Genomic DNA, 57,671 nt, shown 5'->3' with positions numbered 1-57,671 from the left:
GTTTCTTCTTCAATAAAAATGCAGCAAGAATACCTGCCACAGCTCCAAAAAGATGTCCTTCCCATGATATATGACTTTTTAAAGATGGAACTAATCCCCAAATTAATCCACCATAAACAACAGCTACCGCAATAGAAACAAGTATTGGAATAAACTTTCGTTCTAAAATACCGTTTGCAATTAAAAATGAAGCAAGACCATATATAAGTCCACTAGCTCCAATATGATTTGCACTTCTAGCAAACATCCAAACAAGCATTCCTCCAACTAAAATGATAAATATAATTACAGACAATGTTTTCTTCGGATAAAAAAAATTAAGCACCGTTAACAATACGATTAAAGGAAGTGTATTTGAAATTAAATGCCAAATATCAGCATGTAAAAAAGGTGATGCAAAAACACCAATTAATCCATTAAAAGTACGTGGTATAATTCCGAATTTAGTAATCGGAATAAAAAAACTTACAGCATGAACAACATATAAAAAGACTATTAATTGAATAGTATATTTGTGTTTTTTAGAAATCATACATTAATATTTTTTCCACAATGTGGACAATTACAATTTTTTTCTTTAATTTTTTCTTCGGATTTTTTTAACTGTTTTTCAGATTGAATTTTATCAATAAAAGCCGAACTAATAATTCCTGTTGGAAGTGCTACAAAACCAATTCCGATTAAAGCAATAACACCGCCTAATAATTTACCCCAAGGCGTTACAGGATACACATCACCATAACCAACAGTAGTTAATGTTGCTACTGCCCACCAAAAAGCATCGCCGATACTTGCAAATTTTTCAGGTTGATCATCATGCTCTATATAATACATTAATGTAGATGATAAAATCATTAATACAAAAGTGACAAAAACAGTCATAGAAAGTTCTGCTTTTGTTTCTTTAAAAATATATTTTATTGTTTTTAATGACCTTGAATATCTACTTAATTTAAAAATTCGTAGCAACCTAAATAAACGAAGAATACGTACAATTCTTAAATCGAAAGGAAAAATAAAAGGTAAATAAAAAGGAAGTATTGCTATTAAATCGATAATTCCTAAAGTAGAAAAAGCAAAATTTAAACGTTCTTTTTTATTTTCTTTTGTAATATCAGAAACCCAAATTCGGATAAGATATTCAATAGTAAATACCGCTACAGAAAACACTTCAAAAAAATAAAAAAAAGCGCTATACTTTACATTTAATTCTTGATAAGACTCAAGAATTAAAGCAATAATATTCATCACAATAAGCGCATAAATAAACTTAATAAAATACTTATTATAATTAATAAAATTACGTGCTTTCTTTTTCATTAAACCCAATTTTTCTTAATGTGTTTAGCAATTGATTTTGATAAACTATTTACCACTAATGCTTTTTTAGGATTATTTTTATGATAGATAATCCATACTTTTTTAGTTCTAATTTTTTTTAGAGTACCTAAACAAGTAGTTACATATTCTGTTTCTTTATCTTCAGAAAAGTAAGCGAATTTAATTCGATAACCGCTTTCACCTTTTACATTATTAGAAAAATAGAGTTCTTTACCCAAATATCGTCCTTCGGTAATAATACCATTACTTAAAATTGTAATTTCTTTTACAGTATTTCGAATATATAATCTAAAAATAAATAAGGTAATTAATGGAAATATCAAATAATAAAAAAATGGATTTCCATTAGGTATGTAATCAAAATTTTTAATAACACTATATGTAGGTTTTTCAATATTATAAATAATATTTACCTCATCACCTATTTTTAAATTAGCTGTAGAATTATAAGATACCCATCTATGATATTCTTTATCAATAGTATATTCAAATTCATAGGCTTTTACCATTGCTTGAAATTGGTCGTCTTCTATATCTGTAAAATATACTTCTGTAATAGTTGCTTTTGTTTCGTTTGTATTAATATTCAAATAAAAACACTCTCTAAAATCAATATTTTTCATATTAGATTTAAGCGATAAAAAACTAAAATAAAGAAGAATAAGTATAAAAATTGTAGAAAACCCTCTGTAAAGCAATCTAATTTTTAAATTTATAGGAAGTGATTTTGTAATTTTTTTATGCATCTATATGATTTATTTTATTGATAAATAAATCTAGCTTTTCTTTACTACAACTACTCAATTCAATATAACTTTTACCACTTTCTGGAAACGTATGTATTGCTAAATGACTTTCACCTAACAACCAAAAACAAGTATATCCTTGCTTAGGAAAATGATGTTCATTAAAAAGAATAATTGTAAAACCAGCCTCTTTTAATAAGTGCTCATAAGTTGTTTTTAGTGATTTTGGCACAGTACAACTATCCCAAATTTTATGACTGTATATATTTGCTTCTATATGTTTGTAAGATGTATTCATAATTAATATAAATCCCAATTACCGTTTAAATAATATTTATAAAGAACGGGATTGTGTACTTTATTAACTTCAATACTATCTTTAGAATTAAAAAACTCTTTTCCAAAAGATGTTATCAATTGCATTGCTTCGTTATTTATCCAATTGGTTTTAACATTTTTGAATTCAATTTTTCGTAATTTATCTTTTAACTGATTTGAACTAATATTCTTGTTTTTTGTTCCAAGTATCCAGCCCCATTCTCCCATCGATAATACTTGATTATGAAGTTTTACCGTATTAAAACCAGCAGATATTATTGTTTTATCAATACAATTATAGGCATTTGTTGCAAAATATGGACTTCCTGCTTGTGTAATAATTAATCCGTTAGGTCTTAATTTTCTGTTACAAAGTGAATAAAATTCATGTGAATATAATCTTCCTAATTCAATATTTCTAGGGTCTGGTAAATCAATAATAATGATATCGTAAAAATCACCTTTATTTTGTTCCAAATGAATATAAGCATCTTTGTTAAAAATACTCAATTTATCATTTTTCATGCTTTTTTTGTTGATTTTCTGCAATACAGGATGATTCAGCCCTAAATCCGTCATTTTTGGATCTAAATCGACCATATCAATTTTTTCAACACTTTTGTATTTTAATATTTCACGAACAGCACAACCATCACCACCACCCAAAATTAATATTCTTTGCGGATTTGGATGTAATTGCATAATCGGATGCACCAACGGTTCATGATACATTTTTTCATCAATAGAACAAAATTGCAAATTTCCGTTTAAATATAACCAATGTTCATTTTTCCATTCGGTTACTACAATTTTCTGATATTCTGTTTGTTCAGCATAAATAACTTTGTCTTTATATTTCTTTTGTTCTCCCCATTGAATAATCGGTTTTGTAAAAGAAATACCCGTAATTAAAAGTCCAAAAACAACGATTAAAACTGCTTTTAAACTAAAAACATGACGCTTATTTATCTTTTCTTTAAATCGATAAAAAACAATTAACGCAACTAAAAAATTAATGATTCCTAATACAAAAGGCGTATACGCTAAACCTAATATCGGCAAACCGATAAAAGCAAAAAATACCCCACCGATAAGACTTCCGTAGTAATCTTTTTCTAAAATAGAGGAGATATTACTTTTTAAATCTTCATATTCTTTATTTATCCGAACAACTAACGGAATTTCTAACCCAATAAGTAAACCAATAAGCATACTTAAAGAATAAATTACAAATCCATAATAATCACTTACCGAAGCCAAGGTATAAACCAAAACTGAAGAAAATGCCACAATTAAAGAAAGTGATATTTCTAGAATTAAAAAATTTTGAATTAAGTTTTTTTTGATTAATTTACTCAATCGACTTCCTAAACCCATGCAAAAAAGCATCAGGGAAACAATCATCGTCCACTGAAAAATTGAATTTCCAATAAAATAAGTTGCTAAGGTAGATAAGGTATATTCAGCTACTATTCCTGCAAATCCTGTGGCAAAAATAGCAGCTTTTAATACAAAAGAATTTTGTTTTAAATACTCCATGTAATTAATATAGCAGCACCGATGTAAGCAAAAGCTTCCATTAACCCTGCACCAATATTTGGTTTTTCTTGATTGATAATTTCATCTGTAAGTTTTCTTCCTGGTAATAAAATTTTATCAGCAAAAAGACGCATTATTGGCAATAATAAACAGCCTAATAATGTTTGTAAACTAATATCAATAAGCGTTGTTGTCCAGTCTAAAAATGGGTCTAAAATTGCATTCATTGTGATAATTCCAATAGCAAGTATAGCTCCTGAAAAACTAACTCCAGCAGCAACATTGTCTTTTTCTATTTCATTATGAATATCATAACCCATCCAAGCAATAAACACTTTAGAACCGATTATAAGTACTATGTTTCCTATAGTCCAATAAATTAAAAAAGTTAAAATACCTGATATTAATGTTTCCGATTCACCAATTAAAGCACCATATAAAATAAGTCCGTTTGCAATATAAATTGATGCTTCAATAACACCTGCACCTTCATTTTCATCAGTAATAATTTCTTTCTTTAAATCGAACTTATTTAAAATTACTTTATTGCTAATCCAAACCGATAAAAGCAATAACGCTATGGCAATTATTCCGTAGATAAAAATATGCTGAATATCAGTTATAAAACCATAACTTTCGCCAATAATAGCACCGCCAATAACAATAATTAAGGCAGTAAAATATCCGACATAAGAAATAATAAATGCAAAATTATCTTTTTCAACTAATTCATCTTGAATATTAATCTTCGGATTTAGCATTTTATACGCTATTTTTCCAAGGATAAAAATGATAAATCCACTTATAATATATCCTAAGGAATGATATATTTCTATAATATTTATATATTCGTTAATGTATTGATTCATGTTTACGAGCATTTTATACAATTATTTACCATATCCTCCACTTCTAGAGCGAGAAGAACTTGAACTACTATATCTGTTACTACTTCTTGTAGTTCGGCTAGAACTTCCATAACTTTTACTAGAGCTATATCCTTTCGATCTTAAAGAAGTCGCACTTCTTTTTACGTTGGTCCTTACCTTATCTTTAAATGATTGAGGTTTAGAATTCCAAGTACTACTAGTATTTCCTGTTGATGATGTTCCGTAAGTCTTATTTCTTCCGTAATAACTAGTTCTTCCCTGATTATTAGTTCGATAATGGTCATAATCATTTCTACCATAACTACGATTTGAACCACCTAAAAGGCTACTCATAAAATGATATTGTCCATAAAATGCCCAAAAAGACGAACCATTACTTTGTCTTTCCCAACTTCCGTATTTTTGATTTCCTACATAATTATTATAACCAGCAGGAGTCGATTTTTTATCTAGAACACCATTTTTCTTTGATAAAACGGTCATTCCTAAATCTTTTTGATGCTCTTCAAAAGTTATTGCTGAAACTTTTTTCCAATCTGTACGTTTTATATCAAAATCATCTTCTACCGATTCTGTTGTGTTTTTCTTTTTCTCAATAATGATTTTATATTTATGAAAATAAGCATCGCTATCTTCTTTATAATCCATATCAGTTAGAATAACACTGTAATTTTGCTCGTCAATATAAGTAGTAATAATTTCATCTAAAGGAGATTTAAGGTACTTTTTTCGTTCTGCTCCACAAGAAACCACAAGCAAAAGTAAGCTTGAAATAATTAATGTTTGGAATATTTTCATTGTAATTAATTTGAAACCAAATTTAGTATTTTTAGTATTAATAAGTATCTGCAACAGGCAATATATTAGAAATAGCAAGTTCGCTAATAATAATCCCTTTAGTTACTTCAAATTCTTCTTCACCATATTGTTCTATACAAAGTGTTTTTTCTTCATCTTCGTCTAAATAATCATAAGAAATTAATTCTTCCCATTCTGAATTATCAATTTCCTTGCAAAATCCTGGTGATTTTTCATCCAAAAAATAACGAGTTCCTTCAAAATCAATTTTTTTAGGTGGTTTTTGATTTTCATCAATATAATCACAGACCGTTTCGCCTAATTTTCTTAGTTTTATTTTTTCTGATAAAGTAACTACTAAACCTCCATCATCTTCAAGATGTAAAAACTTTTCAGTAGTTCCATTTTTGATAACAAATTCACGAGTAAAATAATCATCTCCCCAATCATATTCAAACAAAGCTGTAACTGTCCAAGTTTCTATGGCATATTCAAAAATATATCCTTTTCCTAAATCTCTAATCGTAATATTAGTCGGATCAAAATGTCTTTCTGGTTCTTTTTTCTTTAAAAAATCAAATATTCCCATGTTGTATTATTTTTTATAAAACTAAATAAATTTTGTTAAGTAACAACTTAATGATATTCATTAAATTATTTTAATGTAACCTTTTTTAACAAATAAGCTCTTCTTTATTAAAAGAAGAGCTTATTTTATCAAATGAAATTATTGATAATTACTTTTAAATAATTTTACAATCCCATTTGTTTTTTTAACTCTTCAAGATTGCTTGCTGCACTTGTTTTTTTAGTACCTAAAGCTTTATCAAGTTCTTCATCAATACTTTTCGATTCGTTAGCAATATCTCCATAAGCTTCGGCTAAAGCTTCTTCTTCGGATACTTTTTCTTTCATTTTTTCTAGCATATTTACAGTACTAGAACTATCGATTGCCGCCATTTGTTTGTTTAAATTCTTGGTTGCTTTCGAAACTTTTACACGAGCTTTAAGGGTTTTTAATTCATTTTCCCATTTACTGATGTTATTTCTCAAACTATTAACATTGGTTTCTAATTGAGAAACCGATTTCGAAAAATTAGTAACCTCAATAGTACAACGATTAACGTGTTCTGTATTTTCTTCTTTTTTAACTAAAGCTTCCGTTGCTAAACGATCTGCATTTTCAGCAGTAAGCTCTCCTTTTCCAGCTTTTTGTAAAATCAACATTGCCTTATTTTGATAATCTTTGGCTTTTGTTTCGAACTGTGTTTTATCATTTGTAGAACGAATTAACATGGCTTTTACCTGCGCAAGACCTTCCATCGCTTCTGTTAAGTCATTTTTCATGTCCTTAATACCCTGCTCTGTCATTTTGATAGGATTTTCCATTTTGTCAATTGCAGAGTTTGCTTCTGCTTTTCCTACATTAAATAATCTTCTAAATATATTCATAATATGTTTTTTTAGTGTGTGTGTGTGTTAATTTGTATTTTTAATTATGCTTTAGAAAACTGAATGATGTTTTCTGAATATTCACTTAATAATAAACTCAAAGAATTTATAGAACCTTCCAATTCGTTTAAATCAAGGTTTTCAATTTGTAGCGTATCTCTAAAAATCACTTTCGTACCTGTTTCATCTAAAACAAAAGCACCATGAACGATGTCTCTATTTTTTTGTAATAATTGTTGAAAAATATTTTCATCAGGATTTGTGATTTTGAAGATATATTGTTCAATAATTAAAACTGGATTTGCAATTCCAATAATCAAATTATCAATACCTTCATCTTGATTTTGAATCATCAAAATACCTTCTTTTTTATCTTCATGAGTAATATTGTAATTTAACTCAAGTAAGTAATTTTTAATAATGTTAAATTGTTTTTTCATCTATTTTATTCTTTTACAAAATTTCTTAAACTTATTAAGTGTTTTTTAGTTTCTCAGGATTATTGCTAATAATTTTAGAATATCCAGCTATTCTGTAATTTTAGTTTGCTAATTTTAGTACTTTTGGTCTGTCAAATATAATCATATTTAAGTAATCTGCAAATAAAATTAGCATATCATGTCATTTTTCGGAAAAAATATTAAAAAAATAAGAAGCGTAAAAGGACTTAGCCAACAAGCTTTTGCAGACATATTCTCTTTAAAAAGAGGAACTCTAGGTGCTTACGAAGAAAAAAGAAGCGAACCAAAAATTGACACCATCATAAAAGTTGCTAATTACTTTAGCATATCGATAGATGATATTCTAACAAAAAACATTACAGTTAATCAATTATTAAGCTTTAACGAAATCATTACTACAGATATCAATCAAGTTGTAAAAGCTAGTTTTACTGATATTCCTTTTGTAAACTCATTAAACAGTAAAATGTTTATCGATGATTTTAAAACCACAGAAAGCTATCAATCCTTACCTCTTATTAGAATGCCCGTAACAGCAAATGCTCCATTATTAGCATTTACAGTACATGATTTATTTATGGTTTCTAATGAGGAAGGTTTATTTCCTGGTGATGTTGTAGTTGGTGAAAGCGCTATTGCTGATGATTTAATTAAAGGAGATGTAGTAACTGTATTGGCAAATGATACGTTATTTATCAGACGTTATAACACTACAGATACAGGTTATCATTTATTAGCCGATCATATAAATATCGCTCCGATAAATATCCCTTATGGAACTGACATCCATTTTTGGAAAGTTTCTTATGTATTTTTAAAACAATATCCAAAATTCAATTCAAAATTAGAAAATCAATTAAACCAATTAAATACCGAACTAAAACGGTTGTCATTAAAATAATCTTTAAACAAAAAAACACGAAGCAATTGCTTCGTGTTTTTTATTCATGTTAAAAATATAAATGTGATTAATTATTCACTTTTACTTTATTTTTATTCCCTTTTACAATGTAAAAATAAGAACGTCTATTTTTTTGATGTTCAGCCTCAGTACATTGACTACTATTAGCATCATCACAATTATTTAATAAATTATCTTCTCCAAATCCTATAGCACTTGCTATCCTTTCTGATGATATTCCTCGTGATATTAAATAATCTCTTGTTGATTTGGCTCTCCTATCTGATAAACTTCTATTGTAATTCTTTGAACCTCGGCTATCAGTATGCGATTCTATTTTTATTACTAAATCAACATTCGATTTCATTACTGTTACAATATGTTCTAATTCATATTCTGCATCTTCGCGAATATTCGATAAATCAAAATCAAAATAAATTGGATTAATTACTATTTGATCTTCTACTATTAAAGATTCTAAGTTAAGATTCGCTACAACTACTTCTTTATTGATATCTAGTGTTTCGGTATCTTTATTCTTGTTTCTGTAATTTTCTTTTGATGCTACAACTACAAATTTCTTTTCACAGTCCATTTTTTCAAATAAATAAGCGCCTGTTCGTCCTGTCTTTTGCTCTAAAATAACCTCGCCTTTTGCATCCATTAATTGAACTAATGCATTCTGTATTGGCGCTCCTGTTCGTGAATCTGTAATAATTCCTTTGACATCTTCCTTACATTTATAGATACTAAAACTATAAATATCATCATCGCCTAGACCACTTTTTCGGTTTGAGGAAAAGAATCCATAACTATGAGCATCATTTATTACAAATGCAAAGTCATCTGAAGATCCATTTACTGGTGCTCCTAAATTTACAGGGTTAACATAAAACCCTGCTTCTATTTGTGATTCAAAAACATCCAAAGCTCCTAATCCTAAATGACCATCTGATGCAAAATATAATACATCATCACTTCCTACAAACGGAAACATTTCACGTCCTTCCGTATTAATAGTACGTCCTAAATTTTCTGGTGTACCAAAAGTATTATTTTCTAAAACAGAAACTTTATAAATATCTGTAGCTCCAAATCCATTTGGCATATCTGATACAAAATACAACGTTTTCTCATCTGAACTTAAAGCTGCATGACCACATGAAAATGAATCACTATTAAATGATAATTCAGTTACATTTCCCCATGAATCATCTATTTTATCTGCACTATAAAGCTTTAAATGAGATACTGCATCTTTATCTCCTTTTAATCGTTTTCCGTCATAATTATCGCGAGTAAAATAAGCTTTCTTACCATTTTTTGTAATGATAATATTTGACTCATGGTATTTTGAACTTAAATCATCTAGCATCGTTTTTTTCTCGACATCTAAAATCTTTTTCTCTTTGATATCTTTTTGCTTCGCTTTATAGATATTCAAATAAGGTTGTTTATTCCATTTGTATAATTTTTTATCCTTATCTGTTTTTGGACTTGTAGATGCAAAATAAAAATCATCTTCATAAATAAATCCGCCAAAATCAGAATACTTAGTATTACTTGATAAATTATGAATATTGATATATGTTTTTTCTTTATTTGAATATTCTACAAAATAATTCGAATTATTCTCTAAAGAAGCAACACGGCTATCTGTCCCATTTTTTGATTTTAATTTCAGTAACCATTTATCTGATTCCTCATTTTTTCCGTTACTTTTCAAAACTTGAGCATATCTAAATAAATGTTCTGATGAAGCGATTTCTTCATGAAGACTCATCAGTTTTTTATAGTTTTCTTCTGCCTTAGCTAATTCAAAATTAAAATAATGGGAATCGCCTAACCTACTTAAAACTAAATATGAATCATCTCCTTTATCATGAATCGATTGATAAAGTTCTCCAGCTTTTTTATATGCAAATTCTTTAAAGTACCTATCAGCTGCATATTTTCGTTGACCGAAACTTGCAGTACTTAACAATAGGATTAATATGTATAGTATGTTTTTCATTTTCCTAGTTTTTATATTAAAAGAATCTTGGTGATTTCAATGCTTGCTCTTTAAACATATCATATCGTAACATTACTTCATAAGTTCCTGAGTTATAATTACTATAATTTGAATTTGTTAAATCGTAAGCAAACCCTAAATACAAACTTTTACTTGCCTGAAAACCTAACAATGCACTGATTGAATCATCCCAACGCCAAGCCAAACCTGCCGTAAATTTCTCATTGAACAAAAAGTTTCCAGACACATCTATTGATAATGGCGCTCCGTTTACTGCCTTAGCTAAAACTGCTGGTTTAAATTTGATGCTTTCACTTAAATCGAATACATATCCTGCTATTAAGAATAAATGTAAACGTTCTTCAGCAACACTTCCGCCACCTTTAACATCATCATAATGTTCAGTACTTATAAAGTTTGGAATCGCTGCTCCTAAATACCAATTACTTGTATAATAATACAATCCTGCTCCTACTGTTGGTAAAAACTTATTGATATTATTACCTAAGTTTTTATCATCTCCATGTTGATATCTTCCCTTACTCCAATCTACATTTAAATGACGACCTCCTAGTTTTAATCCAAAAGCTAAATTTCCTTCATCACTGGTTCGAATTGTATAAGATCCATTGATATCTAAAAATATTTCACTCGCTGGACCTATTCTATCATTCGTTAAATTGACTCCTAAACCAACACCGCTATATCCTAGCGGAGTATCATAACTTAAAGTTTGTGAATCTGGTGCTCCATCGACACCTACCCATTGGGTTCTTCCTAATAAATTAATAATACTGTGTCCGTTGGACCCTGCATAAGCAGGGTTTACGGTCATTGTATTGTACATATATTGGGTGTACTGTGGATCTTGTTGTGCATTAATTCCGGCTATTACACATAGAATTAATAGTATTGAATATCTGATTTTCATATCGCTTTTTTTTATCTATTAATGTATAACCATCCTACTTTTGGTTTTGAACCATCTCCTAAATCGATAACATAATAATAAGTTCCTGGTGGTAATTTCTCATCAACACTAATGGTTGATCTTCCATTTGAAATCCCTGTAAAGGCTACACTTTCATTATTATATCCTGAAGCTTTATAAACGGTATTTCCCCATCTATTAAAAATCTCTACAGTATTCTTAGCATATTCTGGCTTGTCAATACATGAGATGAAAAAAGCATCATTATCTCCATCGTTATCTGGTGTCATAATATTATATGGTGTACCACATGGATTTGTATCTGTATTTACTAAAATAGTAACTGTTGCTATCTTACAGTTGATAGGTAATGCACCATTTTCACAAATTTGATATTCTAAAACATGAGTTCCTCCTTCTACATCTAAACCTATACTTATAGTTCCATCTGAATTAAAAGTAAACCCATCATTATTAGTTCCATTTGGATCTGGTAACAATGATACTTCTCCTACTCCTGTTCCTAAAGTAACTGGTATTCCATTTAATGTATCATTAATTGTTACTGATGGAGTATCATTTCCTATCGTTATAGGTGTTGAAGTATAATTATCATCAATAGCAGTTATAGTATTAGGTAACTCAATTTTTACATCAATATCTGCAGTATCAGTTCCTCCGTTTCCATCACTAATAGTATATGGGAAAGTAATTTCTGTTCCTGTTCCATCAGGTTGGATATCTAATGTTCCATTTGCTAATAATGTTACCGTTCCTCCTGTTACTGATATTGGAGTTCCTACAACTGGAGTAGTTCCATTGATATCTATAATTGTTAAAGGGTCATTATCTGCATCAGCATCAACGCCATTTCCGTTAGATGCTAAAACATCTAAATTTACTAAGGCATCAACTGTTGTGCTTGCTGTATCATCTTGTGCAACTGGTGCTGTATTTCCGATTGCTACATCAACATTCGCTGTATCTGTTCCGCCATTTCCATCACTAATAGTATATGGGAAAGTAATTGCAGCTCCTGTTCCATCAGGTTGGATATCTAATGTTCCATTTGCTAATAATGTTACCGTTCCTCCTGTTACTGATATTGCTGTTCCTACAACTGGAGTAGTTCCATTGATATCTATAATTGTTAAAGGGTCATTATCTGCATCAGCATCAACGCCATTTCCGTTAGATGCTAAAACATCTAAATTTACTAAGGCATCAACTGTTGTGCTTGCTGTATCATCTTGTGCAACTGGTGCTGTATTTCCGATTGCTACATCAACATTCGCTGTATCTGTTCCGCCATTTCCATCACTAATAGTATATGGGAAAGTAATTGCAGCTCCTGTTCCATCAGGTTGGATATCTAATGTTCCATTTGCTAATAATGTTACCGTTCCTCCTGTTACTGATATTGGAGTTCCTACAACTGGAGTAGTTCCATTGATATCTATAATTGTTAAAGGGTCATTATCTGCATCAGCATCAACGCCATTTCCGTTAGATGCTAAAACATCTAAATTTACTAAGGCATCAACTGTTGTGCTTGCTGTATCATCTTGTGCAACTGGTGCTGTATTTCCGATTGCTACATCAACATTCGCTGTATCTGTTCCGCCATTTCCATCACTAATAGTATATGGGAAAGTAATTGCAACTCCTGTTCCATCAGGTTGGATATCTAATGTTCCATTTGCTAATAATGTTACCGTTCCTCCTGTTACTGATATTGCTGTTCCTACAACTGGAGTAGTTCCATTGATATCTATAATTGTTAAAGGGTCATTATCTGCATCAGCATCAACGCCATTTCCGTTAGATGCTAAAACATCTAAATTTACTAAGGCATCAACTGTTGTGCTTGCTGTATCATCTTGTGCTACTGGTGCTGTATTTCCGATTGCTACATCAACATTCGCTGTATCTGTTCCGCCATTTCCATCACTAATAGTATATGGGAAAGTAATTGCAGCTCCTGTTCCATCAGGTTGAATATCTAATGTTCCATCTGATAATAATGTTACCGTTCCTCCTGTTACTGATATTGCTGTTCCTACAACTGGAGTAGTTCCATTGATATCTATAATTGTTAAAGGGTCATTATCTGCATCAGCATCAACGCCATTTCCGTTAGATGCTAAAACATCTAAATTTACTAAGGCATCAACTGTTGTGCTTGCTGTATCATCTTCTGCAACTGGTGCTGTATTTCCGATTGCTACATCAACATTCGCTGTATCTGTTCCGCCATTTCCATCACTAATAGTATATTGGAAAGTAATTGCAGCTCCTGTTCCATCAGGTTGGATATCTAATGTTCCATTTGCTAATAATGTTACCGTTCCTCCTGTTACTGATATTGCTGTTCCTACAACTGGAGTAGTTCCATTGATATCTGTAATTGTTAAAGGATCATTGTCTGCATCAGCATCAACGCCATTTCCGTTAGATGCTAAAACATCTAAATTTACTAAGGCATCAACTGTTGTACTTGCTGTATCATCTTGTGCTACTGGTGCTGTATTTCCGATTGATACATCAACATTCGCTGTATCTGTTCCGCCATTTCCATCACTAATAGTATATGGGAAAGTAATTGCAGCTCCTGTTCCATCAGGTTGGATATCTAATGTTCCATTTGCTAATAATGTTACCGTTCCTCCTGTTACTGATATTGCTGTTCCTACAACTGGAGTAGTTCCATTGATATCTGTAATTGTTAAAGGATCATTGTCTGCATCAGCATCAACGCCATTTCCGTTAGATGCTAAAACATCTAAATTTACTAAGGCATCAACTGTTGTACTTGCTGTATCATCTTGTGCAACTGGTGCTGTATTTCCGATTGATACATCAACATTCGCTGTATCTGTTCCGCCATTTCCATCACTAATAGTATATGGGAAAGTAATTGCAGCTCCTGTTCCATCAGGTTGGATATCTAATGTTCCATTTGCTAATAATGTTACCGTTCCTCCTGTTACTGATATTGCTGTTCCTACAACTGGAGTAGTTCCATTGATATCTATAATTGTTAAAGGGTCATTATCTGCATCAGCATCAACGCCATTTCCGTTAGATGCTAAAACATCTAAATTTACTAAGGCATCAACTGTTGTGCTTGCTGTATCATCTTGTGCTACTGGTGCTGTATTTCCGATTGCTACATCAACATTCGCTGTATCTGTTCCGCCATTTCCATCACTAATAGTATATGGGAAAGTAATTGCAGCTCCTGTTCCATCAGGTTGGATATCTAATGTTCCATTTGCTAATAATGTTACCGTTCCTCCTGTTACTGATATTGGAGTTCCTACAACTGGAGTAGTTCCATTGATATCTATAATTGTTAAAGGGTCATTATCTGCATCAGCATCAACGCCATTTCCGTTAGATGCTAAAACATCTAAATTTACTAAGGCATCAACTGTTGTGCTTGCTGTATCATCTTGTGCAACTGGTGCTGTATTTCCGATTGCTACATCAACATTCGCTGTATCTGTTCCGCCATTTCCATCACTAATAGTATATGGGAAAGTAATTGCAGCTCCTGTTCCATCAGGTTGGATATCTAATGTTCCATTTGCTAATAATGTTACCGTTCCTCCTGTTACTGATATTGCTGTTCCTACAACTGGAGTAGTTCCATTGATATCTATAATTGTTAAAGGGTCATTATCTGCATCAGCATCAACGCCATTTCCGTTAGATGCTAAAACATCTAAATTTACTAAGGCATCAACTGTTGTGCTTGCTGTATCATCTTGTGCAACTGGTGCTGTATTTCCGATTGCTACATCAACATTCGCTGTATCTGTTCCGCCATTTCCATCACTAATAGTATATGGGAAAGTAATTGCAGCTCCTGTTCCATCAGGTTGGATATCTAATGTTCCATTTGCTAATAATGTTACCGTTCCTCCTGTTACTGATATTGCTGTTCCTACAACTGGAGTAGTTCCATTGATATCTATAATTGTTAAAGGGTCATTATCTGCATCAGCATCAACGCCATTTCCGTTAGATGCTAAAACATCTAAATTTACTAAGGCATCAACTGTTGTGCTTGCTGTATCATCTTGTGCAACTGGTGCTGTATTTCCGATTGCTACATCAACATTCGCTGTATCTGTTCCGCCATTTCCATCACTAATAGTATATGGGAAAGTAATTGCAGCTCCTGTTCCATCAGGTTGGATATCTAATGTTCCATCTGATAATAATGTTACCGTTCCTCCTGTTACTGATATTGCTGTTCCTACAACTGGAGTAGTTCCATTGATATCTATAATTGTTAAAGGGTCATTATCTGCATCAGCATCAACGCCATTTCCGTTAGATGCTAAAACATCTAAATTTACTAAGGCATCAACTGTTGTGCTTGCTGTATCATCTTGTGCTACTGGTGCTGTATTTCCGATTGCTACATCAACATTCGCTGTATCTGTTCCGCCATTTCCATCACTAATAGTATATGGGAAAGTAATTGCAGCTCCTGTTCCATCAGGTTGAATATCTAATGTTCCATCTGATAATAATGTTACCGTTCCTCCTGTTACTGATATTGCTGTTCCTACAACTGGAGTAGTTCCATTGATATCTATAATTGTTAAAGGGTCATTATCTGCATCAGCATCAACGCCATTTCCGTTAGATGCTAAAACATCTAAATTTACTAAGGCATCAACTGTTGTGCTTGCTGTATCATCTTGTGCAACTGGTGCTGTATTTCCGATTGCTACATCAACATTCGCTGTATCTGTTCCGCCATTTCCATCACTAATAGTATATGGGAAAGTAATTGCAGCTCCTGTTCCATCAGGTTGGATATCTAATGTTCCATTTGCTAATAATGTTACCGTTCCTCCTGTTACTGATATTGCTGTTCCTACAACTGGAGTAGTTCCATTGATATCTATAATTGTTAAAGGGTCATTATCTGCATCAGCATCAACGCCATTTCCGTTAGATGCTAAAACATCTAAATTTACTAAGGCATCAACTGTTGTGCTTGCTGTATCATCTTGTGCAACTGGTGCTGTATTTCCGATTGCTACATCAACATTCGCTGTATCTGTTCCGCCATTTCCATCACTAATAGTATATGGGAAAGTAATTGCAGCTCCTGTTCCATCAGGTTGGATATCTAATGTTCCATTTGCTAATAATGTTACCGTTCCTCCTGTTACTGATATTGCTGTTCCTACAACTGGAGTAGTTCCATTGATATCTATAATTGTTAAAGGGTCATTATCTGCATCAGCATCAACGCCATTTCCGTTAGATGCTAAAACATCTAAATTTACTAAGGCATCAACTGTTGTGCTTGCTGTATCATCTTGTGCAACTGGTGCTGTATTTCCGATTGCTACATCAACATTCGCTGTATCTGTTCCGCCATTTCCATCACTAATAGTATATGGGAAAGTAATTGCAGCTCCTGTTCCATCAGGTTGGATATCTAATGTTCCATTTGCTAATAATGTTACCGTTCCTCCTGTTACTGATATTGGAGTTCCTACAACTGGAGTAGTTCCATTGATATCTATAATTGTTAAAGGGTCATTATCTGCATCAGCATCAACGCCATTTCCGTTAGATGCTAAAACATCTAAATTTACTAAGGCATCAACTGTTGTGCTTGCTGTATCATCTTGTGCAACTGGTGCTGTATTTCCGATTGCTACATCAACATTCGCTGTATCTGTTCCGCCATTTCCATCACTAATAGTATATGGGAAAGTAATTGCAGCTCCTGTTCCATCAGGTTGAATATCTAATGTTCCATCTGATAATAATGTTACCGTTCCTCCTGTTACTGATATTGCTGTTCCTACAACTGGAGTAGTTCCATTGATATCTATAATTGTTAAAGGGTCATTATCTGCATCAGCATCAACGCCATTTCCGTTAGATGCTAAAACATCTAAATTTACTAAGGCATCAACTGTTGTGCTTGCTGTATCATCTTGTGCAACTGGTGCTGTATTTCCGATTGCTACATCAACATTCGCTGTATCTGTTCCGCCATTTCCATCACTAATAGTATATGGGAAAGTAATTGCAGCTCCTGTTCCATCAGGTTGGATATCTAATGTTCCATTTGCTAATAATGTTACCGTTCCTCCTGTTACTGATATTGCTGTTCCTACAACTGGAGTAGTTCCATTGATATCTATAATTGTTAAAGGGTCATTATCTGCATCAGCATCAACGCCATTTCCGTTAGATGCTAAAACATCTAAATTTACTAAGGCATCAACTGTTGTACTTGCTGTATCATCTTGTGCTACTGGTGCTGTATTTCCGATTGATACATCAACATTCGCTGTATCTGTTCCGCCATTTCCATCACTAATAGTATATGGGAAAGTAATTGCAGCTCCTGTTCCATCAGGTTGGATATCTAATGTTCCATTTGCTAATAATGTTACCGTTCCTCCTGTTACTGATATTGCTGTTCCTACAACTGGAGTAGTTCCATTGATATCTGTAATTGTTAAAGGGTCATTATCTGCATCAGCATCAACGCCATTTCCGTTAGATGCTAAAACATCTAAATTTACTAAGGCATCAACTGTTGTGCTTGCTGTATCATCTTGTGCTACTGGTGCTGTATTTCCGATTGATACATCAACATTCGCTGTATCTGTTCCGCCATTTCCATCACTAATAGTATATGGGAAAGTAATTGCAGTTCCTGTTCCATCAGGTTGGATATCTAATGTTCCATTTGCTAATAATGTTACCGTTCCTCCTGTTACTGATATTGCTGTTCCTACAACTGGAGTAGTTCCATTGATATCTGTAATTGTTAAAGGATCATTATCTACATCAGCATCAACGCCATTTCCGTTAGATGCTAAAACATCTAAATTTACTAAGGCATCAACTGTTGTACTTGCTGTATCATCTTGTGCTACTGGTGCTGTATTTCCGATTGATACATCAACATTCGCTGTATCTGTTCCGCCATTTCCATCACTAATAGTATATGGGAAAGTAATTGCAGTTCCTGTTCCATCAGGTTGGATATCTAATGTTCCATTTGCTAATAATGTTACCGTTCCTCCTGTTACTGATATTGCTGTTCCTACAACTGGAGTAGTTCCATTGATATCTATAATTGTTAAAGGGTCATTATCTGCATCAGCATCAACGCCATTTCCGTTAGATGCTAAAACATCTAAATTTACTAAGGCATCAACTGTTGTGCTTGCTGTATCATCTTGTGCTACTGGTGCTGTATTTCCGATTGCTACATCAACATTCGCTGTATCTGTTCCGCCATTTCCATCACTAATAGTATATGGGAAAGTAATTGCAGTTCCTGTTCCATCAGGTTGGATATCTAATGTTCCATTTGCTAATAATGTTACCGTTCCTCCTGTTACTGATATTGCTGTTCCTACAACTGGAGTAGTTCCATTGATATCTGTAATTGTTAAAGGATCATTATCTACATCAGCATCAACGCCATTTCCGTTAGATGCTAAAACATCTAAATTTACTAAGGCATCAACTGTTGTACTTGCTGTATCATCTTGTGCTACTGGTGCTGTATTTCCGATTGATACATCAACATTCGCTGTATCTGTTCCGCCATTTCCATCACTAATAGTATATGGGAAAGTAATTGCAGCTCCTGTTCCATCAGGTTGGATATCTAATGTTCCATTTGCTAATAATGTTACCGTTCCTCCTGTTACTGATATTGCTGTTCCTACAACTGGAGTAGTTCCATTGATATCTGTAATTGTTAAAGGATCATTATCTGCATCAGCATCAACGCCATTTCCGTTAGATGCTAAAACATCTAAATTTACTAAGGCATCAACTGTTGTACTTGCTGTATCATCTTGTGCTACAGGTGGACAGTTTGGTTGCGCATCAATAGTTATTGATAAGGCTGGAGAAGTACATCCAGCTGCATTCGTCTCTGTTAAACTATACGTACCAGCTGCTAAAGTCGTAAAACTTGTACCTGTTTGAGCTGCTACTACTGGCGCTGTTCCTGTTAATGTATATGTTGATGTTCCTACTGGACTCGTTACACTTACACTTCCTGTTGCTACAGCACATGTTGGATCTACATCCGTTGCTGCTGGTGCACTTGGTGTTGCTGGTTGCGCATCTATAGTAATTGTAGTTGCTGCTGAGATACATCCAGCTGCATTCGTCTCTGTTAAACTATACGTACCAGCTGCTAAAGTCGTAAAACTTGTACCTGTTTGAGCTGCTACTACTGGCGCTGTTCCTGTTAATGTATATGTTGATGTTCCTACTGGACTCGTTACACTTACACTTCCTGTTGCTACAGCACATGTTGGATCTACATCCGTTGCTGCTGGTGCACTTGGTGTTGCTGGTTGCGCATCTATAGTAATTGTAGTTGTTGCTGAGATACATCCAGCTGCATTCGTCTCTGTTAAACTATACGTACCAGCTGCTAAACTTGAAAAACTTGTTCCCGTTTGAGCTACTACTACTGGCGCTGTTCCTGTTAATGTATATGTTGATGTTCCTACTGGACTCGTTACACTTACACTTCCTGTTGCTACAGCACATGTTGGATCTACATCCGTTGCTGCTGGTGCACTTGGTGTTGCTGGTTGCGCATCTATAGTAATTGTAGTTGCTGCTGAGATACATCCAGCTGCATTCGTCTCTGTTAAACTATACGTACCAGCTGCTAAAGTCGTAAAACTTGTTCCCGTTTGAGCTGCTACTACTGGCGCTGTTCCTGTTAATGTATATGTTGATGTTCCTACTGGACTCGTTACACTTACACTTCCTGTTGCTACAGCACATGTTGGATCTACATCCGTTGCTGCTGGTGCACTTGGTGTTGCTGGTTGCGCATCAATAGTTATTGATAAGGCTGGAGAAGTACATCCAGCTGCATTCGTCTCTGTTAAACTATACGTACCAGCTGCTAAAGTCGTAAAACTTGTACCTGTTTGAGCTGCTACTACTGGCGCTGTTCCTGTTAATGTATATGTTGATGTTCCTACTGGACTCGTTACACTTACACTTCCTGTTGCTACAGCACATGTTGGATCTACATCCGTTGCTGCTGGTGCACTTGGTGTTGCTGGTTGCGCATCTATAGTAATTGTAGTTGCTGCTGAGATACATCCAGCTGCATTCGTCTCTGTTAAACTATACGTACCAGCTGCTAAAGTCGTAAAACTTGTACCTGTTTGAGCTGCTACTACTGGCGCTGTTCCTGTTAATGTATATGTTGATGTTCCTACTGGACTCGTTACACTTACACTTCCTGTTGCTACAGCACATGTTGGATCTACATCCGTTGCTGCTGGTGCACTTGGTGTTGCTGGTTGCGCATCTATAGTAATTGTAGTTGCTGCTGAGATACATCCAGCTGCATTCGTCTCTGTTAAACTATAGGTACCAGCTGCTAAACTTGAAAAACTTGTTCCCGTTTGAGCTGCTACTACTGGCGCTGTTCCTGTTAATGTATATGTTGATGTTCCTACTGGACTCGTTACACTTACACTTCCTGTTGCTACAGCACATGTTGGATCTACATCCGTTGCTGCTGGTGCACTTGGTGTTGCTGGTTGCGCATCAATAGTTATTGATAAGGCTGGAGAAGTACATCCAGCTGCATTCGTCTCTGTTAAACTATACGTACCAGCTGCTAAAGTCGTAAAACTTGTACCTGTTTGAGCTGCTACTACTGGCGCTGTTCCTGTTAATGTATATGTTGATGTTCCTACTGGACTCGTTACACTTACACTTCCTGTTGCTACAGCACATGTTGGATCTACATCCGTTGCTGCTGGTGCACTTGGTGTTATATTTACTGTTACTGTTGATTTATCTGTTAATTCAACATTACAAGCTCCATCAACCGCATATAAATTATAAACAGTTGTTGAGGCTGGTGTTACATTAAAAGTTAAATCAGCTCCTGCTCCTACTTGAGATGCTCCGACATTACTATCATTACTGTCTAAACGTAATTGATATGTAACACCTACTTGAGCACTTGTTAATGTTATAGTTCCTGTAGCTGTTGGGCAAATAGAATCATCACTAACCGCTAAACTATCATCAGGGGGAGTACATACCGAACAAGCTGGTGCTTGTACACCTCCATCATAAGGAAAAGTACTAACATCTGCAGGTGTTGTAAGAATACCAGAATCTGGTGCTGTTTCTAAAGCATCATATAAACCATTATCTCCTACTGTTCCTGTTAAATTAGCAACGTCAATTCCTGCTTCAATAGAGTCACTACAGCTATCTCCATCTGAATTTGTATTTGTATCATTTGTACATGAATCGTCTATCTCTCTTAAAGAAAAACCATCTACGACTATTACAGTTTCATTATTTAACTGAAATCTATATTTAACTGTTGTTGATGTAGCTTCAAATACAATACGGTATTTTTTCCAATGTGGATCCCATTCTTCTGATACATCTGGTGTTGTAGCAGGGAAAGGATATATCGTAGTATCAAGAGGTGTTTCATATAAAACATTTGCACCTGTACCAGACCCACCATCAACAAAACCATAAACTATTTGTGTAGGATCATATGAGTATGCTGCTGGGTGATTTCTATAACTAGGTAAAGAACCCATTTCAAATTCCATTTGATAAGTCTTACCAATTGTTAGAGTCGTTATTTCATTTTCTAATCCTTCTCCACTTAATGAAAAAATAACAAAAGTACCTCCATTACCAGACGGTTTTACATTTATATTATACATATTAGGAAACCCTAACCTTGGATCATTTGGATCGGAACCTGCTAAATATTGTCCTTCTGACCAGTCTGGTGTTCCGAAATCAAAATTCCAACCTTCATACATACCTGTACTACCTGTTGTACCATTAAAATCTACTCCATTTATTCTATCTTTAAACTCTGTTACACCATCATGCCCTATAATTTTACCAGGTAATTCGGTATCTGTATAATTAAAATTTCCACTTATAAAAAAATCTGACGTAGGACATTCAATAATATCTAAAATACCATCATTGTCATCATCTACATCTATAATGTCTTCAATACCATCATTATCATTATCTGCTATCACATTAAAAGTAGCTGTATAATAACTATAACAATCTGAACCAGCATGATAAAAAGCTGCATAATAAGCACCAATAGCAGCACTAGAAGGCGTTGCCACTAAATTTGCTGTAGTTGCTGGAGTAGCTGTATGCCAACTTACTGAAGTTCCCGAAGGGCCAGCTCCACTCATTACTGATGTTAAATCAAATGTAGGACTTCCTCCGCCTTTATTTACGCCTAAAACAGGAGCATCAGCACCTGCTTCACAAGTATAACAGGTTGGTGTTTGGACTGCTACTGCATCTATACGTGAATCTAAACCATCATTACTTACTCCTACTTCTATTCGAATATATTTATATAAATCTGTTACAGATGAAGGAATTGTGTAAGTAAGTTCAACATAATCCGCAGAGATAGGTAAATCTACATCAGGAAATACATCAGTTAACACAACAGGTGTTGTATAAGTAAAACTATCTGTACTAAATGAAATTTTATATGTTGAACCTACTAAATGATTCATATCATTTCTTAACCTAGCTGTTATAACAACTATAGCATCACCTGTAAAGGTATTTGTGTACTCTAAATTAGGTATACTATACCAGTGTGTTTGTTCAGTACCATTAGGAGCTCCTAAAGCATTAGTTGCAGAACCACCTGTTGCATACTGAATTTCATCATAGCTTCCATTAGCACATTGGGCGGATACCAAAGAAGGCATCAGCATAAAAGCTGCTATTAAAAAAGCTATAAAATAGCTTTTTAATAACACTTTGTTTTTAATTAAATAGTAATAATTCTCCATAAAAAAATTTTTAAAATTAAACTTCTGTATCATCTTAAAAAAATGATAAGTACCGTAAATAAGATTAATATTTATTAACCATTATATAAATTAACTTATAGCAAAAAGTTAATTTATTTAATAGGCTAATTTAATTAAATTTATAATATACTGATTATTAAGTATATTTTTTTGTTTAACATTTTTGATTTCAAAAAAATACAATAAGTATTATTTTTTACTAAAAATAGGAATAAATACTCAAAAAACAACTAATTTTATTAAATAATAATACACCAAAAAACCTTTTCACTAAAGATTCAAAAAAAATAAACAAATAGGAGTCAATTAATTTACAATTTAATAACATTAAAAAGCAATATTTTAAAAGCTTTTCAAAAAAATAAAACAAAAAACACGAAGCAAATGCTTCGTGTTTTTTGTTTTAAGCCTAAAATAAATCGTATTAATTATTCACTTTTACTTTATTCTTGTTTCCTTTTACAATGTAAAAATAAGAACGTCTATTTTTCTGATGCTCTTCCTCTGTACATTTACTACTATTAGCATCATCACAATTATTTAATAAATTATCTTCTCCAAATCCTATAGCACTTGCTATCCTTTCTGATGAAATTCCTCGTGATATTAAATAATCTCTTGTTGATTTTGCTCTCCTATCTGATAAACTTCTGTTGTAATTCTTTGAACCTCTACTATCAGTATGCGATTCTATTTTGATAAATAAATCAACATTCCCTTTCATTACTGTTACAATATGTTCTAATTCATACTCTGCATCTTCGCGAATATTTGATAAATCAAAATCAAAATAAATTGGATTAATTACTATCTGATCTTCCACTATTAAGGATTCTAAACTAAGATTTTCTACAATAACTTCTTTATTTACATCTAATGTTTCGGTATCTTTATTCTTGTTTCGATAATTTTCTTTTGATGCTACAACTACAAAATTATTCTCACACTCCATTTGTTTAAATAAATAAGCGCCTGTTCGTCCTGTTTTTTGCTCTAAAACTAACTCACCTTTTTCATCCATTAATTGAACTAATGCATTCTGAATTGGTAAACCTGTTCGTGAATCGGTAATTACTCCTTTTATATCTTCCTTACATTTATAGATACTAAAACTATAAATATCATCATCTCCTTCTCCACTTTTTCGGTTTGAGGAAAAGAACCCATAACTATGAGCATCATTTATTACAAATGCAAAATCATCTGATGATCCATTAATCGGAGCTCCTAAATTAACTGGGTTAGTATAAACTCCTCCTTCTATTTGTGATTCAAAAACATCTAAAGCTCCTAAACCTAAATGACCATCTGATGCAAAATATAATACATCATCACTTCCTACAAATGGAAACATTTCACGTCCTTCTGTGTTGATTGTTTTTCCTAAATTCTCTGGTGTACCAAAAGTATTATTTTCTAAAACAGATACTTTATATAAATCTGTTCCTCCAAACCCATTTGGCATATCAGATACAAAATATAATGTTTTTTCATCTGAACTTAAAGCAGCATGACCACATGAATACAAATCACTATTAAATGGTAATTCAGTTACATTTTTCCATGAATCATCTATTTTATCTGCACTATAAAGCTTTAAATGAGATACTGCATCTTTATCTCCTTTTAATCGTTTTCCATCATAATTATCTCTTGTAAAATAAGCTCTATTACCATCTTTTGTCATAATTATATTTGAATCATGATACTTTGAACTTAAATCTGACAACATCGTTTTTTTCTCGACATCTAATGTCTTTTTATCTTTGATATCTTTTTGCTTCGCTTTATAGATATTCAAATAAGGTTGTTTATTCCATTTGTATAATTTTTTATCCTTATCTGTTTTAGGACTTGTAGATGCAAAATAAAAATCATCTTCATAAATAAATCCGCCAAAATCTGAATACTTGGTATTACTCGATAAATTATGAATATTAATATATGTTTTTTCTTTATTCGAATATTCTACAAAATAATTCGAATTACTCTCTAAAGCTGCAACTCGGCTATCAGTACCATTTTTTGTTTTTAACTTCAGTAACCATTTATCTGATTCTGAATTCTTACCATTACTTTTTAAAACTTGTGAGTACCTGAATAAATGCTTTGATAAAGCTACTGACTCATGAGAAGCCATTAATTTACGATAGCTCTCTTCTGCTTTTGTTAATTCAAAATTATGATAATATGAATCTCCTAAGCGACTTAAAACTAAATACGAATCATCGCCTTTATCATGAATTGATTGATATAATTCTGATGATTTTTTGTATGCAAATTCCTTAAAGTAACGATTCGCAGCATATTTTCGTTGACCAAAAATAGAGCTACTTATCAATAAAATTAATATGTATAGTGTGTTTTTCATGTTGCTGTTTTTTTTGTTAAAAGAATCTTGGTGACTTTAAAGCTTGCTCTTTAAACATCTCATAACGCAGCATTACTTCATAAGTACCTGAGTTATAATTACTATAGTTTGAATTCGTTAAATCATAAGCTAATCCTAAATATAAGCTTTTATTTGCTTGAAATCCTAACAAAGCACTAATAGAATCATCCCAACGCCAAGCCAATCCTGCTGTAAATTTTTCATTGAATAAAAAGTTAGCTGAAACATCTATTGATAAAGGAGCTCCTTTTACTGCTTTACTTAAAACTGCTGGTTTAAATTTGATGCTTTCACTTAAATCGAATACATATCCTGCTATTAAAAATAAGTGTAAACGCTCTTCGGCAACACCTCCTCCTTTTTGAACATCGTCATAATGTTCAGTACTTATAAAGTTTGGAATGGCTGCTCCTAAATACCAATTACTTGTATAATAATACAATCCAGCTCCAACTGTTGGTAAAAACTTATTGATATTATTACCTAAGTTTTTATCATCTCCATGTTGATATCTTCCCTTACTCCAATCTACATTTAAATGACGACCTCCTAATTTTAATCCAAATGATAAATTTCCGTCATCACTAGTTCGAATTGTATAAGATCCATTAATATCTAAATAAATTTCATTGGATGGACCGATTCTATCATTTGTTAAATTTACTCCTAAACCAACACCACTATATCCTAGCGGAGTATCATAACTTAAGGTTTGAGAATCTGGTGCTCCATCTACGCCAACCCATTGAGTTCGTCCTAATAAATTTATGATACGATGTCCGTTAGACCCTGCATAAGCAGGGTTTACGGTCATTGTGTTATACATATACTGTGTGTACTGTGGATCTTGTTGTGCATTAATTGCTATTACAACGAATAGAATTAATAATATTGAATATTTAATTTTCATATCGCTTTTTTTATCTGTTAATGTATAACCATCCTACTTTTGGTTTTGAACCATCACCTAAATTTATTACATAATAATAAGTACCTGGTGGTAATTTCTCATCAACACTAATTGTTAAACTTCCATTTGAAATTCCTTTAAAGGATACATCTTTATTATTATATCCTGAAGCTTGGTAAACAGTATTACCCCATCTATTGAAAATCTCTACAGTATTATTTGCATATTCTGGTTTATCAATACACGAAATGTAAAAAGAATCATTATCTCCATCATTATCAGGAGTTATAATATTATATGGAATACCACATGGATTTGTAGGATTATTAACAAAAACAGTTACAGTTGCTGTATCACAATTAGTTGGTATTTCTCCATTTTCACATATTTGATACTCTAAATCATATATTCCTGATATCATATTTAAATCTACAGTAATAGTTCCATCAGAATTAAAAGTAAATCCAGGTTCATTGTTTGAATCAGGTATTAAAGTTGCCTCTCCTAATTCAGTACCTAAAATAACAGGTAATCCATTTAATGTATCATTTGTTGTTACATCTATATTAGTGTCAATAATATTGATATCTGTATAATCATCATCCATTGCTTCAATTGGATCTATAACAGAATTAACTGTAATTAGAATATTAGCATCATCAATATTAACTCCATCTGTTACAATATAATTAATTACTGGTAGTACTCCATTATAATTTAATACAGGTTCAAAAAGCAATACACCATCTGTATTTAATGTTATTTCTCCAATTCCATTTAATAATGTAACTGTATCTAACGGTAATACATCTGAAATTCCATCTCCATCAATATCTACTGTTGCACTAGCAACTGTTAACAAATCATTTTCTGTATCACTATCTATTCCATTTCCATTATCTTCAGTTATAATATTACCTGTTATATCATAATCTTCAGCTCCAGTAAAATTATCATCTGTAGCTATTGTAATACATAATGGTTGTGTATCTACTACAATATTTGAACTTGCTAATGAAGTACATCCTGTTCCATCTGTATCTATTACTGTAAATGTATACGTTCCTTCATTTGCTGTTACTAATCCTGTTGATGAAATATTTACTACCGATGGAGTAAATACATAAGTATCACCTGAATCATAACCTGTAATTTGAAAACTTCCTGTAACTACTGTACACGTTGGCTGTGTTACTAATCCTACAACTGGTGATGATGGAGTAGCTGGTTGTGTATTTACTACAATATTTGAACTTACTGTTGATGTACATCCTGTTCCATCTGTATCTGTTACTGTAAATGTATACGTTCCTTCATTTACTGTTACTAATCCTGTTGATGAAATATTTACTACCGATGGAGTAAATACATAAGTATCATCTGAATCATAACCTGTAATTTGAAAACTTCCTGTAACTACTGTACACGTTGGCTGTGTTACTACTCCTGCTATTGGTGCTAATGGAGTAACTGGTTGTGTATCTACTACAATATTTGAGCTTGCTGTTGATGTACATCCTGTTCCATCTGTATCTGTTACTGTAAATGTATACGTTCCTTCATTTGCTGTTACTAATCCTGTTGATGAAATATTTACTACTGATGGAGTAAATACATAAGTATCACCTAAATCATAACCTGTAATTTGAAAACTTCCTGTAGCTACTGTACACATTGGCTGTGTTACTGCTCCTACAACTGGTGCTGATGGAGTAGCTGGTTGTGTATTTACTACAATATTTGAACTTGCTGTTGAAGTACATCCTGTTCCATCTGTATCTGTTACTGTAAATGTATACGTTCCTTCATTTGCTGTTACTAATCCTGTTGATGAAATATTTACTACCGATGGAGTAAATACATAAGTATCATCTGAATCATACCCTGTAATTTGAAAACTTCCTGTAACTACTGTACACGTTGGCTGTGTTATTGCTCCTACAACTGGTGATGCTGGAGTAGCTGGTTGTGTATTTACTACAATATTTGAACTTACTAATGAAGTACATCCTGTTCCATCTGTATCTGTTACTGTAAATGTATACGTTCCTTCATTTGCTGTTACTAATCCTGTTGATGAAATATTTACTACTGATGGAGTAAAGACATAAGTATCACCTGAATTATAACCTGTAATTTGAAAACTTCCTGTAGCTACTGTACACGTTGGTTGTGTTACTACTCCTACTATTGGTGATGATGGTAAAGTATTAACTGTTACCGTTGCTTTATCTACTAACTCTACATTACAAGTTCCATCAACTGCATATACATTATATGTTGTTGTATTTAATGGAGTTACATTAAAAATTAAATCAGCTCCTGTTCCTAATTGAGAAGCTCCTATATTAGTATCATTACTATCTAAACGTAATTGATATACTACTCCTACTTGAGTGTTTGTTAAGGTTATTACACCTGTTTCTGTAGGACAAATTACATCATCACTAACAGTTAAATTATCATTTGGTATAGTACAACAAATAGGTGATTGAACAGTACTATCATAAGGATATGTATTAATATCTGCTAACTTTATAAGAACTCCTGAATCAGGAAAAGTTTCTAAATTATCATATATACCATTAGTTCCTACTGGTCCTGTTAAATTTACTAAATCAACTCCTGCTTCTGTAGAATCATTACAACCATCATTATCTGAATCAAGATCTAAATAATCAGGTATAGTGTCATTATCTGTATCTCTAATAATACAATCAGGAGCTGTTGTTTCGCCTGAAGTTTCTATTTTAAATACAAAGCCACCTAAAGAAGCTCCATTTGTTAAACGAATTTCGACAACCTGACCTGGAAAAACTGGAGAATTTATAACTTTGGATAAAGGTAAACTAGGTGAAAACTCATCAATAGAATCTACTAAAACCCCATCAATAAATAATTCTGCAAAATCATCAAAATACCCATTAGCTTCTCCTATTTGTATATTTCCATTATTCTCTATTGTACGTTTATAAATAATAGTCCACGCACCACTAGTAGTTGGAGTATAAGGTATTACTTCTTTAATATTAACACCACTAGCAATAATACTTTCCATTGGATTATCAGGAACTGCATTATCTATATTCTGATCATTAAACTCATATGTTTTTCCATTTGAAGTATAAAATCCATAACCGTAAAGTGTTGGTGTTCCTATATTATTGTTTTCATCTTTAGGGTCTCTATCTATAGGATTTACAGCATTTTGCACCCCAAAATGCCCAGCATAATAAGACACTTCCCAAGCACCTACTGGGTTTGTAGTATTAATTTCACAAACTCCTTCATAAATATCTAAAATACCATCATTATCATCATCTAAATCAACAGAATCTATAATTCCATCTAAATCATTATCTGGTAATACTGTAACAGTTACAATAGAAGATTTACAATTAGAAGGTGATGGCCTACAAGCGTTATAAACTAAAGTATATACTCCTGGTGTTGTTCCTTCAGCTACATTTATAGCTCCCGTAGTAGTATCTAAAGTTACTCCAGCTCCTGTAGAACTCACCTGAAATAAATCTACATTTACTAAAGAAGGATTTAATACTCCAGCTACAACATCATTTACCAAAACAGAAGGTAATGCAACTCCTCCTTGTTCTGAAATACTACATACATCATCTTGAGTTTCAATTATCGGAACACCTCGAACCCCTGAAAGAAACACTCCTGAATCATAAGTTGCGTCACCAACATCGGCAATAGCAATTTTCATATGATAAATAACACCAGTTTTTAAATCTATATCTGCTTTTAATTTTTTTGTTATTCCATTAAATTCAACATGTACAGGAAAAGGTCCAGGATTTGTATTTTGAGGACCTGCATTATTAGGATCTGTATCATTATCAGGCGTATGTCCGTTATTTATATACAAATCACTCTGATCTAAAAAAGTAATATTTGATAAATTGCTTCCTTCAGAACCTCTAAAACCACCATTTATATTATTTATAGCTACTGCATTATTTGTTCCAGGAACAATTGCTAAATTCAAAGCAGGCTGTTCTGTTATATCATACACACTATCACCATTTAAATCACCATCTGGTACATTTGGATCTGCTCCTGTAGGGTCAGAAACAAAAAAACCAAATACATCATTATAAACAGAACCTACATAATTAGGGTACTCATCTGACCCGAATTGATATTCTACTAAAACCCCTTTATAATTTGCTAATCTTTCAAAATCAAATTCAAAAATAACAACATCATCTGTTGCTGTAGGATTAATACGTCTAAGATCCATATCAAATACTCTTACACCATTAGCTGGCTTATCACCACTCTGCAATAAATTATTTGTAGAAAAAGCACTTGTTACTGTAGAAGTTGTTAAAGCAATACCGCTATCTATTTCAAGACCAGCACCAGCAATACCATCAGAAAACACAGCCATTTGAGTACCTACTCCATTTCTTATTACAGGATTTGTTATAACAATACCTGTAGATTGTAATTTTGCAGCTAAAGCTTCTGCTATAGGGTTTTCTGTAAATGTAGCTTGAGAGTAAATACTTTGTAAACTAATAAAAAATAAAAAAAACAGTTTGTTTTTTTTGAGGAAATAGGCTTTCATGTTTAATGATTTAAATTAGATAAAACTAAACTCTACATTGATTTTAGTTAAAAAAAGGTTTTATTTCTTAATAACTTAGATTAATAATAAAAAGATAATCATTATAAAAATTCTTAAAATCTAATTTATTTATTAATATTAAAAGAAGGATTAATTAGTCTTTTACACACTATTTTTCATAAAGGGGGGAGATATAAAAAAATTTTAAAGCAAAAAACTACATAACCTATTTAACTTTTACTAAAAACTTAACAAGTTCATTAAAAAAAAGCTAAAATACAACTCATAAGCTAAAATAAAAATAATATACACATATATTTAACATATTTTAACAATAAAAATAAATATTCAACAATATGGATTTTTATTTTAATCCTTAAAAGTTTATTTACTATAAACAAAAAACACGAAGCAAATGCTTCGTGTTTTTTTTATAAACCTAAAATAAATCGTGTTAATTATTCACTTTTACTTTATTCTTGTTTCCTTTTACAATGTAAAAATAAGAACGTCTATTTTTCTGATGCTCTTCCTCTGTACATTTACTACTATTAGCATCATCACAATTATTTAATAAATTATCTTCTCCAAATCCTATAGCACTTGCTATCCTTTCTGATGATATTCCTCGTGATGTTAAATAATCTCTTGTTGATTTGGCTCTCCTATCTGATAAACTTCTATTGTAATTCTTTGAACCTCGGCTATCAGTATGCGATTCTATTTTTATTACTAAATCAACATTCGATTTCATTACTGTTACAATATGTTCTAATTCATATTCTGCATCTTCTCGAATATTTGATAAATCAAAATCAAAATAAATTGGATTAATTACTATTTGATCTTCTACTATTAAAGATTCTAAGTTAAGATTCGCTACAACTACTTCTTTATTGATATCTAGTGTTTCGGTATCTTTATTCTTGTTTCTGTAATTTTCTTTTGATGCTACAACTACAAACTTCTTTTCACAATCCATTTTTTCAAATAAATAAGCGCCTGTTCGTCCTGTCTTTTGCTCTAAAATAACCTCGCCTTTTGCATCCATTAATTGAACTAATGCATTCTGTATTGGCGCTCCTGTTCGTGAATCTGTAATAATTCCTTTGACATCTTCCTTACATTTATAGATACTAAAACTATAAATATCATCATCGCCTAGACCACTTTTTCGGTTTGAGGAAAAGAATCCATAACTATGAGCATCATTTATTACAAATGCAAAGTCATCTGAAGATCCATTTACTGGTGCTCCTAAATTTACAGGGTTAACATAAAACCCTGCTTCTATTTGTGATTCAAAAACATCCAAAGCTCCTAATCCTAAATGACCATCTGATGCAAAATATAATACATCATCACTTCCTACAAACGGAAACATTTCACGTCCTTCCGTATTAATAGTACGTCCTAAATTTTCTGGTGTACCAAAAGTATTATTTTCTAAAACAGAAACTTTATAAATATCTGTAGCTCCAAATCCATTTGGCATATCTGATACAAAATACAACGTTTTCTCATCTGAACTTAAAGCTGCATGACCACATGAAAATGAATCACTATTAAATGATAATTCAGTTACATTTTTCCATGAATCATCTATTTTATCTGCACTATAAAGCTTTAAATGAGATACTGCATCTTTATCTCCTTTTAATCGTTTTCCGTCATAATTATCGCGAGTAAAATAAGCTTTCTTACCATTTTTTGTAATGATAATATTTGACTCATGGTATTTTGAACTTAAATCATCTAGCATCGTTTTTTTCTCGACATCTAAAATCTTTTTCTCTTTGATATCTTTTTGCTTCGCTTTATAGATATTCAAATAAGGTTGTTTATTCCATTTGTATAATTTTTTATCCTTATCTGTTTTTGGACTTGTAGATGCAAAATAAAAATCATCTTCATAAATAAATCCGCCAAAATCAGAATACTTAGTATTACTTGATAAATTATGAATATTGATATATGTTTTTTCTTTATTTGAATATTCTACAAAATAATTCGAATTATTCTCTAAAGAAGCAACACGGCTATCTGTCCCATTTTTTGATTTTAATTTCAGTAACCATTTATCTGATTCCTCATTTTTTCCGTTACTTTTCAAAACTTGAGCATATCTAAATAAATGTTCTGATGAAGCGATTTCTTCATGAAGACTCATCAGTTTTTTATAGTTTTCTTCTGCCTTAGCTAATTCAAAATTAAAATAATGGGAATCGCCTAACCTACTTAAAACTAAATATGAATCATCCCCTTTATCATGAATCGATTGATAAAGTTCTCCAGCTTTTTTATATGCAAATTCTTTAAAGTACCTATCAGCTGCATATTTTCGTTGACCGAAACTTGCAGTACTTAACAATAGGATTAATATGTATAGTATGTTTTTCATTTTCCTAGTTTTTATATTAAAAGAATCTTGGTGATTTCAATGCTTGCTCTTTAAACATATCATATCGTAACATTACTTCATAAGTTCCTGAGTTATAATTACTATAATTTGAATTTGTTAAATCGTAAGCAAACCCTAAATACAAACTTTTACTTGCCTGAAAACCTAACAATGCACTGATTGAATCATCCCAACGCCAAGCCAAACCTGCCGTAAATTTCTCATTGAACAAAAAGTTTCCAGATACATCTATTGATAATGGCGCTCCGTTTACTGCCTTAGCTAAAGCTGCTGGTTTAAATTTGATGCTTTCACTTAAATCGAATACATATCCTGCTATTAAGAATAAATGTAAACGTTCTTCAGCAACACTTCCGCCACCTTTAACATCATCATAATGTTCAGTACTTATAAAGTTTGGAATCGCTGCTCCTAAATACCAATTACTTGTATAATAATACAATCCTGCTCCTACTGTTGGTAAAAACTTATTGATATTATTACCTAAGTTTTTATCATCTCCATGTTGATATCTTCCCTTACTCCAATCTACATTTAAATGACGACCTCCTAGTTTTAATCCAAAAGCTAAATTTCCTTCATCACTGGTTCGAATTGTATAAGATCCATTGATATCTAAAAATATTTCACTCGCTGGACCTATTCTATCATTCGTTAAATTGACTCCTAAACCAACACCGCTATATCCTAGCGGAGTGTCATAACTTAAAGTTTGTGAATCTGGTGCTCCATCGACACCAACCCATTGGGTTCTTCCTAATAAATTAATAATACTGTGTCCGTTGGACCCTGCATAAGCAGGGTTTACGGTCATTGTATTGTACATATATTGGGTGTACTGTGGATCTTGTTGTGCATTAATTCCGGCTATTACACATAGAATTAATAGTATTGAATATCTGATTTTCATATCGCTTTTTTTTTTATCTATTAATGTATAACCATCCTACTTTTGGTTTTGAACCATCTCCTAAATCGATAACATAATAATAAGTTCCTGGTGGTAATTTCTCATCAACACTAATGGTTGATCTTCCATTTGAAATCCCTGTAAAGGCTACACTTTCATTATTATATCCTGAAGCTTTATAAACGGTATTTCCCCATCTATTAAAAATCTCTACAGTATTCTTAGCATATTCTGGCTTGTCAATACATGAGATGAAAAACACATCATTATCTCCATCATTATCTGGTGTCATAATATTATATGGCGTACCACATGGGTTTGCATCAGCATCTAAATAATCTGGAATACCATTTTCGTTAGTATCCATAGAATCATTTGTTGTAATATCATCATCACCAGGATTTTCATCAATAGTATTTATTCCATCATTATCGTCATCAATATCTTGATAATCAAATATACCATCACCATCAGTATCTGAAGGATTGGTTGGAACTCCTCCGTTATCAGTATCAAATACATCATCTAATCCGTCTAAATCAGTATCAACTCCACTTGGAATTATATCTGGAATACCATTTCCATCAACATCATTTCCTTCTATAATATCTAATACGCTATCATTATCACTATCAGTATCTAAACTATCTGGAATACCATCACTATCAGTGTCTATTGTACCATCTCCTTCATTTGTATCTAAAATACCATCGTTATCATCATCGATATCATCTGTATTTAAAATACCATCTCCATCAGTATCAACTCCAACTAGTATTGTAACTGTTGCTATATTACATTTTATTGGTGTTGAACCATTTTCGCAAATTTGATACTCCAATGTATAATCTCCTGAAGCTATAACTGTACTTATTGCTATAGTTCCATCTGAATTAAAGGTAAAACCTAAAGGGTTTGTTCCATTTGGATTTCCTGATAAAGTAACCTCTCCTACTCCTGTACCTATTATTACTGAATTACCATCTAATAGATCATTAATAAGAACGCTTGGTGTCACACTTCCAGCTGCTAAAGGATTATTACTATAATGATCATTAATAGCATCTATTGGATTTGCAACAATAACAGTAGCAACTGCTATTTGGCAATTTTCTGGATTAGCTCCATTTTCACAAATCTGATATTCAAAAGCATAAGTTCCTGAAGGTATATTAGCTTCAATAGTTATTGTTCCATTTGGATTTAAAATAAACCCTGATGGATTTGTTCCGTTTGGATCTGCTGATAGAGTAATTTCACCAACTCCAGAACCTACAATTATTGGAGTACTGTTTAATGTATCGTTATCTGTTACACTTGAAGTAGTACCTCCTGATGTAATTGGAATTAAAATATCACTACTTGCTAATAACTCTCCAACTACTTCTACCGTTACGGTTGCTGTTGTACAGTTTGCTGGATTCGCACCACTTTCACAAATTGTATACGTTACAGGATAACTTCCTGTTGGCGTATTTGCTACGATAGTTACATTTCCGTCGGCATCTATTAAGATGTTTCCTGTCGTTACTGGCGTTACATCGGTATTTGCTGTCGTTACTTGAACGCCATTTAAAGTATCGCCTGTTAAAACTTCACCTGCAGAAACATCCGTTGCTCCTGATGCTAATGGTACTAAAGCTGTTCCTAAAACATCATCATCCGCTAATAACTCTCCAACTACTTCTACCGTTACGATTGCTGTTGTACAGTTTGCTGGATTCGCGCCACTTTCACAAATCGTATACGTTACAGGATAACTTCCTGTTGGCGTATTTGCTACGATAGTTACATTTCCGTCGGCATCTATTAAGATGTTTCCTGTCGTTACTGGTGTTACATCTGTATTTGCTGTCGTTACTTGAACGCCATTTAAAGTATCACCTGTTAAAACTTCACCAGCAGAAACATCCGTTGTTCCTGATGCTAATGGTACTAAAGCTGTTCCTAAAATATCATCATCCGCTAATAACTCTCCAACTACTTCTACCGTTACGGTTGCTGTTGTACAGTTTGCTGGATTCGCGCCACTTTCACAAATCGTATACGTTACAGGATAACTTCCTGTTGGCGTATTTGCTACGATAGTTACATTTCCATCGGCATCTATTAAGATGTTTCCTGTCGTTATTGGCGTTACATCTGTATTTGCTGTCGTTACTTGAACGCCATTTAAGGTATCGCCTGTTAAAACTTCACCAGCAGAAACATCCGTTGCTCCTGATGCTAATGGTGCTAAAGCTGTTCCTAAAATATCATCATCCGCTAATAACTCTCCAACTACTTCTACCGTTACGGTTGCTGTTGTACAGTTTGCTGGATTCGCGCCACTTTCACAAATCGTATACGTTACAGGATAACTTCCTGTTGGCGTATTTGCTACGATAGTTACATTTCCGTCGGCATCTATTAAGATGTTTCCTGTTGTTACTGGCGTTACATCTGTATTTGCTGTCGTTACTTGAACGCCATTTAAGGTATCGCCTGTTAAAACTTCACCTGCAGAAACATCCGTTGCTCCTGATGCTAATGGTACTAAAGCTGTTCCTAAAATATCATCATCCGCTAATAACTCTCCAACTACTTCTACCGTTACGGTTGCTGTTGTACAGTTTGCTGGATTCGCGCCACTTTCACAAATTGTATACGTTACAGGATAACTTCCTGTTGGCGTATTTGCTACGATAGTTACATTTCCATTGGCATCTATTAAGATGTTTCCTGTCGTTACTGATGTTACATCTGTATTTGCTGTCGTTACTTGAACGCCATTTAAAGTATCGCCTGTTAAAACTTCACCTGCAGAAACATCCGTTGCTCCTGATGCTAATGGTGCTAAAGGTGTTCCTAATGTATCATCATCCGCTAATAACTCTCCAACTACTTCTACAGTTACGGTTGCTGTTGTACAGTTTGCTGGATTCGCGCCACTTTCACAAATCGTATACGTTACAGGATAACTTCCTGTTGGCGTATTTGCTACGATAGTTACATTTCCGTCGGCATCTATTAAGATGTTTCCTGTCGTTACTGGCGTTACATCGGTATTTGCTGTCGTTACTTGAACGCCATTTAAGGTATCGCCTGTTAAAACTTCACCAGCAGAAACATCCGTTGTTCCTGATGCTAATGGTACTAAAGCTGTTCCTAAAATATCATCATCCGCTAATAACTCTCCAACTACTTCTACCGTTACGGTTGCTGTTGTACAGTTTGCTGGATTCGCACCACTTTCACAAATTGTATACGTTACAGGATAACTTCCTGTTGGCGTATTTGCTACGATAGTTACATTTCCGTCGGCATCTATTAAGATGTTTCCTGTCGTTACTGGCGTTACATCGGTATTTGCTGTCGTTACTTGAACGCCATTTAAAGTATCGCCTGTTAAAACTTCACCTGCAGAAACATCCGTTGCTCCTGATGCTAATGGTACTAAAGCTGTTCCTAAAATATCATCATCCGCTAATAACTCTCCAACTACTTCTACAGTTACGGTTGCTGTTGTACAGTTTGCTGGATTCGCGCCACTTTCACAAATTGTATACGTTACAGGATAACTTCCTGTTGGCGTATTTGCTACGATAGTTACATTTCCGTCGGCATCTATTAAGATGTTTCCTGTCGTTACTGGCGTTACATCTGTATTTGCTGTCGTTACTTGAACACCATTTAAAGTATCGCCTGTTAAAACTTCACCTGCAGAAACATCCGTTGTTCCTGATGCTAATGGTACTAAAGCTGTTCCTAAAACATCATCATCCGCTAATAACTCTCCAACTACTTCTACCGTTACGGTTGCTGTTGTACAGTTTGCTGGATTCGCGCCACTTTCACAAATCGTATACATTACAGGATAACTTCCTGTTGGCGTATTTGCTACGATAGTTACATTTCCGTCGGCATCTATTAAGATGTTTCCTGTCGTTACTGGTGTTACATCTGTATTTGCTGTCGTTACTTGAACGCCATTTAAAGTATCGCCTGTTAAAACTTCACCTGCAGAAACATCCGTTGTTCCTGATGCTAATGGTGCTAAAGCTGTTCCTAAAATATCATCATCCGCTAATAACTCTCCAACTACTTCTACCGTTACGGTTGCTGTTGTACAGTTTGCTGGATTCGCGCCACTTTCACAAATTGTATACGTTACAGGATAACTTCCTGTTGGCGTATTTGCTACGATAGTTACATTTCCGTCGGCATCTATTAAGATGTTTCCTGTTGTTACTGGCGTTACATCTGTATTTGCTGTCGTTACTTGAACGCCATTTAAGGTATCGCCTGTTAAAACTTCACCAGCAGAAACATCCGTTGCTCCTGATGCTAATGGTACTAAAGCTGTTCCTAAAATATCATCATCCGCTAATAACTCTCCAACTACTTCTACAGTTACGGTTGCTGTTGTACAGTTTGCTGGATTCGCGCCACTTTCACAAATTGTATACGTTACAGGATAACTTCCTGTTGGCGTATTTGCTACGATAGTTACATTTCCATTGGCATCTATTAAGATGTTTCCTGTCGTTACTGGTGTTACATCTGTATTTGCTGTCGTTACTTGAACGCCATTTAAAGTATCGCCTGTTAAAACTTCACCTGCAGAAACATCCGTTGCTCCTGATGCTAATGGTACTAAAGCTGTTCCTAAAACATCATCATCCGCTAATAACTCTCCAACTACTTCTACAGTTACGGTTGCTGTTGTACAGTTTGCTGGATTCGCGCCACTTTCACAAATCGTATACGTTACAGGATAACTTCCTGTTGGCGTATTTGCTACGATAGTTACATTTCCGTCGGCATCTATTAAGATGTTTCCTGTCGTTACTGGCGTTACATCGGTATTTGCTGTCGTTACTTGAACGCCATTTAAGGTATCGCCTGTTAAAACTTCACCAGCAGAAACATCCGTTGCTCCTGATGCTAATGGTACTAAAGCTGTTCCTAAAACATCATCATCCGCTAATAACTCTCCAACTACTTCTACAGTTACGGTTGCTGTTGTACAGTTTGCTGGATTCGCGCCACTTTCACAAATCGTATACGTTACAGGATAACTTCCTGTTGGCGTATTTGCTACGATAGTTACATTTCCGTCGGCATCTATTAAGATGTTTCCTGTTGTTACTGGCGTTACATCTGTATTTGCTGTCGTTACTTGAACGCCATTTAAGGTATCGCCTGTTAAAACTTCACCAGCAGAAACATCCGTTGCTCCTGATGCTAATGGTACTAAAGCTGTTCCTAAAACATCATCATCCGCTAATAACTCTCCAACTACTTCTACAGTTACGGTTGCTGTTGTACAGTTTGCTGGATTCGCGCCACTTTCACAAATTGTATACGTTACAGGATAACTTCCTGTTGGCGTATTTGCTACGATAGTTACATTTCCGTCGGCATCTATTAAGATGTTTCCTGTCGTTACTGGCGTTACATCGGTATTTGCTGTCGTTACTTGAACGCCATTTAAAGTATCGCCTGTTAAAACTTCACCTGCAGAAACATCCGTTGCTCCTGATGCTAATGGTGCTAAAGCTGTTCCTAAAACATCATCATCCGCTAATAACTCTCCAACTACTTCTACAGTTACGGTTGCTGTTGTACAGTTTGCTGGATTCGCGCCACTTTCACAAATCGTATACGTTACAGGATAACTTCCTGTTGGCGTATTTGCTACGATAGTTACATTTCCGTCGGCATCTATTAAGATGTTTCCTGTTGTTACTGGCGTTACATCTGTATTTGCTCTCGTTACTTGAACGCCATTTAAAGTATCACCTGTTAAAACTTCACCAGCAGAAACATCCGTTGTTCCTGATGCTAATGGTGCTAAAGCTGTTCCTAAAATATCATCATCCGCTAATAACTCTCCAACTACTTCTACAGTTACGGTTGCTGTTGTACAGTTTGCTGGATTCGCGCCACTTTCACAAATCGTATACGTTACAGGATAACTTCCTGTTGGCGTATTTGCTACGATAGTTACATTTCCATCGGCATCTATTAAGATGTTTCCTGTCGTTATTGGCGTTACATCTGTATTTGCTGTCGTTACTTGAACGCCATTTAAGGTATCGCCTGTTAAAACTTCACCTGCAGAAACATCCGTTGCTCCTGATGCTAATGGTACTAAAGCTGTTCCTAAAACATCATCATCCGCTAATAACTCTCCAACTACTTCTACAGTTACGGTTGCTGTTGTACAGTTTGCTGGATTCGCGCCACTTTCACAAATCGTATACGTTACAGGATAACTTCCTGTTGGCGTATTTGCTACGATAGTTACATTTCCGTCGGCATCTATTAAGATGTTTCCTGTCGTTACTGGCGTTACATCGGTATTTGCTGTCGTTACTTGAACGCCATTTAAGGTATCGCCTGTTAAAACTTCACCAGCAGAAACATCCGTTGCTCCTGATGCTAATGGTACTAAAGCTGTTCCTAAAACATCATCATCCGCTAATAACTCTCCAACTACTTCTACAGTTACGGTTGCTGTTGTACAGTTTGCTGGATTCGCGCCACTTTCACAAATCGTATACGTTACAGGATAACTTCCTGTTGGCGTATTTGCTACGATAGTTACATTTCCGTCGGCATCTATTAAGATGTTTCCTGTTGTTACTGGCGTTACATCTGTATTTGCTGTCGTTACTTGAACGCCATTTAAGGTATCGCCTGTTAAAACTTCACCAGCAGAAACATCCGTTGCTCCTGATGCTAATGGTACTAAAGCTGTTCCTAAAACATCATCATCCGCTAATAACTCTCCAACTACTTCTACAGTTACGGTTGCTGTTGTACAGTTTGCTGGATTCGCGCCACTTTCACAAATTGTATACGTTACAGGATAACTTCCTGTTGGCGTATTTGCTACGATAGTTACATTTCCGTCGGCATCTATTAAGATGTTTCCTGTCGTTACTGGCGTTACATCGGTATTTGCTGTCGTTACTTGAACGCCATTTAAAGTATCGCCTGTTAAAACTTCACCTGCAGAAACATCCGTTGCTCCTGATGCTAATGGTGCTAAAGCTGTTCCTAAAACATCATCATCCGCTAATAACTCTCCAACTACTTCTACAGTTACGGTTGCTGTTGTACAGTTTGCTGGATTCGCGCCACTTTCACAAATCGTATACGTTACAGGATAACTTCCTGTTGGCGTATTTGCTACGATAGTTACATTTCCGTCGGCATCTATTAAGATGTTTCCTGTTGTTACTGGCGTTACATCTGTATTTGCTCTCGTTACTTGAACGCCATTTAAAGTATCACCTGTTAAAACTTCACCAGCAGAAACATCCGTTGTTCCTGATGCTAATGGTGCTAAAGCTGTTCCTAAAATATCATCATCCGCTAATAACTCTCCAACTACTTCTACAGTTACGATTGCTGTTGTACAGTTTGCTGGATTCGCGCCACTTTCACAAATCGTATACGTTACAGGATAACTTCCTGTTGGCGTATTTGCTACGATAGTTACATTTCCATCGGCATCTATTAAGATGTTTCCTGTCGTTATTGGCGTTACATCTGTATTTGCTGTCGTTACTTGAACGCCATTTAAGGTATCGCCTGTTAAAACTTCACCAGCAGAAACATCCGTTGCTCCTGATGCTAATGGTACTAAAGCTGTTCCTAAAACATCATCATCCGCTAATAACTCTCCAACTACTTCTACCGTTACGATTGCTGTTGTACAGTTTGCTGGATTCGCGCCACTTTCACAAATCGTATACGTTACAGGATAACTTCCTGTTGGCGTATTTGCTACGATAGTTACATTTCCGTCGGCATCTATTAAGATGTTTCCTGTTGTTACTGGCGTTACATCTGTATTTGCTGTCGTTACTTGAACGCCATTTAAGGTATCGCCTGTTAAAACTTCACCAGCAGAAACATCCGTTGCTCCTGATGCTAATGGTGCTAAAGCTGTTCCTAAAATATCATCATCCGCTAATAACTCTCCAACTACTTCTACCGTTACGGTTGCTGTTGTACAGTTTGCTGGATTCGCGCCACTTTCACAAATTGTATACGTTACAGGATAACTTCCTGTTGGCGTATTTGCTACGATAGTTACATTTCCATTGGCATCTATTAAGATGTTTCCTGTCGTTACTGGTGTTACATCTGTATTTGCTGTCGTTACTTGAACGCCATTTAAAGTATCGCCTGTTAAAACTTCACCTGCAGAAACATCCGTTGCTCCTGATGCTAATGGTACTAAAGCTGTTCCTAAAACATCATCATCCGCTAATAACTCTCCAACTACTTCTACAGTTACGGTTGCTGTTGTACAGTTTGCTGGATTCGCGCCACTTTCACAAATCGTATACGTTACAGGATAACTTCCTGTTGGCGTATTTGCTACGATAGTTACATTTCCGTCGGCATCTATTAAGATGTTTCCTGTCGTTACTGGCGTTACATCGGTATTTGCTGTCGTTACTTGAACGCCATTTAAGGTATCGCCTGTTAAAACTTCACCAGCAGAAACATCCGTTGCTCCTGATGCTAATGGTACTAAAGCTGTTCCTAAAACATCATCATCCGCTAATAACTCTCCAACTACTTCTACAGTTACGGTTGCTGTTGTACAGTTTGCTGGATTCGCGCCACTTTCACAAATCGTATACGTTACAGGATAACTTCCTGTTGGCGTATTTGCTACGATAGTTACATTTCCGTCGGCATCTATTAAGATGTTTCCTGTCGTTACTGGTGTTACATCTGTATTTGCTGTCGTTACTTGAACGCCATTTAAAGTATCGCCTGTTAAAACTTCACCTGCAGAAACATCCGTTGTTCCTGATGCTAATGGTGCTAAAGCTGTTCCTAAAATATCATCATCCGCTAATAACTCTCCAACTACTTCTACCGTTACGGTTGCTGTTGTACAGTTTGCTGGATTCGCGCCACTTTCACAAATTGTATACGTTACAGGATAACTTCCTGTTGGCGTATTTGCTACGATAGTTACATTTCCATTGGCATCTATTAAGATGTTTCCTGTCGTTACTGGTGTTACATCTGTATTTGCTGTCGTTACTTGAACGCCATTTAAAGTATCGCCTGTTAAAACTTCACCTGCAGAAACATCCGTTGCTCCTGATGCTAATGGTACTAAAGCTGTTCCTAAAATATCATCATCCGCTAATAACTCTCCAACTACTTCTACCGTTACGGTTGCTGTTGTACAGTTTGCTGGATTCGCGCCACTTTCACAAATTGTATACGTTACAGGATAACTTCCTGTTGGCGTATTTGCTACGATAGTTACATTTCCATTGGCATCTATTAAGATGTTTCCTGTCGTTATTGGCGTTACATCTGTATTTGCTGTCGTTACTTGAACGCCATTTAAAGTATCTCCTGTTAAAACTTCACCTGCAGAAACATCCGTTGTTCCTGATGCTAATGGTACTAAAGCTGTTCCTAAAATATCATCATTTGCTACTAAAATATTAACAACATCTAATGTTGCACAATTAATCTCTCTAATACAAATATTATTATCATGAGTTATTAAAACACAATATTCTGTTGCATCTAACCCCGTTACACTAGTTATATTTAATGTATTTGTTGTAAAATCTGTATAATTAGTATCTGTTCCATCTATAATTGTTCCTCCTGAATCTGGATTACCAATATACCATTGATAATTAATACCAGCATTAGCATTGCCTAAAGCTCCATAAGTTGGTGCTCCTGTTACATAACTAGTCGCAGTATCTGCTGTTCCCACAACACTAAAACTACCTGATTCTCCAAAAACCTTTGTTTGATTAACAGGTGCCGTAACAATCATCAATCTTGTTGCATTGATTACTGAAACCGTAGTTCCCTGAGGACTTCCTGTTGCTGTTGGTATTCCTGTTATAAGATCTACCGTAGTTCCTAAATTTAATGAACTACCACCAGTACTACCCCCTATTAGTGTAGTTAAGCCTGTTATTATATTATTTGCTGCTTCTGATGCATCAGGACAACCATCATTATCACTATCAGTATCAAAACTATCAATAATTCCATCATCATCAGTATCAACAGCTCCTTCAACAGTATCTAAAATACCATCATTATCATCATCCTGATCTACAGAATCCTGAATTCCATCTAAATCATTATCAGGTAAAACTGTTACAGTAACAGTAGAGTTACTACAGTTAGTTGGAGAAGGCTTACAAGCATTATATACTAATGTATAAATCCCTGCATTTGTGCCTGATGCAACTTCTACAGCACCTGTAGTTGTATTTAATGTTACCCCTGCATTTGTTGAACTTACCTCAAATAAATCAACATCTGCTAAAGGTGGATTTGTAGTTCCTCCTACAGTATCATTCACTAAAACATTAGCTACTGCAATACCTCCTGATTCTGTAAGCGTACCTGCATCATCATTTGTTATAATTATAGGTGTACCACCTACTCCTGAAACAAACACTCCTGAATCATACCAATCATCTCCTACATCAGCAATGGCTATTTTCATATGATAAACAACTCCTACTGTTAAATTTATATTTGTAGAAAACTTTTTTGTTATTCCATTAAATTCAGTATGAATAGGAAAAGGACCTGGATTTGTATTACCTGGTCCTGGATTATTAGGGTCAGCATCATTATCTAAAACATGCCCATTATTTATATATAATGCGCTTTGAGTTAAATCAGTTACGTTTGTTAAACTCCCACCTTGAGAACCTCTAAAACCTGCATTTACATTATTAATAGATACAGGATTAGATGTTCCTGGTACTATTGCTAAGTTTAGCGCAGGAGTTTCTCCTAAATCGTATGCACCATTATTATTAATATCTCCATCTGGTACTGTAGCATCTACTCCAGTAGGATCAGATACAAAAAAGCCAAATACATCATTAAAACTAGAACCTACATAGTCTGGAAATTCTTCTGAAGCAAATTGATACTCAACTAAAACACCTGTATAATTAGGTAATGCTTGAAAATCAAATTCAAAAATTACGACATCATTTCTAGCTCTGGAATCAATATTAACTAAATCCATATCATCTAAGGCACCTGCTGCACCAAGTTTATCACTATGTCCAATAGATCTATTCGTAGCAAAGGCATTTACTATTGTTGATGTAGTTAAAGCAATACCACTATCAAGCTCTAAACCAGCACCTGCTTTTCCATTTGAGAAAACACCTATACGCTCTGTATCTCCCTTAGTTATAACAGGGTTCGTTATTAACACACCGGAGGCCTGTAGTTGAGCTGCTAATTGAACAGCTGTTTGACTGTCTGTAAATGTTGCTTGGGCATAAGTGCTATTAACACCTATTAGCAACAAAACAAAAAACAGTACGTTTTTTAAAAAGTAGTTTTTTTTCATAAGTAATAATTTAAAAAATTGATTAAATCAAAAACACAACTGCTATTTAAAGAGGTTATACTTCTAATTTAAGAAAGGATTTATTATTTTATATAGCTATTATTTAAGACGTTAAATATATTATTTTTTTTAAAAAAAAAATAGACAATACATTTATTATCAAATGCTATATCATTTGATAATAATTATGACACATTTTATATCAAAAAGTCACAAAAAATATTAAATATCAATAATATTATACCTATTTTTATTAATCCTAATTTTTTACATAAAGATGAATATTAATTTCAAAGCGATTAAAAAAGAAGAAATACTTACTATTCTTCCGATAATGCAAAAAGTAAACACAACAACGCCTTCTGATATACTAAAAAAAAGGATATTAGAAATGTCAAACTACAACACTTATGAATGTGTTGGTATTTTTGATGATGATTTGCTAATCGGTATTTCTGGCTTATGGTATAGTACACGTCATTACATAGGAAAAAGTGTAGAACCTGATCATGTTTTTATAGATGAAACTTACCGTGGAAAAAAATTAGGAAAGCAATTTTTTAGCTGGATTTACGAATACACCAAAGAAAAAGGCTGTGAAGCCATGGAATTAAACACGTATACGGCTAATAGAAAGTCTCATAAATTTTATTATAACGAAGGATTTGAAATCTATGGCTTTCATTTTCTGAAAGTTATGAGAAAAGATCAAAATTTTTATTAAATTTATTCAAAAAATGTTTGCAGATTACAGAAACAGTGTTATATTTGCAACCGCTTAACGATATAAGCTTTTTATATCAAAAGCATTACAAGTAATTGTAATTAAATCTTTACCAATGCGAAAGTAGCTCAGTTGGTAGAGCGTCAGCCTTCCAAGCTGAATGTCGCCAGTTCGAACCTGGTCTTTCGCTCATAGTCTTTAAAAGATAGACTTTAAAATCTTTATTTACCAATGCGAAAGTAGCTCAGTTGGTAGAGCGTCAGCCTTCCAAGCTGAATGTCGCCAGTTCGAACCTGGTCTTTCGCTCACAGTCTTTAAAAGATAGACTTTAAAATCTTTATTTACCAATGCGAAAGTAGCTCAGTTGGTAGAGCGTCAGCCTTCCAAGCTGAATGTCGCCAGTTCGAACCTGGTCTTTCGCTCAAAAATCCGAAAACATAATGTTTTCGGATTTTTTTTGTTTTATATATTTCAAAAGAAATATTATTTGTAGCTATTTCCCGCTTTCCGCACTCGCTTTTTTTATTTTTTCAAAAGAAAAATAAAAAAGAGCTCAAACAATTGCTTCAATCGGGGCTAAACTTATTTACTAAATTTAGTCATTAATTTAAAAGCCTGTTCACATTTACAAAATATATCAGCAAAAAAATAAACTAACTAAGAGTTTGTTTAAATTTTAGTCAATAAAATTTTATTACAAAAATTCACAAATAACCTGTCAGTTCGAGTGATTTTTTTCCTTCAAAAAAATTATATCGAGAACTTCTTAGCATCAAAATAAAATTCTCGATACAATTTTAATTCCTTCTAGTCATTAAAATCACTCGAATTGACAAAATTACGGTAAATCAAAATGTAAAACTGAAATAAAATCCCTTTGACGGATTCTATTTTTCAGCTATAAAACGTTTTTAAATGAAATTTAAACAGGCTATCTAAAATAAAAAATTTATCTATAAATAATATTTCACTATTTATTTCCTTTTAATTTATCACCAAATAAAAACAAACCAACAATAATAACTCCGATAACACCTATCAATAACATATTATTATTAATTACACTTGGTCTTAAAATTAAGGTTATTAAATATCCACCAATTGCTCCACCTAAATGTGCTGAATGTCCAACATTACCTACATTATTTTTCATTCCATAAATAGAATATAACAAATACCCGATTCCGAAAATATAACCAGGTAAAGGAATTGGAATTGGAAACATCACTAATGTCATATCTGGATATAACATAATCGCAGAAAAAATAATTCCCGACACAGCTCCCGAAGCTCCTACCGCACTATAATAAAATTCATTTTTATGCTGATATAAAGAATATAAACTTCCAGCAAGTAAACTAACCAAATAGATTCCTATAAAATATCCAGTACCAAAATTAACCTGCACTACTTTTCCAAAAAGATATAAAGCATACATATTAAATCCTAAATGCATCCAATCGGCATGTAAAAAACCTGAGGTTATCATTCTGATTTTTTCACCACTAAGTATTTTTTGTATCTGAAATTTATATCTATCAAAAAATACTGTATCCTTAAATCCTTTGTAAGAAGCGACAACGTTTATCGCTATTAATATTAAAATAATTTGATTCATAATATCTATTTATAAGTACAAACATAATCAAAAGTTAATAAAGTAAATGATTCATAATTTAATACGATATTTGCATTTTTAAAATTTAACACATGAAGTTTTTAAGTTTCGCAATTGTATATCCTTTTATTTGGATATCTTCAAGATTACCAATGCGTATCTTGTATATTTTCTCTGATTTCTTTTTCTTTATCTTATATTATATTGTTGGCTACCGAAAAAAAGTAGTTGAAGCTAATATAAAAATAGCTTTTCCGACTAAAAATGAGAGTGAAATTAACAAAATATCTAAAAAATTCTTTAAGCATTTTGTTGATTTAATTTTTGAGAGTATTAAAGCTTTTTCTATCAGTAAAAAAGAAATAGACAAACGCTACAAATACACAAATGCATCATTAATTAACGACTACGCCAAACAAGGAAAAAGTATTGTTCTATTAGGTGCGCATCAAGCAAATTGGGAATGGGTATTTGCCTTACCTCAACATTTAAATATTAGTTGCTACGGAGCTTATACAAAATTACAGAATCCTTATTTTGAAAAAGTAATAAAAAGCTCGAGACGTAAATACGGTTTTGATGGAGTTCCTAGTCAATTATTCAATAAAAGAATAAACGAAAGACAAGCAAAAGGCATACAAAGTTTATACATACTACTTAGCGACCAATCACCTCAACTACACAGAGCAAGATATTGGACTAATTTTTTAAATGAAAAAGTTCCTGTACACACAGGTGCGGAAGTATTAGCCAAAAAATATGATTTAGTAGTTATCAACATGAATACTACTAAAATTAAAAGAGGTTACTTTGAAACAACATTTGAATTAATAACCGACAATGCTAAAGATTTTGACAAAAATCAAATTACTGATAAATTTTTAGAAATAACCGAAAGAAATATAAAAGCACAACCCGAATGTTATTTATGGTCTCATAAACGTTTTAAGTATAAAGGAAAATATAACGAGTGGTTAGAAAAGACTAAAAAGCATCGAAATTAATTTCGATGCTTTTTTTGATTTAATTTTAAATTTTACGCACAAAAAAATCCTTCTTAAAAAGAAGGATTTAATTCTTGGGTGGAAGACGGGATTCGAACCCGCGACCCTCGGTACCACAAACCGATACTCTAACCAACTGAGCTACAACCACCATTTAATTGCGAGTGCAAATATATAACTCTTTTACTGTTCTACCAAACTTTTTTTGAAGTTTTTTTTAAATTAATTCACTTATTTTATCAACAGCAACATAACGTTCTGATGTAAAGCCTTCTGCAAAATCGACACCAATCAACCTACCTAAATCTTTTGCTCTATAATTTATACTATCCGTAAAATTCTTACTTGTAATTGGTGTTTCAGGCTCATTACTGTTCGGATTAAAAAATTGAGAAGCGTATGCTAATACCGATTTTTCCTTTTTTTCCATAAAACCTGTAACATCTACTACAAAATCTGGCTCAATATTTTTCCATTGTATATAATGATACACCAACTTAGGTCGCCACTTTTCTTGATTAACTCCATCTACAGTTGTTTCAATTTTTAATAATCCACTTAAAAAACAAGCATTCGATACTAAATCACTTCCTTTAGGATGATCAATATGTCTATCATCAATAGCATTACATAATACAATATCTGGTTTATATTTACGAATCATTTTTATAACCTCCAATTGATGTTTTTTATCATTTTTAAAAAACCCATCAGAAAAGCCTAAATTTTCACGCACTGAAACACCTAAAATAGCTGCGGCATTTGCTGCTTCTATATCTCGTAAATCTGCTGAACCTCTTGTACCAAGCTCTCCTCTAGTTAAATCTACAATTCCTACTTTTTTACCAAATGATATTTCTTTCGCAATTGTAGCACCACAACCTAACTCTACATCATCTGGATGTGCTCCAAACGCTAATATATCTAATTTCATGTTTCTTTATTTTGATAAGCTAATTTACAAAACTAGTAATAAACCATTCTTGTTTTATAATTCTCTTTTTTTTTAAATACTCGAATCTCTATAATATAAATTCAATATCTTCGTCGCTATGATTAGAATTGTTATTATAGGAGGCGGAAATGTCGCCTTACATTTAGCCAATGCTTTTTCTAAAACGAAAGAAATTTCTTTGGTACAAATGTATGCTAGAAACATACAACAACTTGAATCGTTAAAAAAACAGGTTGATATAACTGATGATATAACTTTATTAGTGGATGCTGATATTTATATCATTGCCGTATCTGATGATGCTATTTCTGAAGTTTCATCAAAAATAAATAAACAACATAGTTTAATAGTACATACTTCAGGAAGTGTTTCTTTAAATTCGTTAAAAAATAACGGACGAAAAGGTGTTTTTTATCTATTGCAAAGTTTTTCTAAGGATAAAGAAGTTTTTTTTGATAAAATTCCATTTTGCTTAGAAGCCGAAAACAACGAAGATTTTAATCTTTTAAATAAATTAGCTAAATCAATAGGAAAAAAAACATATTCAATTAACTCTCAACAGCGAAAAGCAATACATTTATCGGCAGTTTTTGTTAATAACTTCACCAATCATTTATATAAAATTGGTGATGATATTTGCAAAGAATATCAAGTTCCTTTTGAAATTTTACATCCTTTAATTGAAGAAACTGCTAAGAAAATTCAGAAATTAACACCCGAAAAAGCACAAACTGGTCCAGCAAAAAGAAACGACAAAAAAACAATTCAAAATCATTTAGAATTACTCAACAAAGAACAACAAGATATTTATAAAATTATTACAAAATCAATACAAAAAAATGGAAAAAAGCTATAAAGAAATACTACCTCAAATAAATACTTTTATTTTTGATGTAGACGGTGTATTAACAAACGGAATTGTTACCGTCTTCCCTAATGGTGAATTAGTACGTCAAATGAATATTAAAGATGGATATGCCTTAAAAGCAGCAGTAAAAGCAGGTTTTAGAGTCTGTATTATTTCTGGAGGAAAAAATGAAGGCGTACGTACTCGCTTGGCTAATTTAGGTATTTCTGATATTTACTTAGGCGCTCATGATAAAATTAAGCAATTTAATGAAATCATCAGTAAATATGATTTAAAGCCAGAAAACGTATTATATATGGGTGATGATATTCCTGATTATCCTGTAATGAAATTAGTTGGTATGCCATGTTGTCCAAATGATGCTGTTAGAGAAATTCAACAAGTATCTAAATATATTTCTGATAAAAATGGCGGAGAAGGTTGCGCTCGTGATGTCTTAGAGCAAGTATTAAGAGTACAAGGAAAATGGGTAGAAAATTTTGATGCTCAATACGATTAATTAATAATATTAAATTTCTATAAAAATTACACAAATGAAAAAGATACTTTTTACACTTTTAATTATCAGTAACTTATCAATTAACGCTCAATCTGTTTTTGGAAAATGGGAAAACTGGGATGAAGAAGAAAATAGAGTGAATTCTGTTATTGAAATCTACGAAAAAGATGGACTAGCTTTTGGTAAAATAATTAAAATTACACATAAAGATAGACAAGGTGCTGTCTGTGATAAATGTAAAGGAGAGCGTAAAAATATGCCTATTTTAAATATGACTATTTTATCTGGATTAAAAAAAGAAGGTAATCAATGGATCGGTGGTACTATTGTAGATGTTAAAAATGGTAAAGAATACAAATGTTATATTACGCTTGAAAACGAAAATAAATTAAAAATTCGTGGATATTTTGGTTTTGTTGCCTTTGGTAGAACTGCTTATTGGTGTCGAAAAAAATAAAATACAACTATTTTCTAAAAAAAGAACTCCAAAGAAATTTCTGTTTCTCTGGAGTTTTTTTTGATATTAACTACATATAAAAAATTAATAAGGAATTTCTAATTGTCCATGATTTTCTATATGACTTGGCGGAATTACCGTTATTATTTTTGTTGCTTCATAAGTAACTCTTGGTTTTTGCATACTAGACGAAGTTGTATGAATTATCTTTAAATTAAACTTCAAATAATCATTCGGTTGAATTACAACTTTTCTGTTATGATAATCATCTAACCAAGCCTCATCTGTAATTTTAACGTCAATAGGTGTGCCTTCTCTTTTCAATTTCCAACAAGAACTATCTGATAATAAATCCATTGTTTTTATCTTTAAAACCTCAACTCTTTCTTGTGCTATACTTGCATCTCCTAATTCATTCAAAATTTTAGGAACATCTATAAAACTTTTATTAGTTAGCCTTGCTTTATTTCGTCCACTTTTAAAACAAAAATACTCACCTCTTTTTAACTTACTTGTTTGTACGCTGATTTCTTTAACAGTGTTTAAAATGTAATAATTATTCACCGAAAAAAATAACAAATGACTTGGTGTTTCTTTTTTGATTTTCCTGTTGATTTCATTGGTAAGCTTATCTAAACCTACTTTTGATGATATCTGTTGTAATTCTATCGCTTTTAAGGTTTTGTATTTTATATACACGAGTAAATCCCCTAGCCAAGCGGTTGATTTCACTCCATCTTTCAGATAATCACCCGGTGTATTGACTAATATTTGCTTAATTTTTGTGGTAACAGATTCAAATTGAAGATCAACTAAATCATAATCAACTTTAGCATCTACAGAAATATTGTAAACGATATGTCTATCTAAAACGAGTAATTTATCATAAAAACCAGATAAATGATTAAATACTTCTGATGGATTTTTAGTACCTTTTAATTCAAGATTTAGTTCAAAATCATATGCTATCATCATTTCCATATATTAAATTTTTCATACAATCGCTATCTCTTTAACTCTCAGATTGTAGAACTGCTACACCATTTATAACTAGGTTTTTTCAGACCGATAAAATTACTACTTTTTGAACTATTTTACTAATGTTTTTATTAGTTGATTTTTTTAATTAAACAAGTAACTAAAATTTATAAATATAGTAAAATGCCTAGCCCCGATTGAAGCATTTGTTTGAGCTCTTTTTTGTTTTTTTCTTTTCGAAAAAATAAAAAAAGCGAGTGCGGAAAGCGGGAAATTGCTTCAAAAAAAAACTATCACATTTATTTAAAAATGGATAGTTTTTTAATCGATAGTAAATATCAAAAAATGAAAATTTCTTCTGATGAAAAATTAACGAAATATTTTATTTGATAAAAACTGATATAATTTAGCAGCTAGATAACCTATTGTTAATCCGTTTATAAATCCGCATAATATATCGATAGGAAAATGAACTCCTAAATACAATCTACTATATGCAAAAACCAAAGGAAAGAACACCAAATATTTAATAGCTGATACATGTTTTTTTAAAAGCATGATTAAAAAAACGGTAATCACCGTAGATGTAGTTGCATGACCAGACACAAAACTATAATTCTGCGGATTTATTAATGTTCTTAATGAATCTTGTATTACAGGATTATTATTTGGTCTTAACCTTTCAAAAATACGTCTAATTGCGTTTGTTAACTGATCTGAAAAAGTAATTAAAACAGCAATAAACAATAATGTAAAGACTGCTTTTTTCCAGCCAAGATGTTTAAAAAGTAAAAATATTAAAAATATAAATAAAGGAATCCAATTAAACTGATTTGTAATTCCTAACCAAAGCCAATCCCATTGTTCACTTCCTAAATTATTTAAATAGATAAGAAGTTGTTGGTCTTTTTGTATGATATCTTCCATAAAACTACTTCCCTACTTTTAATACTTCAATTTCGAAAATTAAATCAGATTTTGGAGCAATTGGACCTAAACCGCTTTCTCCATAACCTAAATAATAAGGAATAAAAAATATTGATTTATCACCTTCTTTCATAGTTTTTACACCTTCTTTCCAACCTCCAATTAAAGGCATGTTAGGATCGTTAAGCGTAAAAGTAAAAGGCGCTTTTTTATCTAAACTAGAATCTATTTTTTTTCCATCAGTTAAATACAATGTATAATGAACTGTTGTAGGTATTGCAGGATTTACCTTTTTACCTGTTCCTTCTTTTAATTTTAATATTTTTAATCCAGAATTAGTTTTAACGGCCTTATTAATTCCTTTTTCTTCTTGAAATTTACGTTTTAATTCAGCTAATACCTCTTTACGTTCGGCTTCTTTCTTTGCTACGTTGGTTAATTCGTATTCAAAAACAGTTGCTGCTTTAAACTTTTTAGCTTCTTTACCGATTCTAATGATATCTACCACATTAATATAATCGTTTTGTTGAATCGTATCAACTACATTTTGCCCTTCTAATACTTTCCCAAAAACTGAATGCTTACCATCTAACCAAGGAGTCGCTTTATGAGTAATAAAAAACTGACTAGAATTAGTAGCTTTTCCTGAATTTGCCATAGACAATATTCCTGGAGCATCATGTGTATAAATTAATTTACCATTTTTATCCATCGGAAATTCATCCGCAAATTTATAACCAGCATTACCTCTACCTGTTCCTGTAATATCACCTCCTTGCACCATAAAGTCTTTAATTACTCTATGAAACTTAGTTTTATTGTAATAAGGTTTTCCTTTTAAAGAGTCCGTAACTTTAGGATTATCTCCTTCAGCTAACGACACAAAGTTAGCTACCGTCATTGGAACTTCTTTTTCATGTAGTTTAATTAAAATATCACCACGATTAGTTTGTATCTCTGCATACAATCCATTTTCTAAGTCAGGATATTTAACTGATTTACATGATGAAATAATTAACGTCAGTACTATCAAATATTTTAAAAACTTCATTTGGTTTAATATTTAAAGTGAAAGACATCAACTTTATGTTGATGTCTTTTATTTTTTATCTATGTCCGTGTCCATCTCCTTTTGAGTGTCCCGCTCCTAGACCTTGTTGTGTTACCTCTAGTAGCTCTACTTCGAAAATTAATGCTGCAAAAGGCTTAATTGCTCCTCCTGATCTTGGTGTAGCTCCATACGCTAATTCTTGAGGAATAAAGAATTTATATTTTGAGCCTGTTTTCATTAATTGTAATCCTTCAGTCCAACCTTTAATAACTTGACCTACTCCAAACTGACTAGGTGTACCTCTCTCTACTGAACTATCAAAAACAGTTCCATCAGTTAAAGTACCATGATAATGAACTTTTACTTTTGAACTTGCTGTTGGTACAGCTCCTTTACCTTCTTTTAAAACAAGATATTGTAAACCTGTTGCAGTTGTTTTTACACCTGGTTTTAATTTGTTTTCAGCTAAAAACTTCTCACCTTCTTTTTTATAATCTCCAAACTCAGCAGATGCTTTTTTAGCTTGAGCTGCTTGTTGTTCTTTCATTTTTTCTTGTTGCTTCTTCTTAAAAAATGATCTTAAAATCCCATTAATATCCTTAGAGTCAAGCAAAAGATTTGTAGAATCCATTCCATTTTTAAATCCTTGAACAAATAAACCTTGATCTAAATCTTCAAAATTCATTTTAATTTTATTAGCCATATCTAAACCTATACCGTAGCTTACCGAATCTACCTCTGTAGCTAATGAACTTTTGGTTTTAAACTGACTATTACCACATGATACAACTGATAATGTTACAACTGTTGCTGCTAAAGCTTTAATTAATTTCATTTTTATTTATTTGTTATTTAATTTCAATTAATGTTACTGTACTTTGTATAGGTTGATTTACCATAATCTTTTCTCCATCACCTATAACGCCAAAAGCCCTATATGATGGAATGACAAATGTAATAATTTCACCCTTTTTCATCAACTTTATTCCATCTTGTAATGCGGGAATAAAATCTTCTTGATCTATTTTATAAGTTCTTTCTTGCTTCGGATAAATAACATTTCCATGTATATCTGAAATATTATACGATATTAATACACTGCTTTTAGCTTTTGGCTGTGCTGAATTTACCGAATCTTTTACAACATATCTGTACCAAAAACCATTTTTAGAAGCTTCATATGTATGAACAGTATCTTTAGAAATCCAATTTTCTAAACGCTTTTTTTCTAAAGCATTTAACTTTTTATTTTTCTTGACTACTTCTTTATAAAAGTTAACAGTACCTTGTTTTTTTGGTCTTCTAGCTTCGGTATCTTTACAAGAAACTACCGTTAAAATAATCAATAAGAAAAAAATAAGATTACATTTCATAAGACGCTGCTAATTCTTTTTCGTAAGTAGGTAATAACGCTGTAAAAGTTGCAATAGTATCTTCCATAGAAACATCACTTTTTCCACCAGCGGCATTATCATGTCCACCACCATTAAAATGATTTCTTGCAAACTGATTCACAGAAAACAATCCTTTACTACGAAGCGACATTTTAATAATTCCTTGCTCTTTATCTTCAATAAAAATAGCTGCAAATACGATTCCTTTTAAAGAAAGTGCATAATTTACAACACCTTCTGTATCTCCTTTTTCGTAGTTGAATTTTTTCTTTTCTTCTTCGGATAAGGTAATAAAAGCGGTTTTATATTCAGGATACAATTTCATATTACTTAATGCTTGTCCTAATAAAAGTAAACGACTGTACGAATTAGCATCAAGAACATTACTATGAATTTTATCATTTTCGGCACCTTTGTCTATTAAATCGGCAATAATACGATGTGTCGTACTTGTGGTCGATCTAAAACGGAAAGAGCCTGTATCTGTCATAATGCCTGTATATAAACAGGTCGCAATATTTTCATCAATCAAGGCAACATCGCCCATCATTTCGATAAAATTATAAACCATTTGACAAGTTGACGACATTGAAGTATCAGAATACATATATTCAAAATCATCAGGTTGCTGATGATGATCTATCAATGCAAAATCATTTTTATACTTTTCTAAGGTATTTTGCATATCTTTTCCTACTCTATGCAAGGCATTAAAATCTAATAGAAAAACCAAATCTGAGTTATCTAAAGCACGGTGACTTTGTTTGTTTTGGCGATCAAAACGGAGTACGTTTTCAGAGCCTGGTATCCAATGTAAAAAATCAGGATATTCATTTGGCATCACTACCTGAGCCGTGTGTCCTTTTTTATCAAGATAATGTTTCAATCCTAAGGTTGAGCCAACTGCATCTCCATCAGGATTTCTATGACCTATTATCACAATGTTTTTAGGTTGTAATAAAGATTCTTTTAGTTCTGTAAAGTGTTTTAAAATCATATCCTGCGAAGATACAAATTAATTAAAAAAATTATGTATTTTCGCGCCGATTTTGTGTGACACTCACACGTATAACTATTAAATAAATTTTAGAATGGCTACAAATAGAACTTTTACGATGATTAAACCAGATGGTGTTGAAAACGGACACACTGGAGCAATTTTAGACAAAATTAATGCTGCAGGTTTTAGAATCGTAGCTTTGAAAAAAACGCAAATGACTAAAGCTGATGCAGAAGCTTTTTATGCTGTGCACAACGAACGTCCTTTTTTCGGAGAATTAGTTGAATTTATGACTCGTGGTCC

Annotated in this window: 34 protein-coding genes and 4 tRNA genes (2 of these 38 running past the window's edge); 10 read left to right on the top strand and 28 right to left on the bottom strand. The window is 33.0% G+C overall.

All coding sequences use genetic code 11. The features are described from left to right. The 10 genes from AB0T67_RS10955 to AB0T67_RS10910 form a co-directional block, all read right to left on the bottom strand. On the bottom strand, positions 1-532 hold the 5' portion of the coding sequence (locus AB0T67_RS10955; protein ID WP_369220336.1) for a rhomboid family intramembrane serine protease. The gene continues 8 nt to the left of window position 1, outside the view; only the first 532 of its 540 coding nucleotides appear in the window; it begins with the start codon at positions 530-532; its stop codon lies off the left edge, out of view. Next, positions 529-1,320 (bottom strand): ion transporter, encoded by a 792-nt coding sequence (locus AB0T67_RS10950; protein ID WP_369220335.1) that lies wholly within the window; start codon positions 1,318-1,320, stop codon positions 529-531. The genes AB0T67_RS10955 and AB0T67_RS10950 overlap by 4 nt, the downstream gene beginning before the upstream one ends. Beyond that, positions 1,320-1,964, bottom strand: a complete 645-nt coding sequence (locus AB0T67_RS10945; RefSeq protein ID WP_369220334.1) for a hypothetical protein — start codon at positions 1,962-1,964, stop codon at positions 1,320-1,322. Before AB0T67_RS10945 ends, AB0T67_RS10950 begins: the two co-directional genes overlap by 1 nt. Positions 1,965-2,079: 115 nt before the next feature. After that, positions 2,080-2,385, bottom strand: a complete 306-nt coding sequence (locus AB0T67_RS10940; protein WP_369220333.1) for an S-adenosylmethionine decarboxylase family protein — start codon at positions 2,383-2,385, stop codon at positions 2,080-2,082. A 2-nt stretch (positions 2,386-2,387) separates the two neighbouring features. Continuing rightward, positions 2,388-3,944: a polyamine aminopropyltransferase gene (locus tag AB0T67_RS10935; RefSeq protein WP_369220332.1), complete on the bottom strand. Its 1,557-nt coding sequence runs from the start codon at positions 3,942-3,944 to the stop codon at positions 2,388-2,390. Then, positions 3,932-4,813 carry a DUF350 domain-containing protein gene (locus AB0T67_RS10930; protein ID WP_369220331.1) on the bottom strand — a complete coding sequence of 294 codons (882 nt, stop codon included), beginning with the start codon at positions 4,811-4,813 and terminating at the stop codon, positions 3,932-3,934. Before AB0T67_RS10930 ends, AB0T67_RS10935 begins: the two co-directional genes overlap by 13 nt. A 21-nt stretch (positions 4,814-4,834) precedes the next feature. Then, the gene (locus AB0T67_RS10925) at positions 4,835-5,632 is read right to left on the bottom strand and encodes a hypothetical protein (RefSeq protein WP_369220330.1); all 798 of its coding nucleotides are present in this window, start codon (positions 5,630-5,632) and stop codon (positions 4,835-4,837) included. Positions 5,633-5,669: 37 nt separating this feature from the next. Next, on the bottom strand, positions 5,670-6,221 hold the full coding sequence (locus AB0T67_RS10920; RefSeq protein WP_369220329.1) for a DUF4178 domain-containing protein: 552 nt from the start codon (positions 6,219-6,221) through the stop codon (positions 5,670-5,672). Positions 6,222-6,385: 164 nt separating this feature from the next. Next, positions 6,386-7,084, bottom strand: a complete 699-nt coding sequence (locus AB0T67_RS10915; protein ID WP_369220328.1) for a PspA/IM30 family protein — start codon at positions 7,082-7,084, stop codon at positions 6,386-6,388. A 44-nt stretch (positions 7,085-7,128) separates the two neighbouring features. Beyond that, positions 7,129-7,524 carry a type III secretion system chaperone family protein gene (locus AB0T67_RS10910; RefSeq protein ID WP_271230519.1) on the bottom strand — a complete coding sequence of 132 codons (396 nt, stop codon included), beginning with the start codon at positions 7,522-7,524 and terminating at the stop codon, positions 7,129-7,131. Positions 7,525-7,702: 178 nt separating this feature from the next. Between AB0T67_RS10910 and AB0T67_RS10905 the strand changes: the two genes are divergently transcribed. Continuing rightward, on the top strand, positions 7,703-8,446 hold the full coding sequence (locus AB0T67_RS10905) for a helix-turn-helix domain-containing protein (RefSeq protein WP_369220327.1): 744 nt from the start codon (positions 7,703-7,705) through the stop codon (positions 8,444-8,446). 67 nt (positions 8,447-8,513) lie between these two features. Here AB0T67_RS10905 and AB0T67_RS10900 read toward each other — a convergent pair whose 3' ends face one another. The 9 genes from AB0T67_RS10900 to AB0T67_RS10860 all read right to left on the bottom strand — a co-directional run bounded on the left by AB0T67_RS10900 (position 8,514) and on the right by AB0T67_RS10860 (position 45,893). Beyond that, entirely contained in the window at positions 8,514-10,460 is a 1,947-nt protein-coding gene (locus tag AB0T67_RS10900; protein ID WP_369220326.1) for an OmpA family protein, read from the bottom strand. A gap of 16 nt (positions 10,461-10,476) precedes the next feature. Beyond that, positions 10,477-11,391: a PorP/SprF family type IX secretion system membrane protein gene (locus AB0T67_RS10895; protein WP_369220325.1), complete on the bottom strand. Its 915-nt coding sequence runs from the start codon at positions 11,389-11,391 to the stop codon at positions 10,477-10,479. An 11-nt stretch (positions 11,392-11,402) separates the two neighbouring features. Then, positions 11,403-23,264 carry an Ig-like domain-containing protein gene (locus AB0T67_RS10890; protein ID WP_369220324.1) on the bottom strand — a complete coding sequence of 3,954 codons (11,862 nt, stop codon included), beginning with the start codon at positions 23,262-23,264 and terminating at the stop codon, positions 11,403-11,405. A 445-nt stretch (positions 23,265-23,709) separates the two neighbouring features. After that, positions 23,710-25,656 carry an OmpA family protein gene (locus tag AB0T67_RS10885; protein ID WP_369220323.1) on the bottom strand — a complete coding sequence of 649 codons (1,947 nt, stop codon included), beginning with the start codon at positions 25,654-25,656 and terminating at the stop codon, positions 23,710-23,712. Positions 25,657-25,672: 16 nt separating this feature from the next. Next, on the bottom strand, positions 25,673-26,587 hold the full coding sequence (locus AB0T67_RS10880; protein WP_369220322.1) for a PorP/SprF family type IX secretion system membrane protein: 915 nt from the start codon (positions 26,585-26,587) through the stop codon (positions 25,673-25,675). A gap of 10 nt (positions 26,588-26,597) precedes the next feature. After that, entirely contained in the window at positions 26,598-31,181 is a 4,584-nt protein-coding gene (locus AB0T67_RS10875) for a choice-of-anchor L domain-containing protein (RefSeq protein ID WP_369220321.1), read from the bottom strand. Positions 31,182-31,635: 454 nt separating this feature from the next. Beyond that, entirely contained in the window at positions 31,636-33,582 is a 1,947-nt protein-coding gene (locus AB0T67_RS10870) for an OmpA family protein (RefSeq protein WP_369220320.1), read from the bottom strand. A 16-nt stretch (positions 33,583-33,598) separates the two neighbouring features. Then, on the bottom strand, positions 33,599-34,513 hold the full coding sequence (locus AB0T67_RS10865; RefSeq protein ID WP_369220319.1) for a PorP/SprF family type IX secretion system membrane protein: 915 nt from the start codon (positions 34,511-34,513) through the stop codon (positions 33,599-33,601). A 13-nt stretch (positions 34,514-34,526) separates the two neighbouring features. Then, complete coding sequence (locus tag AB0T67_RS10860) at positions 34,527-45,893, bottom strand: choice-of-anchor L domain-containing protein (protein WP_369220318.1); 11,367 nt, start codon at positions 45,891-45,893, stop codon at positions 34,527-34,529. A gap of 277 nt (positions 45,894-46,170) precedes the next feature. Here AB0T67_RS10860 and AB0T67_RS10855 point away from each other — a divergent pair, with 277 nt between their 5' ends. The 4 genes from AB0T67_RS10855 to AB0T67_RS10840 all read left to right on the top strand — a co-directional run bounded on the left by AB0T67_RS10855 (position 46,171) and on the right by AB0T67_RS10840 (position 47,039). Next, complete coding sequence (locus tag AB0T67_RS10855; RefSeq protein WP_369220317.1) at positions 46,171-46,617, top strand: GNAT family N-acetyltransferase; 447 nt, start codon at positions 46,171-46,173, stop codon at positions 46,615-46,617. Between the two features lie 117 nt (positions 46,618-46,734). Then, positions 46,735-46,807 (top strand) — tRNA-Gly (locus tag AB0T67_RS10850). 43 nt (positions 46,808-46,850) lie between these two features. Then, a tRNA-Gly gene (locus AB0T67_RS10845) sits at positions 46,851-46,923 on the top strand. Between the two features lie 43 nt (positions 46,924-46,966). Further along, positions 46,967-47,039 (top strand) — tRNA-Gly (locus AB0T67_RS10840). Positions 47,040-47,587: 548 nt separating this feature from the next. On the opposite strand, the gene AB0T67_RS10835 is transcribed toward AB0T67_RS10840, so the two are convergent. Beyond that, positions 47,588-48,235 (bottom strand): rhomboid family intramembrane serine protease, encoded by a 648-nt coding sequence (locus tag AB0T67_RS10835; RefSeq protein WP_369220316.1) that lies wholly within the window; start codon positions 48,233-48,235, stop codon positions 47,588-47,590. A gap of 92 nt (positions 48,236-48,327) precedes the next feature. Between AB0T67_RS10835 and AB0T67_RS10830 the strand changes: the two genes are divergently transcribed. Next, entirely contained in the window at positions 48,328-49,239 is a 912-nt protein-coding gene (locus tag AB0T67_RS10830; RefSeq protein ID WP_369220315.1) for a lysophospholipid acyltransferase family protein, read from the top strand. A 76-nt stretch (positions 49,240-49,315) separates the two neighbouring features. Here AB0T67_RS10830 and AB0T67_RS10825 read toward each other — a convergent pair. Together AB0T67_RS10825 and bshB1 are read right to left on the bottom strand one after the other, a co-directional pair. Then, positions 49,316-49,391: transfer RNA gene (locus tag AB0T67_RS10825), tRNA-His, on the bottom strand. 65 nt (positions 49,392-49,456) lie between these two features. Further along, on the bottom strand, positions 49,457-50,173 hold the full coding sequence (gene bshB1, locus AB0T67_RS10820) for a bacillithiol biosynthesis deacetylase BshB1 (protein WP_369220314.1): 717 nt from the start codon (positions 50,171-50,173) through the stop codon (positions 49,457-49,459). A gap of 118 nt (positions 50,174-50,291) precedes the next feature. Between bshB1 and AB0T67_RS10815 the strand changes: the two genes are divergently transcribed. Genes AB0T67_RS10815 through AB0T67_RS10805 form a run of 3 tightly spaced genes read left to right on the top strand, consistent with a single transcriptional unit; the run spans position 50,292 to position 52,018 of the window. Then, positions 50,292-51,050: a Rossmann-like and DUF2520 domain-containing protein gene (locus tag AB0T67_RS10815; protein WP_369220313.1), complete on the top strand. Its 759-nt coding sequence runs from the start codon at positions 50,292-50,294 to the stop codon at positions 51,048-51,050. After that, a complete protein-coding gene (locus AB0T67_RS10810; RefSeq protein WP_271230537.1) occupies positions 51,034-51,561 on the top strand; it encodes a KdsC family phosphatase in 528 nt (175 codons plus the stop codon). Before AB0T67_RS10815 ends, AB0T67_RS10810 begins: the two co-directional genes overlap by 17 nt. Before the next feature lie 34 nt (positions 51,562-51,595). Continuing rightward, the gene (locus AB0T67_RS10805; RefSeq protein ID WP_271230538.1) at positions 51,596-52,018 is read left to right on the top strand and encodes a DUF2147 domain-containing protein; all 423 of its coding nucleotides are present in this window, start codon (positions 51,596-51,598) and stop codon (positions 52,016-52,018) included. 84 nt (positions 52,019-52,102) lie between these two features. Here the strand turns inward: AB0T67_RS10805 and AB0T67_RS10800 are convergent, their stop codons facing one another. From AB0T67_RS10800 to AB0T67_RS10775, 6 genes are all read right to left on the bottom strand, one after another. Then, entirely contained in the window at positions 52,103-52,999 is an 897-nt protein-coding gene (locus tag AB0T67_RS10800; RefSeq protein WP_369220312.1) for a hypothetical protein, read from the bottom strand. Positions 53,000-53,365: 366 nt separating this feature from the next. Continuing rightward, positions 53,366-53,923, bottom strand: a complete 558-nt coding sequence (locus tag AB0T67_RS10795; protein WP_369220311.1) for a phosphatase PAP2 family protein — start codon at positions 53,921-53,923, stop codon at positions 53,366-53,368. Positions 53,924-53,927: 4 nt separating this feature from the next. After that, positions 53,928-54,974 carry a peptidylprolyl isomerase gene (locus tag AB0T67_RS10790; RefSeq protein WP_369220310.1) on the bottom strand — a complete coding sequence of 349 codons (1,047 nt, stop codon included), beginning with the start codon at positions 54,972-54,974 and terminating at the stop codon, positions 53,928-53,930. A gap of 55 nt (positions 54,975-55,029) precedes the next feature. Then, positions 55,030-55,809 (bottom strand): FKBP-type peptidyl-prolyl cis-trans isomerase, encoded by a 780-nt coding sequence (locus AB0T67_RS10785; RefSeq protein WP_369220309.1) that lies wholly within the window; start codon positions 55,807-55,809, stop codon positions 55,030-55,032. A 13-nt stretch (positions 55,810-55,822) separates the two neighbouring features. Next, entirely contained in the window at positions 55,823-56,347 is a 525-nt protein-coding gene (gldI, locus tag AB0T67_RS10780) for a gliding motility-associated peptidyl-prolyl isomerase GldI (protein WP_369220308.1), read from the bottom strand. Then, complete coding sequence (locus tag AB0T67_RS10775) at positions 56,337-57,365, bottom strand: DHH family phosphoesterase (RefSeq protein WP_369220307.1); 1,029 nt, start codon at positions 57,363-57,365, stop codon at positions 56,337-56,339. The genes gldI and AB0T67_RS10775 overlap by 11 nt, the downstream gene beginning before the upstream one ends. Before the next feature lie 94 nt (positions 57,366-57,459). On the opposite strand from AB0T67_RS10775, the gene AB0T67_RS10770 reads away from it, so the two are divergent. Further along, on the top strand, positions 57,460-57,671 hold the 5' portion of the coding sequence (locus AB0T67_RS10770; RefSeq protein WP_369220306.1) for a nucleoside-diphosphate kinase. It continues 208 nt past the right edge of the window; only the first 212 of its 420 coding nucleotides appear in the window; it begins with the start codon at positions 57,460-57,462; its stop codon lies off the right edge, out of view.

This window comes from Tenacibaculum salmonis, assembly GCF_041053065.1.
In the GTDB taxonomy this organism is placed as follows: Bacteria; Bacteroidota; Bacteroidia; order Flavobacteriales; family Flavobacteriaceae; genus Polaribacter; species Polaribacter pacificus_A.
The sequence above is the reverse complement of the archived record's forward strand: the minus strand, read 5'-3'. Positions and strand labels throughout refer to the sequence as shown.

Coding starts and splice junctions, on each gene's coding strand:
- AB0T67_RS10835 (WP_369220316.1), bottom strand. CDS start 48,235: ATGAATCAAATTATTTTAATATTAATAGCGATAAACGTTGTCGCTTCT.
- AB0T67_RS10815 (WP_369220313.1), top strand. CDS start 50,292: ATGATTAGAATTGTTATTATAGGAGGCGGAAATGTCGCCTTACATTTA.
- gldI (WP_369220308.1), bottom strand. CDS start 56,347: ATGAAATGTAATCTTATTTTTTTCTTATTGATTATTTTAACGGTAGTT.
- AB0T67_RS10945 (WP_369220334.1), bottom strand. CDS start 1,964: ATGAAAAATATTGATTTTAGAGAGTGTTTTTATTTGAATATTAATACA.
- bshB1 (WP_369220314.1), bottom strand. CDS start 50,173: ATGAAATTAGATATATTAGCGTTTGGAGCACATCCAGATGATGTAGAG.
- AB0T67_RS10855 (WP_369220317.1), top strand. CDS start 46,171: ATGAATATTAATTTCAAAGCGATTAAAAAAGAAGAAATACTTACTATT.
- AB0T67_RS10775 (WP_369220307.1), bottom strand. CDS start 57,365: ATGATTTTAAAACACTTTACAGAACTAAAAGAATCTTTATTACAACCT.
- AB0T67_RS10895 (WP_369220325.1), bottom strand. CDS start 11,391: ATGAAAATCAGATATTCAATACTATTAATTCTATGTGTAATAGCCGGA.
- AB0T67_RS10860 (WP_369220318.1), bottom strand. CDS start 45,893: ATGAAAAAAAACTACTTTTTAAAAAACGTACTGTTTTTTGTTTTGTTG.
- AB0T67_RS10930 (WP_369220331.1), bottom strand. CDS start 4,813: ATGAATCAATACATTAACGAATATATAAATATTATAGAAATATATCAT.
- AB0T67_RS10890 (WP_369220324.1), bottom strand. CDS start 23,264: ATGGAGAATTATTACTATTTAATTAAAAACAAAGTGTTATTAAAAAGC.
- AB0T67_RS10950 (WP_369220335.1), bottom strand. CDS start 1,320: ATGAAAAAGAAAGCACGTAATTTTATTAATTATAATAAGTATTTTATT.
- AB0T67_RS10785 (WP_369220309.1), bottom strand. CDS start 55,809: ATGAAATTAATTAAAGCTTTAGCAGCAACAGTTGTAACATTATCAGTT.
- AB0T67_RS10915 (WP_369220328.1), bottom strand. CDS start 7,084: ATGAATATATTTAGAAGATTATTTAATGTAGGAAAAGCAGAAGCAAAC.
- AB0T67_RS10940 (WP_369220333.1), bottom strand. CDS start 2,385: ATGAATACATCTTACAAACATATAGAAGCAAATATATACAGTCATAAA.
- AB0T67_RS10880 (WP_369220322.1), bottom strand. CDS start 26,587: ATGAAAATTAAATATTCAATATTATTAATTCTATTCGTTGTAATAGCA.
- AB0T67_RS10805 (WP_271230538.1), top strand. CDS start 51,596: ATGAAAAAGATACTTTTTACACTTTTAATTATCAGTAACTTATCAATT.
- AB0T67_RS10925 (WP_369220330.1), bottom strand. CDS start 5,632: ATGAAAATATTCCAAACATTAATTATTTCAAGCTTACTTTTGCTTGTG.
- AB0T67_RS10800 (WP_369220312.1), bottom strand. CDS start 52,999: ATGGAAATGATGATAGCATATGATTTTGAACTAAATCTTGAATTAAAA.
- AB0T67_RS10905 (WP_369220327.1), top strand. CDS start 7,703: ATGTCATTTTTCGGAAAAAATATTAAAAAAATAAGAAGCGTAAAAGGA.
- AB0T67_RS10795 (WP_369220311.1), bottom strand. CDS start 53,923: ATGGAAGATATCATACAAAAAGACCAACAACTTCTTATCTATTTAAAT.
- AB0T67_RS10900 (WP_369220326.1), bottom strand. CDS start 10,460: ATGAAAAACATACTATACATATTAATCCTATTGTTAAGTACTGCAAGT.
- AB0T67_RS10910 (WP_271230519.1), bottom strand. CDS start 7,524: ATGAAAAAACAATTTAACATTATTAAAAATTACTTACTTGAGTTAAAT.
- AB0T67_RS10790 (WP_369220310.1), bottom strand. CDS start 54,974: ATGAAGTTTTTAAAATATTTGATAGTACTGACGTTAATTATTTCATCA.
- AB0T67_RS10865 (WP_369220319.1), bottom strand. CDS start 34,513: ATGAAAATCAGATATTCAATACTATTAATTCTATGTGTAATAGCCGGA.
- AB0T67_RS10920 (WP_369220329.1), bottom strand. CDS start 6,221: ATGGGAATATTTGATTTTTTAAAGAAAAAAGAACCAGAAAGACATTTT.
- AB0T67_RS10870 (WP_369220320.1), bottom strand. CDS start 33,582: ATGAAAAACATACTATACATATTAATCCTATTGTTAAGTACTGCAAGT.
- AB0T67_RS10875 (WP_369220321.1), bottom strand. CDS start 31,181: ATGAAAGCCTATTTCCTCAAAAAAAACAAACTGTTTTTTTTATTTTTT.
- AB0T67_RS10810 (WP_271230537.1), top strand. CDS start 51,034: ATGGAAAAAAGCTATAAAGAAATACTACCTCAAATAAATACTTTTATT.
- AB0T67_RS10830 (WP_369220315.1), top strand. CDS start 48,328: ATGAAGTTTTTAAGTTTCGCAATTGTATATCCTTTTATTTGGATATCT.
- AB0T67_RS10885 (WP_369220323.1), bottom strand. CDS start 25,656: ATGAAAAACACACTATACATATTAATTTTATTGATAAGTAGCTCTATT.
- AB0T67_RS10935 (WP_369220332.1), bottom strand. CDS start 3,944: ATGGAGTATTTAAAACAAAATTCTTTTGTATTAAAAGCTGCTATTTTT.